Raw genomic sequence first — 55,078 nt, 5'->3', positions numbered from 1 at the left:
TGTAGCTTTAGATTACCAGACGTAGCAGACGACTTCGCCGCCAGCTTTGCCTTGACGAGCTTCCTTGTCGGTCATAACTCCCTTGGACGTGGAGATAATCGCGATGCCGAGACCGCCGAGTACGCGCGGGATTTCGCCCGATTTCGTGTAGACGCGCAGGCCAGGCTTGCTGATGCGCTTGAGGCCCGTGATGACGCGCTCGTTGTTGGAGCCGTATTTCAAGAAAATACGGATCATCCCTTGCTTGCTGTCCTCGATATATTCAGCGTCACGAATGAAGCCCTCACGCTTCAGAATATCAGCGATTTGCTTCTTGATTTTCGAAGCGGGCATTTCAACGGTTTCATGACGGACAAGATTCGCATTGCGGATACGGGTAAGCATATCTGCGATCGGATCAGACATAACCATTCTTGTGTACCTCCTTCCCTAACTAAGACGGATTACCAGCTGGCCTTCTTCACGCCAGGAATCTGGCCTTTGTATGCTAATTCACGGAAACAAATCCGGCAAATTTTAAACTTCTGCAGAACCGAGTGAGGACGTCCGCAGCGCTCGCAGCGCGTGTAGGCACGAACCTTGAACTTCGGCGTGCGTTGTTGCTTTATTTTCATCGAAGTTTTAGCCACTTTGGTATTACACCTCCTGATTGGCGATTACTTCGCGAACGGCATTCCCAGTTGGGTCAGCAGCTCACGGGATTCTTCGTCCGACTTCGCCGTCGTTACGATAACGACGTCCATGCCGCGGACTTTATCGACTTTGTCGTATTCGACCTCCGGGAAGATCAGCTGCTCTTTAAGACCGAGGGTGTAGTTGCCGCGACCGTCGAAAGCCTTGGTCGATACGCCGCGGAAGTCGCGTACGCGCGGAAGCGCGGTGTTGAACAGCTTGTCGAGGAAGTAGTACATGCGGTCGCCGCGCAGCGTTACTTTAACCCCGATCGGCATGTTCTCACGAAGCTTGAAGCCTGCGATCGACTTCTTCGCGCGCGTGATGACCGGCTTTTGACCGGAGATGAGGCGGAGATCTTCGACGGCCGTATCAAGCACTTTGGAGTTGGCGACTGCTTCGCCTACGCCCATGTTGATGACGACTTTCTCGATCTTCGGCACCTGCATTACAGTCGAGTAGTTGAACTTCTGCATCAGAGCAGGAGTCACATCGTTCAGGAAACGCTCTTTCATTCTTGCTGCCATGGTAAAGGGTCCTCCTTTCCGTAAAGAATAATTAGTCGATAACCTCGCCGGAACGCTTCGCAACGCGGACTTTCTTGCCGTTGTCCAGCACTTTGTAGCCGATGCGGGTTACGTTTCCGCTCTTCGGATCCACGTGCATCACGTTGGATACATGGATCGGAGCCTCTTGCTCGATGATGCCGCCCTGAGGGTTCGCTTGGGAAGGACGCGAATGCTTCTTCACCATGTTCACACCTTCGACCAGAACGCGGTTCTCACGAGGGTAAGCTGCGATGACGCGGCCTTTTTTGCCTTTATCTTTGCCCGTGATGACGATAACGGTATCGTCCTTTTTCACGTGCAGCTTGTTGTTGTGGGATTCCAGAACTTTTTTAACCTTTGGCATGTGTTACACCTCCTGCTCCTTGAATCACGCAGCTAGATTAGATAACTTCCGGTGCAAGCGATACGATCTTCATGAAGTCTTTTTCACGAAGTTCGCGCGCAACTGGCCCGAAGATACGGGTACCGCGAGGGGATTTGTCTTCCTTCACGACAACAGCTGCATTCTCGTCGAATGCGATGTAGGAACCGTCCTTGCGGCGAACCGTGCGCTTCGTGCGAACGATAACCGCTTTGACTACATCGCCTTTTTTGACAACGCCACCGGGTGTTGCTTGTTTGACCGAGCAAACGATCAGATCACCGATGTGTCCTACACGACGTCCCGTACCACCCAGTACGCGGATGCACATCAGTTCTTTCGCGCCGGAGTTGTCAGCAACCGCAAGGCGTGTAAAAGGTTGAATCATTGAAATGTCCTCCTTTCAAACTTGATGGTCGAATCGTATTAGAGGATTACGGCTTCTTCTACGACTTGGACCAGTCTCCAACGCTTGTCTTTCGACAGCGGGCGAGTTTCCATGATTTTAACCGTGTCACCGATTTTCGCAGTGTTGTTCTCGTCATGGGCTTTGAATTTCTTCGTGTACTTGATGCGTTTATGGTACAGATCATGTTTTTTGTAGGTTTCTACAGCCACCACGATCGTTTTATCCATTTTGTCGCTGACCACTTTGCCAATCTGAACTTTGCGGTTGTTGCGTTCGCTCATGTTCATCCTCCTTCCTCAGGCTGGGCGTGTATAAGCACGCGGCTGAATTAGCTGCTGATTCCCAGTTCTCTTTGGCGCAGTACCGTTTTGGCACGTGCGATTTCTTTCCGAACGGCGCTGATGCGCGTCGGGTTGTCCAGCTGGCCCGTAGCCAGTTGGAAGCGGAGGTTGAACAGCTCTTCTTTAAAGCCGGCAACCTTTTGGTTGAGCTCATCAGTGGTCAGGTTGCGGAATTCACTAGCTTTCATTTGCTTCACCACCCACTTCTTCGCGTTTCACAAACTTCGTTTTAACCGGGAGCTTGTGGGCCGCAAGGCGCATTGCTTCGCGAGCGATTTCCTCGGATACGCCGGCAAGCTCGAACATCACTTTGCCAGGCTTCACGACGGAAACCCATTTCTCAACGTTACCTTTACCGCTACCCATCCGCACCTCGAGAGGCTTTTGGGTGATCGGCTTGGAAGGGAAGATCTTGATCCAGACCTTACCGCCACGCTTGATGTAACGGGTCATGGCGATACGAGCGGACTCGATCTGACGGTTGGTGACCCAACCCGGTTCGAGCGCTTGCAGGCCGAATTCACCGAAGTGAACTTCCGTGCCGCCTTTAGCGCGACCTTTCATATGTCCGCGTTGTTCTTTGCGGTGTTTGACGCGTTTAGGTACCAACATGATTAGTTGCCTCCTTCCTGGACGGCTGCTTTCTTTTTAGAAGGAAGGATTTCACCGCGGTAGATCCACACTTTTACGCCGATGCGGCCGTAAGTCGTATGGGCTTCAGCCGTGCCGTAGTCGATGTCGGCGCGCAGCGTATGAAGCGGAACGGTGCCTTCGCTGTATCCTTCTTGACGAGCGATCTCTGCGCCGCCGAGACGGCCGCTGACCGAAGTCTTGATTCCTTTTGCGCCAGCGCGCATGGAACGTTGCAGAGCTTGTTTCATGGCGCGGCGGAACGAAGTCCGGCGCTCCAGCTGTTGAGCGATGCTTTCGGCAACGAGCGTTGCGTCCAGATCCGCTTGCTTGATTTCGGAGATGTTGATGTGGACTTTTTTGCCGCCCGTGATGCGAGTCAGTTCGCTGCGGAGGTTCTCCACCTCGGAGCCGCCCTTGCCGATGACCATACCCGGCTTCGCCGTGTAGATCGTGACGTTGACGCGGTTCGCCGCGCGCTCGATCTCGATGCGGGATACAGCAGCGTCTTTAAGTTTTCCTTTAAGGAATTCGCGAACTCGAACATCTTCCATGAGAAGAGTGCCGAAGTCTTTACCCGCGTACCATTTGGATTCCCAATCCCGGATGACTCCGATCCGGAGACCAACCGGATTTACCTTTTGACCCACTCGTTATCCCTCCTTATTTTTCGGATACGACCAGCGTAATGTGGCTGGTGCGCTTGTTGATGCGGCTTGCACGTCCCATAGCGCGCGGCATGAACCGTTTCATCGTCGGACCTTGGTTGACGAATACCTGGGATACGACCAAATTGTTCACGTCCAGCTGGTAGTTGTGCTCCGCGTTGGCGATTGCCGAGTTCAGCAGCTTCTCAACGATCGGGGACGCGGCGCGCGGAGTGTGGCGCAGGATCGCGATCGCTTCGCCGACTTGCTTGCCGCGGATCAGATCAACGACGAGCTGAGCCTTGCGTGGCGCGATGCGGACTTGGTTAGCATGTGCTCTTGCTTCTGCCATGACAGGTACCTCCTCTCAAACAGCTTGATTATGGAAAGGCAGCGGCTTAGCGTCTGCCCGTTTTCTTGTCGTCGTCGTGACCTTTGTAGGTACGAGTCGGTGCGAATTCGCCGAACTTATGTCCGACCATGTCTTCCGTCACATAGACCGGCACGTGCTTGCGGCCGTCGTAAACAGCCAGCGTGTGTCCGATGAATTGCGGGAAGATCGTGGAACGGCGGGACCAAGTTTTGATCACCGTCTTTTTGTTCGCAGCGTTGAGTTCTTCAACCTTTTTCAGCAGGTACCCATCGATGAAAGGACCTTTTTTCAAACTACGACCCATGAAGTGGTTCCTCCCTTCCTCGAGACGTTAGCGTGACGCAGACTTACGTCACGCGCAGTCGCTCAAGCGATTATTATTTCGTGCGGCGACGAATAATATATTGGCTCGATGCTTTCTTCTTCTTCCGCGTTTTGGCGCCGAGGGTCGGTTTGCCCCAAGGAGACATAGGCGATTTGCGTCCGATCGGAGCGCGGCCTTCACCACCACCGTGAGGGTGATCGTTCGGGTTCATGACGACGCCGCGAACTTCAGGACGCTTGCCCAGCCAACGGGAACGGCCGGCTTTACCGATTTTCACGAGCTCGTGATCCTCGTTGCCAACAGATCCGATCGTAGCGCGGCAAGTTTTCAGAATGCGGCGAACCTCGCCGGAAGTCAGACGGATAACCGCGTATGCATCCTCTTTACCGAGGAGCTGAGCTTCCGTACCGGCAGCGCGAACGAGTTGTCCGCCTTTGCCAGGCTTCATTTCGATGTTGTGGATCAGCGTACCGACCGGAATGTTTTCCAGTGGAAGCGCATTGCCCACTTTGATGTCGGCGGATGGACCGGAAACGATCTGGTCGCCGACTTTCAGGCCTTTAGGAGCGATGATGTAGCGCTTCTCGCCATCGACGTAGTGGATCAGCGCGATGTTCGAGGTGCGGTTCGGATCATACTCGATCGTCGCTACGCGTCCTACGATGCCATCCTTGTTGCGCTTGAAGTCGATGATGCGGTACTTGCGCTTATGTCCGCCGCCGTGGTGGCGAACCGTGATTTTGCCCTGGTTGTTGCGGCCGGCTTTTTTGAAAAGCGGCGCCAGGAGCGATTTCTCCGGTACGTTCGTTGTGATCTCTTCAAATGTCGAGACCGACATGCCGCGACGGGCCGGGGAAGTCGGTTTGTACTTCTTGATTGGCACTTTGTTTCCCTCCTTGTCTCGTCAGATTAGACCGACTCGAAGAATTCCAGCTCTTTGCTGTCTTCGCTCAGTTGAACGAAGGCTTTCTTCCACTCGGACGTGTAACCGGAATGACGGCCGTAGCGCTTCGGCTTAGCCGGCACGCGAAGCGTGTTTACGCTGCTGACCTTTACATTGAAGATCTGCTCGACAGCAGATTTGATCTCGGTTTTGTTCGCACGGATGTCGACTTCGAACACATAGCGTTTTGCTCCCATGAGCTCAGTCGTTTGTTCCGTGATCACCGGGCGCTTGATAATATCGCGTGGATCCTTCATTACGCAAGCACCTCCTGTACTTTCTCGACCGCATCCTTGGTGATGATGAGTTGGTCGTGCGACAGCACATCCAGAACATTGATGCCATCAGCTGCGACGAACTTCACTCCAGGAATATTGCGGGCGGACAGAGCCACGTTGTTCTCGAATTCAGCCGTAACGACAAGCGCTTTGCGGCCGACTTTGAGGTTGTTCAGCACGGCTTTGAACTCTTTCGTCTTCGGAGCTTCGAAGCTCAGTTGATCGAGAACGATCAGCTCGCTTGCGATGACTTTGGAAGACAGTGCCGAACGAATCGCCAGACGGCGAACTTTCTTAGGCAGCTTGAAGCTGTAGCTGCGCGGAGTCGGTCCGAAGACAGTGCCGCCGCCAACCCATTGCGGGGAGCGGATCGAGCCCTGACGAGCGCGGCCGGTGCCTTTTTGTTTCCAAGGCTTGCGTCCGCCGCCGCGTACTTCGGAGCGTCCTTTCGTCTTGTGCGTGCCAGCGCGCTCGGCTGCTTGCTGAAGCAGAACGGCGCTATGCAGGACATGCGAGTTAGGCTCGATGCCGAAGACATGCTCGGAAAGCTCGATGTCGCCGACTTGGGAGCCGCTCACGTTGAAGATAGCTACTTTAGGCATAGCTTGTTCCTCCTTTCTTCAGGCGGTGCTTATTTCTTCACCGTTTGTTTGATTTTTACGAAGCTGTTTCTAGGACCCGGAATAGAGCCTTTAACCAGCAGGACATTGCGCTCTGCATCGACGCGTACGACTTCAAGCTTTTGAATCGTAATCGTCTCGTGGCCCATATGGCCTGGCAGGCGTTTGCCTTTTGGAACGCGGTTCGCTTGGATCGAGCCCATCGAACCAGGTCCGCGGTGGTAGCGGGAACCGTGCGCCATTGGGCCGCGGCTTTGTCCCCAGCGCTTGATTACGCCTTGGAATCCTTTGCCCTTGGATACGCCAGTTACGTCAACGAATTCGCCTTCCGTGAATACGTCGGCTTTAATTTCTTGGCCAACTTCATATTCGCCCAGGTTAATGCCGCGAATTTCACGAATGTAGCGCTTAGGAGCCGTGTTGGCTTTTTTCGCATGGCCGATAGCAGGTTTCGTCGCGTTTTTCTCCTTTTTGTCGGAGAAGCCGAGTTGAACCGCCTCGTAGCCGTCGTTCTCTTGGTCTTTCTTCTGCAGGATGACGCATGGACCGGCTTCGATAACCGTGACTGGCACGACGTTACCTTCAGCTGTGAACACTTGCGTCATACCGATCTTTTTGCCTAAGATACCCTTCATGTTGACACCTCTTTTCGTTCTCACTTAGCTTTCGCTTGTGGATAACTTACAGTTTGATTTCGATATCGACACCGGACGGCAGGTCCAGACGCATCAGCGCATCAACCGTTTGCGGAGTCGGGTTCACAATATCGATCAGACGCTTGTGCGTACGCTGCTCGAATTGCTCGCGCGAATCCTTGTACTTGTGTACTGCACGGAGAATGGTGATGATTTGCTTTTCCGTCGGAAGCGGAATCGGTCCAGAAACACCTGCTCCGGAACGTTTTGCGGTTTCCACGATTTTCTCTGCAGACTGGTCAAGAATGCGGTGATCGTATGCTTTCAAGCGAATACGAATCTTTTGCTTTGCCATATAAGTCCCTCCTTCTATCGCCCAATTTAGTATCGGACATACTCCGCGAGAACTCCTCCCACACGCTCCATGGCAAAGGAGCCGGGTGTGTCAGCAACCTCCCGCATCATCGCAACGTCACAGACCAACAGACAATATTTTATCACGTTGGATGGGCGATTGCAACATGGAAATGCCAGCTTGCCGCGCTGCATTGCCTTTCCCATGCCGGAAGCCGTTTTCGCTCCATCCTCGATTCCTTCGATCGGATTGTGTTTCTTCTATAATAATGGAGTGAATCGAATCCAATCGTTCAAACAAAAATCCCCTGCCTGAGAGGCAGGGGATTTTGCAAGCTGCAGCTGACGCTGCAGAAAGCTTATTTTTGGATTGTTGCTACGGCGCCAGCGCCTACCGTACGGCCGCCTTCGCGGATCGAGAAGCGCGTGCCTTCTTCGATTGCGATTGGAGCGATCAGCTCAACCGTAACGGTGATGTTGTCGCCAGGCATAACCATTTCCGTACCTTCCGGCAGGTTGATGATGCCCGTTACGTCCGTCGTGCGGAAGTAGAACTGTGGACGGTAGCCCGTGAAGAAAGGCTTGTGGCGTCCGCCCTCTTCTTTGGTCAGGACGTAGATTTGAGCCGTAAAGTTCGTGTGCGGCTTAACGGAGCCTGGCTTGGCCAGAACTTGTCCGCGCTCGATGTCTTTACGGTCAACGCCGCGAAGCAGGGCGCCGATGTTGTCGCCAGCTTGAGCGGAGTCCATCAGCTTACGGAACATTTCAACGCCCGTAACGACGGATTTGCGGGATTCTTCAGCAAGACCGATGATTTCGACCTCGTCGGAGACTTTGACCGTACCGCGGTCGATACGGCCGGTTGCAACCGTACCGCGGCCCGTGATCGTGAACACGTCCTCGACTGGCATCAGGAAAGGCTTCGCCGTGTCGCGCTCAGGAGTCGGGATGTACGTATCAACTTGCTCGAAGAGCTCGATGATTTTATCAGCCCATGGACCGTCTGGGTTTTGCAGGGCTTCACGAGCAGCGCCGCGGATGATCGGCGTGTCGTCGCCTGGGAACTCGTACTCGTTGAGGAGGTCGCGAACTTCCATCTCAACCAGCTCGAGGAGCTCTTCGTCTTCAACCATGTCGCATTTGTTCAGGAATACGACGATGTAAGGAACGCCGACTTGGCGGGAGAGCAGGATGTGCTCGCGCGTTTGCGGCATAGGGCCGTCAGCTGCGGATACAACCAGGATCGCGCCGTCCATTTGAGCTGCGCCGGTGATCATGTTTTTAACATAGTCGGCGTGGCCTGGGCAGTCAACGTGAGCGTAGTGGCGGTTAGGCGTCTCGTACTCGACGTGTGCCGTCGAGATCGTGATGCCGCGCTCGCGCTCTTCTGGAGCTTTGTCGATTTGGTCGAACGCGATTGCCGCGCCGCCGTATTTTTTGGAAAGAACCGTCGTGATGGCAGCCGTCAGCGTCGTTTTGCCGTGGTCGACGTGACCGATGGTGCCAATGTTAACGTGGGGTTTAGTACGTTCAAATTTAGCCTTTGCCATTGAACTTAATCCTCCTTCAAGGTCAGGAAAGTTTATGTTAGGTGACAGACCGTTCACCGCTCGAGCGGCAGGCACGGCCTGTCACAGCGAACCTATCTTGAGATTACTCCGATTTGCTCTTGGAGACAATCTCTTCCTGGATCGATTTTGGAACTTCTTCGTAGTGCGACAGCTCCATGGAGAACACGCCGCGTCCTTGAGTACCGGAACGCAGAGTCGTGGAGTAACCGAACATCTCGGCAAGAGGCACCTTGGCACGTACGATTTGCGCGCCACCGCGCGAATCCATGCCTTCAATGCGTCCGCGACGGGAGTTCAGCATGCCCATGACGTCGCCCATGTACTCTTCCGGAATCGTGACTTCGACCTTCATGATCGGCTCGAGAATGACAGGCTTACATTTGTCTTTCGCGGCTTTGAGGGCCATGGAGCCTGCGATCTTGAACGCCATCTCCGAGGAGTCGACGTCATGGTACGAACCGTCGAAGATCGTAGCTTTGATGTCGACGAGCGGGAAGCCGGCGAGGACACCGTTTTTCATGGACTCTTCGATACCCGCTTGAGTCGGGCCGATGAATTCGCGAGGAACGACGCCGCCGACGACTTTGTTCTCGAAGACAAAACCGCTGCCTGGCTCGAGCGGCTCGAATTCGATCCATACGTGTCCGAATTGACCGCGGCCGCCGGATTGACGAACGAATTTGCCTTCGACTTTAGCCGCTTGACGGAAGGTCTCACGGTAAGCGACTTGTGGCTTGCCGACATTCGTCTCTACTTTGAATTCACGGAGCATGCGGTCAACGAGGATCTCCAGGTGAAGCTCACCCATGCCCGCGATGATCGTTTGACCCGTTTCTTCGTCCGTATGAGCGCGGAACGTCGGATCCTCTTCCGAGAGCTTCTGCAGAGCGATGCCCATCTTGTCTTGGTCAGCCTTTGTTTTCGGCTCGACCGCGAGCTGGATGACAGGCTCAGGGAAGTTCATGGATTCAAGGATGACCGGATTCTTCTCGTCGCAAAGCGTGTCGCCCGTCGTCGTATCTTTAAGGCCTACGGCTGCGGCGATGTCGCCGGCGTAGACCGAGCTGATCTCCTGACGGCTGTTCGCATGCATTTGAAGAATACGGCCGACCCGCTCGCGCTTGTCCTTCGTGGCGTTGACAACGTAGGAACCGGAGTTCAATACGCCGGAGTAAACGCGGAAGAAGGTCAGTTTTCCGACGAACGGATCCGTCATGATCTTGAATGCGAGAGCCGCGAACGGCGCTTCGTCGGAAGACTCGCGAGTCGTCTCGGTTCCGTCTTCAAGAGTGCCCTTGATCGCTGGAACGTCGATCGGAGCCGGCAGGTAGTCGACTACGGCATCCAGCATCATTTGCACGCCTTTGTTACGGTAAGAGGAGCCAGCGATGACAGGGAAGATCTTCACTTCGACAACGCCCTTGCGGAGCGCTGCTTTAAGTTCTGGAACGGAAATTTCTTCGCCTTCCAGATACTTCATCATGAGTTCTTCGTCCAGCTCGGCCACTCTCTCAACCAATTCCGCACGGAGTACTTCTGCTTGATCGACCAGATCGGCTGGGATCTCGACTTGCTCCGGATCTTTGCCGAGGTCGTCTTTGTATTTGTAGGCGACGCGTTCCACCAGGTCGACCACGCCGACGAAATCGTTCTCGGCGCCGATCGGCAGTTGGATCGCAACAGCATTGGCTTGCAGGCGTTCCCGCATGTCTTTGATGACATTCAGGAAGTCCGCGCCGATGATGTCCATTTTGTTGATGTAAGCAATCCGAGGAACGTTGTAACGGTCAGCCTGACGCCATACGGTTTCGGACTGAGGTTCTACGCCTTCTTTCGCACTGAATACACCAACCGCCCCGTCCAATACGCGCAGGGAACGCTCGACTTCAACCGTGAAGTCAACGTGTCCCGGGGTGTCGATGATATTGATGCGGTTGCCCTTCCACTGAGCAGTCGTCGCGGCAGACGTAATCGTGATGCCGCGCTCTTGTTCCTGCTCCATCCAGTCCATCGTCGCCGCGCCTTCATGCACTTCGCCGATTTTGTGGGTACGGCCTGTGTAGAACAGGATCCGTTCCGTGGTCGTGGTCTTGCCCGCATCGATATGCGCCATGATCCCGATGTTACGCGTATTTGCCAAGGAGAACTCTCTTGCCATTGGAATGTCTCCTTTCAAATTGGTACTGCTTTAGGATTCTACCAGCGGTAGTGAGCGAACGCCTTGTTCGCCTCTGCCATTTTGTGCGTATCTTCGCGCTTCTTAACCGCAGCGCCCGTGTTGTTGGAAGCGTCGAGGATTTCAGCCGCCAGACGCTCTTCCATCGTTCTCTCGCCGCGATTGCGGGAGTAGTTCACGAGCCAGCGGAGACCGAGAGCGGTACGGCGCTCAGGCTTCACTTCGATCGGCACTTGGTAGTTCGAGCCGCCTACGCGGCGAGCTTTAACTTCCAGTACAGGCATGATGTTCTTCAGGGCTGCTTCGAACACTTCCATCGGATCTTTGCCGGAACGTTCTTGAATCAGTTTGAAGGCATCGTACAGCAGTGTTGCAGCAACACCGCGCTTGCCGTCGATCATGATGCGGTTAATGAGACGCGTAACGAGCTTGCTGTTGTAAATCGGATCCGGCAGTACGTCGCGTTTTGTTACAGGACCTTTGCGTGGCATGTAGCAAGTCCCCCTTTCCCTCATACTTATTGGTATAAATGAATCGAATCTTATTTCTTCACTTTCGGACGCTTCGCGCCGTACTTGGAGCGAGCTTGCTTACGGTTGTTCACGCCTGCCGTGTCGAGCGCGCCGCGAACGATGTGATAGCGTACGCCTGGAAGGTCTTTTACACGTCCGCCGCGGATCAGCACGACGCTGTGCTCCTGGAGGTTGTGACCGATACCCGGAATGTAAGCCGTTACCTCTACTTTGTTCGTCAGACGAACACGGGCATACTTACGAAGCGCGGAGTTCGGTTTTTTCGGAGTCATCGTACCTACACGGGTGCAGACACCACGTTTTTGAGGAGCGCTGATTTCCGTAGCCTCACGTTTCAGGGCGTTGAAACCCCGTTGCAGTGCTGGCGATTTGGACTTGACCACTTTAGCTTGACGGCCTTTGCGGACCAGTTGGTTGATAGTTGGCATGTCGGTTGCCACCCCCTTCCCATAATTCATGAAACGCTGAACTGCATTCTGCTCATTATTTAAGCCCACAGGTCCAGGCGGTTCATCTTTGGACAAACAAAAGTTTTTGCCTGCGCAGTCGTCCGAAATCTCGATCTTCCTGCCGGCAAAAACATCGTTCCTACTTTTCATCCAGTACGACTGCGGCCATCGCAGCGCCGACGTCGATCCCGCATTCCTTGCCGAGTTCCGCCATGCTGTCGAACCACCTGACCGGCACGCCGTCCTTCTCGCTCTGCGCGACAATGCCGCGAGTGAGCTTAGGATCCGCATCCCGAGCCACATAAACGCCGATCGCTTGACGCGATTCCAACGTCTTGGTCGTCTGTTTCGTGCCAATCTTGTAAGCCAAAGGATTCACCATCCCTAACCATGTACAAGAGTTCAGTCACAGGCACACTTCGATATACTACCACTAGTCGAATGTCCATGTCAAGAAGACTTGTCCATTCTTTCGCGTCGCATGTCAAGCCTCGCAGCAGCGGCAGCTGACCGCATGGCATGGTCAGCTGCCGCTCTCGAGAAGCTTGCCGCCTCGGGCTTAGGACTCGACCGCGACCGACTCGCCGAGTTCCTCGCCGGTCGTCTCGATTTCGTCCTCCTGGCCGACGAAGCGGATGCTGCGGTAACGGTTCATGCCCGTACCCGCCGGAATCAGCTTGCCGATGATGACGTTCTCCTTGAGTCCAAGCAGCTGGTCGACCTTGCCTTTGATGGCGGCGTCGGTAAGGACGCGGGTCGTCTCCTGGAAGGAAGCTGCGGAGAGGAAGGAGTCCGTCTCCAGGGAGGCTTTGGTGATGCCGAGCAGCACCGGCTTGGCGACCGCCGGCTCGCGGCCGGACAGAAGCACCTCGCGGTTGGCTGCCTCGTATTCATGCACATCGACGAATGCACCCGGCAGCAGCTTCGTGTCGCCCGCATCGACGATGCGGATCTTGCGGAGCATCTGCTTGATCATGACCTCGACGTGCTTGTCGTTGATTTCTACGCCCTGGTTCCGATAGACGCGCTGGACTTCCTGCAGAATGTAATTCTGCACTCCGCGGATGCCTTTGATGCGCAGCATTTCCTTCGGATCGATGGAACCGTCCGTAAGCTCGTCGCCGGCTTCCAGATGCTGGCCCTCGATCACGCGGATCCGCGAGCCGTAGCTGACCGGATACACTTTCGACTCGGCTTCGCCTTGGACTTCGATCTCGCGGCGGTCCTTCGTCTCGCGGATGCTTTTGACGACGCCGTCGAGCTCGCTGATGATGGCCTGGCCTTTCGGGTTGCGCGCCTCGAACAGCTCCTGGATACGCGGCAAACCTTGCGTAATGTCGTCGCCGGCAACGCCGCCGGTATGGAATGTACGCATCGTGAGCTGGGTTCCCGGCTCGCCGATCGATTGCGCCGCGATGATGCCGACGGCTTCGCCGATCTCGACATGCTTGCCGGTCGCCAGGTTGCGGCCGTAGCAGATCTTGCAGACGCCGTGGCGGGCGCGGCAGCTCAGCACGGAGCGGATCTGCAGCTTCTCGATGCCGGCGTTCACGATCGCATCGGCTTTCGTAGCATCGATCAGGTCGTTGCGAGCGACGATGACTTCGCCCGTCTCCGGATGGCGGACGGTCTCGAACGAGTAGCGTCCCTCGATGCGGTCGAACAGGTCCTCGATAACTTCCTTGCCGTCCTGGATCTTGGAGACGGTGATGCCTTTGTCCGAGCCGCAATCGTCCTCGCGGACGATGACGTCCTGCGCGACGTCGACGAGCCGGCGGGTCAGGTAGCCGGAGTCGGCGGTACGAAGCGCCGTATCGGCAAGACCTTTACGCGCGCCGTGCGTCGAGATGTAGTACTCGAGGACGGTCAGGCCTTCGCGGAAGTTGGACTTGATCGGAAGCTCGATGATTCGGCCGGACGGGTTCGCCATCAGGCCGCGCATGCCGCCCAGCTGGGTGATCTGCGACTTGTTGCCCCGTGCCTTGGAATCGACCATGAGCATGATGGAATTGTAGCGGTCCATCGATTTCATGAGGATGTCCGTAATCTGGTCCTTGGTCTTGCTCCAGATCTCGATGACGCGGTCGTAGCGCTCTTCGTTCGTAATCAGGCCGCGGCGGTACTGATTCGTGACGATCTTGACCTTCTCGTCGGATTCCTTGAGAATCTCGACCTTCTCCGGCGGCACGATGACGTCGGAGACGGCGACCGTGATGCCCGCGCGGGTGGAGTAGGTGAAGCCGAGCTCCTTGATCTTGTCGAGGATCATGGACGTGCGCGTCGTATGGTACAGGCGGAAGCACTCGGCGATCAGCAGGCCGAGATATTCCTTGCCGACGGCGCCCATCTGCGGCACGTTGTCGAGGAACGTGTTCAGATCCGCGCCTTTTTCGTAGACGAAGTATTTATCCGGCGTTCCGTCCATCAAGTTGGTCTTGGTCGCCTCGTTGATGTACGGGAACGAGCTCGGGAAGATCTCGTTGAAGATGACCTTGCCAACCGTCGTCGAGATGAGCGAGCGGTTCTGCTCTTCCGTAAAGGCGTCCTTGCGAAGCACCTTCGCCGGAATGAAGATCCGCGCATGCAGCGAGACGATGCCGCGCTGATAGGCGGAGATCGCTTCGTTGACCGTGCCGAACACGGAGCCGGAGCCGAGAGCTTCCTTGTTGTCCATCGTCAGATAGAAGGAGCCCAGGACCATATCCTGCGAAGGCGTGACGACCGGCTTGCCGTCCTTCGGGTTGAGGATGTTGCCGGCAGCCAGCATGAGCAGGCGCGCTTCGGCTTGGGCCTCGGCGGACAGCGGCACGTGGACGGCCATCTGGTCGCCGTCGAAGTCGGCGTTGTAGGCCGTACATACGAGCGGATGCAGCTTGATCGCCTTGCCTTCGACGAGGATCGGCTCGAACGCCTGGATGCCCAGACGGTGAAGCGTAGGAGCGCGGTTCAGCAGGACCGGATGCTCCTTGATGACTTCCTCAAGCACATCCCACACCTCGGCGCTGACGCGCTCGACTTTGCGCTTCGCGCTCTTGATGTTATGCGCGAGACCTTTGTTCACGAGCTCTTTCATGACGAAAGGCTTGAACAGCTCCAGCGCCATCTCCTTCGGAAGGCCGCACTGGTACATCTTCAGGTTCGGGCCGACGACGATAACCGAACGGCCGGAGTAGTCGACGCGCTTGCCGAGCAGGTTTTGCCGGAAGCGGCCTTGCTTGCCCTTCAGCATGTGGCTGAGGGACTTCAGCGGACGGTTGCCCGGTCCGGTGACCGGACGGCCGCGGCGGCCGTTGTCGATGAGGGCATCGACGGCTTCCTGCAGCATCCGCTTCTCGTTCTGTACGATAATGTCCGGCGCGCCAAGGTCGAGCAGGCGCTTCAGACGGTTGTTGCGGTTGATGACCCGGCGATACAGGTCGTTGAGGTCGGAGGTCGCGAAGCGGCCGCCGTCGAGCTGGACCATCGGACGGAGCTCCGGCGGAATGACCGGGAGCACGTCGAGGATCATCCAATCCGGCTTGTTGCCGGAATGGCGGAACGCCTCGATGACCTCAAGACGCTTGATGGCGCGGTTGCGGCGCTGGCCTTGGGCCGTGCGCAGCTCTTCCTTCAGCTGGTCGAGCTCGCGCTCCACGTCGATGTCCTGGAGCAGCTTCTTGACCGCCTCGGCGCCCATGCCGGCATGGAAGCCGTAGCCGTACTTCTCGCGGTAGCTGCGGTATTCCTTTTCGGAGAGCAGCTGCTTCTTCTCCAGCGGCGTCTCGCCCGGATCGGTGACGACGTAGCTGGCGAAGTAGATGATTTCCTCGAGCGAGCGGGGCGACATGTCGAGCGCCAGCCCCATCCGGCTCGGGATGCCTTTGAAGTACCAGATATGGGAGACCGGAGCGGCGAGCTCGATATGGCCCATCCGCTCGCGGCGGACTTTGGCGCGAGTGACTTCTACGCCGCATCGGTCGCAGACGACGCCTTTGTAGCGCACGCGCTTGTACTTGCCGCAATGGCACTCCCAGTCCTTGGTCGGTCCGAAGATCTTCTCGCAGAAGAGACCTTCTTTCTCCGGCTTGAGCGTCCTATAGTTAATGGTCTCGGGCTTCTTGACTTCTCCGCGGGACCAAGAGCGAATCTTTTCCGGCGATGCAAGGCCGATCTTCATGTACTCGAAGTTGTTCACGTCCAACAAGGAGCAACCCTCCTTCATTCAAGTATGGCTCTTATTCCACGCCTGCTTCGGCGCCTTCCAGGTTCAGGTTGAGCTTGTCGCCCGTGCCCTCTTCCTCGTCGTCGATTTCCTTCATCTCGATCTCGTCCTCGTTCTCGTTGAGGATCTTGACGTCCATGCCGAGGGACTGCAGCTCCTTGATGAGGACCTTGAACGACTCCGGAACGCCAGGCTCCGGCACGTTCTCGCCCTTGACGATCGACTCGTAGGTCTTGACGCGGCCGACGACGTCGTCGGACTTGACCGTCAGAATCTCCTGCAGGGTATACGCCGCGCCGTATGCCTCCAGCGCCCATACCTCCATCTCGCCGAAGCGCTGGCCGCCGAACTGGGCCTTGCCGCCGAGCGGCTGCTGCGTAACGAGGGAGTAAGGACCCGTGGAGCGGGCGTGGATCTTGTCGTCGACCATGTGCGCCAGCTTGATCATGTACATGACGCCGACCGTAACTTCGCGCTCGAAGCGCTCGCCGGTCCGCCCGTCGTACAGGACGGTCTTGCCGTTGCGCTGCATGCCGGCTTCTTCCATCGTGTCGAAGACGTCATACTCGCGCGCTCCGTCGAATACCGGCGTAGCCGCGTGGATGCCGAGGCGCTTGCACGCCATGCCGAGGTGGACTTCAAGCACCTGGCCGATATTCATCCGGGAAGGAACGCCCAGCGGGTTGAGAACGACCTCGACCGGCGTGCCGTCCGGCAGGAACGGCATGTCTTCTTCCGGCAGGATGCGGGCGATGACGCCCTTGTTGCCGTGGCGTCCGGCCATTTTGTCGCCTTCGGAAATCTTCCGCTTCTGCGCGATGTAGACGCGCACCAGCTGGTTGACGCCCGGCGGTAGCTCGTCGCCGTTCTCGCGGGTGAACACCTTGACGTCGACGACGATGCCGTCGGTGCCGTGCGGCACGCGCAGGCTCGTGTCGCGGACCTCGCGCGCCTTCTCGCCGAAGATGGCGTGCAGCAGGCGCTCTTCCGCGGTCAGCTCCGTCACGCCTTTAGGCGTTACCTTGCCGACGAGGATGTCTCCGGCGCTGATCTCCGCGCCGACGCGGATGATGCCGCGCTCGTCGAGGTTTTTAAGCGCCTCTTCGCCGACGTTCGGGATGTCGCGGGTGATCTCTTCGGGTCCGAGCTTCGTGTCGCGGGCTTCGGACTCGTATTCCTCAATGTGGATGGACGTGTATACGTCTTCCTTGACCAGCTTCTCGCTGAGCAGGATCGCATCCTCGTAGTTGTAGCCTTCCCAGGTCATGAACGCGACGACGACGTTGCGGCCGAGCGCGAGCTCGCCCTGCTCCGTGGACGGGCCGTCCGCGAGGATGTCGCCTTTTTTGACGATATCGCCTTTGCGGGCGAGCGGACGCTGGTTGATGCAGGTGCCTTGGTTGGAGCGGGTGAACTTGTGCAGCTTGTGCTTGATGAGATCTCCCGTCACCTGCTTGCCGTCGACGTTCTCGACGCGGCGCACCCAGATTTCATTGGCCGAGGCGCGCTCGATGACGCCGTCGTGCTTGGACACGATGCAGACGCCCGAGTCCTTGGCCGACTTGTGCTCCATGCCGGTGCCGACGAGCGGCGCCTTCGGAATGAGGAGCGGCACCGCTTGCCGCTGCATGTTGGAGCCCATGAGCGCGCGGTTGGAGTCATCGTTCTCGAGGAACGGAATGAGCGCCGTCGCGACCGAAACGACCTGCTTCGGCGAGACGTCCATGTAGTCGACGCGCTCGGTCGGCATCGTCAGGATGTTGTCGGCCTGCTTGTTGTAGCGGACGATGACCTGATCGTCGATGAACCGGCTGTCTTCTCCGAGCAGCGCGTTCGCCTGGGCGATGACGTAGTTGTCCTCTTCATCTGCCGTCAGATAGGCGATCTGCTCGGTGACGACGCCCGTTTTCGGATCGACCCAGCGGTACGGAGCCTCGATGAAGCCGTACTCGTTGATGCGGGCGAAGCTGGACAAGGAGTTGATCAGACCGATGTTCGGTCCCTCCGGCGTCTCGATCGGGCACATCCGGCCATAGTGGGAATGGTGGACGTCGCGGACTTCCATGCCGGCGCGCTCGCGTGTCAGACCGCCCGGTCCGAGAGCGGACAGACGGCGCTTATGCGTCAGCTCGGCCAGCGGGTTCGTCTGGTCCATGAACTGCGACAGCTGCGAGGAGCCGAAGAACTCCTTGATCGACGCGATGACCGGACGAATATTGATGAGCGCCTGCGGCGTGATGGCGTTGGCGTCCTGGATCGACATGCGCTCGCGCACGACGCGCTCCATGCGGGAGAGGCCGATGCGGAACTGGTTCTGCAGCAGCTCGCCTACGGAACGGAGGCGGCGGTTGCCGAGATGGTCGATGTCGTCCGTGCTGCCTACGCCGTGCAGCAGGTTGATGAAATAGTTGATCGACGAAATGATGTCCGCCGGCGTGATGTGCTTGACGGATTTGTCGATGACGTCGTTGGAGATGACTTTGATGATTTTGCCATCTTCGTTCGGCGCGAATACGCTGATCGTCTGGAGTGGGATACTATTCGCATCCATGACGCCGCCCGCGACCTGGTGCACCTTGCTGCTGAGCTTGTTCTCCAGATGTGGGAGCAGCTCGTCGAGCAGGCGGCGGTCGATCATCTGGCCGGCTTCGGCCAGAATCTCGCCAGTCGAGGTGTCCACAAGCGTTTCCGCCAGGCGCTGATTGAAGAGGCGGTTCTTGATATGAAGCTTTTTATTGATCTTGTACCGGCCGACGTTGGCCAGATCATAGCGTTTCGGGTCGAAGAAGCGCGCGACGAGCAAGCTCTTGGCGTTGTCCAGCGTCGGCGGCTCGCCCGGACGAAGGCGCTCGTAGATCTCGATCAGAGCTTTCTCCGTCGAGTCCGTGTTGTCCTTGTCCAGCGTATTCTTGATGTACTCGTCCTGTCCGAGCAAGTCCAGAATCTCGGCATCGGTGCCGAAGCCGAGGGCGCGAAGAAGCACCGTTACCGGAATTTTCCGGGTACGGTCGATGCGCACATAGATGATGTCCTTGGCGTCGGTCTCGAGCTCCAGCCAGGCGCCCCGGTTCGGAATGACGGTAGCCGTGTAGGTGCGCTTGCCGTTCTTGTCGACCTTCGTGCTGAAGTAGACGCTGGGTGAGCGTACCAATTGGCTGACGATGACGCGCTCCGCACCATTGATGATGAAGGTGCCCGTCTCGGTCATCAGCGGAAAATCGCCCATGAACACTTCCTGTTCCTTGACCTCGCCTGTTTCCTTGTTAAGGAGCCTTACCTTAACGCGCAGCGGCGCGGCATACGTAACGTCGCGTTCTTTCGACTCATCGACCGAATACTTCGGCTCTCCGAGACTGTAATCGATGAATTCCAACGAAAGATTTCCCGTGAAGTCCTGGATCGGCGAAATGTCCTGGAAGAGCTCCAGCAGATCGCTGTCCAAAAACTTCTCGTAAGACTTTTGTTGGATTTCAATCAAGTTCGGAACCTCGAGCACTTCGTGAATCCGGTTATAGCTCCTACGCGTGCGTCGACCATACTGAACAAGTTGTCCTGCCAACTTAACCTCACCCCTCATGTCTGCTTCTCAGCTTGATAAGCGCACTCATGACTAGACCGCACAGCCCGTTCACCATCGACTTCCTGCTTGAAATCAAGGATCGGCGTGGTAAATAAAGAAAAGCCCTTATCGAATAGGGTTCGAAAAAAGAGCATGCTTCCGGCCTGGAACCTCGGCCTCTCCACGGATGAGCCACCGCAGGAGAGACGGTCTCCTATCATGTAATTTTGCCCAAAATCTAAACATTATACGTCAAAAACCAGATTTGTATGCGCGCGGCATCAAATAAAAAATTCTTGACATTTTAGCGGACTAAAGAGATTCCGCCTATTTTAATGCTGACATTTTATAATATTAACACAACCGTTTGGGCGAGTCAAGAAAAATGAGAATAGGGTCTCTTTTCAAGTCACGCGCTTTCTGCTTGCGCCTGTCAGCCCTTGATCGCCTTGAAAATGCGGAAGCCTTTGTCCTTGCCGATCTCGACGACTTTGCCGAAAAGCTGCTGCAGCTTGGCTTCCGCCGACGGGGCTCCCTGTTTTTTCTGAATGACGACCCACATGCTTCCGCCGGGCTTCAGCAGCTCCGCCCCTTCTTCGAAAATACGGTGCACGACCGCCTTGCCCGCGCGAATCGGCGGGTTCGTCAAGATGACATCGAACTTTTCCAAGCCGGCTGCCGCTTCGTATAAATCGCTTTGCCGGATGTCGACGTTCGCAATTTCATTGCTGCGTGCATTTTCCCGCGCCAGCTCGACCGCCCGCTCGTTGATGTCGAGCAGCACCGCTTGTCCCTTCGGCGCGAGCCGGGCGGCAGTCAGTCCAATCGGCCCATAGCCGCAGCCGACGTCCAGCACCCGGTCCGCTTCTCCGATCTGCATCTGTTCGATGAGAAAGCGGCTCCCGTAATCGATGCCCCCTTTGGAAAACACGCCGTTGTCCGTCCAGAACCGGAACGAAAAGCCGCGCAGCGTCGTCTGATGCTGCTGCCGATTTTCCTTGGCATCGGGCGTTTTGGAATAGTAGTGCTCCGCCATGCCGGATGGCTCCCTTCGCGTTAATTAGAAAGAGAACCCCTTGGAGCCGAAAGGTTCCAAGGGGTTCCGTGCTGCGCGGGGGCAGCTATTACTTCACTTCTACCGCAGCGCCAGCTTCTTCAAGCTTCGCTTTAACGGCTTCAGCGTCTTCTTTGGATACTTTTTCTTTGATTGCTTTTGGAGCGTTGTCAACAACTTCTTTCGCTTCTTTCAGGCCCAGGCCCGTCAGTTCGCGAACGACTTTGATGACGTTGATTTTGGAAGCGCCTGCGCTCGTCAGGATAACGTCGAATTCGGATTGCTCGGCAACTTCTGCAGCGCCGCCGCCAGCAGCTACAACCGTAGGTGCAGCAGCCGTTACGCCGAATTCTTCTTCGATTGCTTTAACGAGATCGTTCAGTTCCAGAACGTTCATGCCTTTGATGGCTTCAAGAATTTGCTCTTTGCTCATGGGTGAACCTCCATTGGGGTTTTATTTTTTTTGGGTCTATCCGATTCCGGCTAAGCCGGCTTGCATTTGCGTTCGCTTACGCTTCCGCCTCTTGCTTTTCTGCGACTGCTTTGACCGCGAGGGCAAAGTTGCGCATAGGAGCTTGGAGGACGCTGAGGAGCATGGACAGGAGACCGTCGCGGGACGGAAGCTCAGCCAGCGCCTTGATTTGGTCCGCGCCTACGACTTGGCCTTCGAGCACGCCGCCTTTCAGTTTCAGGGCGTCGTTCTTTTTGGCGAAGTCGTTGAGGATCTTGGCCGGAGCGACAACGTCGTCGCCGCCGAAGGCGATTGCCGTCGGGCCCGTCAGAACTTCGTTCAGCGCGGCCATTTCAGCCGATTCCGTCGCACGGCGGACGAGGGAGTTTTTGAGAACCTGGAACTCGATGCCCGCTTCGCGAAGCTGCTTGCGCAGTTCCGTTACTTGAGCCACGTTCAGTCCGCGGTAGTCAGCCACAACCGTCGTCGTGCTAGCTTTCAGCTTGGAGGAGATCTCTTCCACCTGCTGCTGCTTGGACTCGATTACTTTTGCATTTGCCATTTTGGTGTACACCTCCCGTAGTAATATCTCGTGCATCCTTCGATCGGTCGACCTTCATCATGCCGGGCATGAATAAAGGCCTCCGCCAAGACAGCGAAGGCCATGATGGTCCGTTTCCGAGAAACGTTTATCATAACACCTCGGTAGGAGATTAAGCCCGGAGGGCGCCTACTGTCTTAGGCATGCGTGTTCTGAAGTTGGAATCGCAGCTCTTAGCGGAAGTTAGACACGTTGACGCGAGCGCCAGGTCCCATCGTCGAAGATACCGCGATGTTTTTCAGGTAAACCCCTTTGGCCGAAGCCGGCTTCGCACGGTTCAGCGCGTCAAGCAGCGCTTTGAGGTTCTCGTTCAGCTTTTCCGCATCGAACGATACCTTGCCGATTGGAGCATGGATTTGACCTGCACGGTCAAGGCGGTATTCGATCTTACCGGCTTTGATCTCCTGAACAGCCTTCGTCACGTCGAACGTTACCGTACCGGCTTTCGGGTTAGGCATGAGGCCCTTGCCGCCGAGGATCCGTCCGAGCTTGCCGACTTCGGCCATCATGTCAGGCGTAGCCACGCAGACATCGAATTCGAACCAGCCTTGCTGGATTTTGTTGATCATGTCCGCATCGCCGACATAGTCAGCGCCTGCAGCTTCGGCTTCCTTCGCTTTGTCGCCTTTGGCGAATACGAGGACGCGCTTCGTTTTGCCGGTACCGTGCGGGAGTACGACGACACCGCGTACGGCCTGGTCTTGTTTCCGCGGGTCTACGCCCAGGCGGACTGCCACTTCGACGGACTCGTCGAATTTGGCGGTTGCAGCTTTTTTCACGAGCTCGATCGCTTCGGCCGGCTCGTAAGTCGCTTCGCTGTCGATCAGCTTGGCGGCTTCCAGGTACTTCTTGCCATGCTTGGCCATGTTGAACTTCCTCCTTGTGTGGTAAGTAGCGGAACGCGCTGCTAGCAGGCGCTCCTCCCACAGCGAAACCGATCGTTCCGCTCAGGGCGGCGATCCGAGATCGCCGGACGCGATTAGTCGACGATCGTGACGCCCATGCTGCGGGCGGTGCCTTCGACCATGCGCATTGCAGCTTCTACGGATGCAGCGTTGAGATCCTGCATTTTTTGTTCCGCGATCTCGCGAACCTTGGAACGGTTGACCGTAGCGACCTTCTTCTTGTTCGGCTCGCCGGAGCCCTTCTCGATGCCTGCTGCTACGCGGAGCAGTACGGCAGCTGGAGGAGTCTTCGTCTCGAACGTGAAGGAACGGTCTTCGAATACGGTGATGACGACCGGAATGATCAGGCCGGCTTGATCCGCCGTACGCGCGTTGAATTCCTTACAGAACGCCATGATGTTGACGCCTGCTTGACCGAGTGCAGGACCGATTGGCGGAGCCGGGTTGGCTTTGCCTGCCGGAACTTGCAGCTTGACCAGCTTGATGACCTTTTTTGCCATGAGTTACACCTCCTGCGATCCAACTATAACGCTGCGCGATCGCTCGCGCCCCGACCTCCAGAGAACCCCTGGAAAGCCGGAAACAACCGGTTCATTATACCTTCTCGACCTGCGTGTAGTCAAGTTCAACCGGGGTTTCCCGTCCGAACATGTTCACATGCACCTTGAGCTTGTTTTTGTCGAGCTGAATCTCTTCGATGACTCCGACAAAATTGGCGAACGGACCTACGGTCACGCGCACGGTTTCCTTGAGCTCGAACTCCATCTTCGGCTTCGGTTCCGACATCCCCATATGGTTGAGGATCGCGTCTACTTCCTCAGGAAGCAGCGCCGTCGGCTTGGAGCCGGATCCGGTCGAGCCTACGAATCCCGTTACGCCGGGCGTATTGCGGACGACATACCACGAATCGTCGGTCTGGATCATCTCTACCAGGACGTAGCCCGGGTAGACTTTGCGCATGACGGTCTTCTTCTTGCCGTCCTTGTTCACGATCTCTTCTTCCATCGGAACAAGCACGCGGAAGATCTTGTCCTCCATGCCCATGGATTCGACGCGGCGCTCGAGGTTGGCCTTCACCTTGTTCTCATAGCCCGAGTAAGTATGAACCACATACCATCGTTTTTCCATTCCAATCCACCTTTGGACCCTTCTTAAACGATCAGTTCAACCAATGACGAGATCCCGATGTCAAGAAGCCAAAAGTAAATCGTCACAAACACGATCGTCACGAGCACGACGAGCGTATAGCTTGTCAACTCTTTACGGTTTGGCCAGCGTACTTTCTTAAGCTCAGCCCAGCTGTCTGCGAAGAAACCGAATGTTGACCCGAAGTTCTGCTTGATCCTTGCAAGAAAAGCCATCTGGTCCCACCTCCATGACTATCTTGTCTCGCGGTGAGGAGTGTGTTCATTGCAGAACTTGCAGAACTTCCTCATCTCCATACGGTCGGGGTGATTACGCTTGTTCTTGGTGTTGGTGTAATTCCGCTGCTTGCAGCTCGTGCAAGCCAGGGTAATGATAACCCGCATTAAAGTCACCTCCCGATCGCATAAATGAATGCCGCACAACGTGCGAACGGACTCAAAGAGGCCTCAGGCCTGATCCGAGTCACTCTAAGTACCTTATCATACGGGATTCTTGCATGTCAACGCAATTCCTAGGGGCCGGCAGCGCCGGGAAGCCGCGCCGCGCGCGCGAAGTCGCCTCTCGCCCGCGCTCGCTCCGGGACCGGAAAATGAAAGCATCGGGTCTTCCGAATCCGCCCGCAGCTGTTCCTCGCCGTACCAGTATCGACAGTCTCATAGAATTCTATAACAAAAAAAGACCCCGCAGGGTCGTGCCGGCTCGAGGGCCGGCGGTTCAGATGCTGACGTCGCGCAGCTCCAAGTACTTCTCCAGCTTGCGCTTCACCCGTTGAAGGGCGTTGTCGATGGACTTGACGTGACGGTCCAGATCGACGGCGATCTCCTGGTACGAGCGTCCGTCGAGATACAGCATGAGCACCTTGCGCTCGAGATCGCTGAGAATCTCGGACATCTTGTCCTCCAGCCCGACGAACTCCTCCTGATTGATGAGGAGCTCCTCCGGATCGCTGACCCGCGTGCCGCAGATGACGTCCAGCAGCGTACGGTCGGAATCCTCGTCGTAGATGGGCTTGTCCAGAGAAACATAGGAGTTGAGCGGGATATGCTTCTGGCGGGTCGCGGTCTTGATGGCCGTAATGATCTGCCGGGTGATGCACAGCTCGGCGAACGCCTTGAAGGAAGCGAGCTTGTCCCCGCGGAAGTCGCGGATCGACTTGTAGAGTCCGATCATGCCCTCCTGCACGATATCCTCCCGGTCGGCGCCGATGAGGAAGTACGAGCGGGCTTTGGCCCGGACAAAGTTCCGGTACTTGTTGATCAGGTATTCCAGCGCTTCGCTGTCGCCTATGCGCACCGCCTCGACGACGTCCTCATCCGTTCGGCAGTCATAATCATGCGTACTCCATTCTCTGAGGTCGATGCTCACAAACAATCCCTCCGGCCTGCAAAGCGTGCACAGCTAGTCTATTGGTAGCATTTGATGGCGGTCATATTTCCCAAAAAAGAATAAGCCAAGTATACAAGACGTCTCTTGACATCGTCAACGCAAACGAGCGTTCTATAATGGATAAAAGTGGTTGGAATCGGGCTCGAATGGATTGAAACCGCTATCTCCGCGGCAATTTTATTTACATGTTTTTAACGCAATGACGATTGTCACTCTCCGCGCCTCATCCGTTCGAGCTTCATCCGGGCGTCCAGGCTGAGGTTTCCGTCGATCGTATTGCGGCTTTTGGGCGTATCGTCCTTCAGCGAGCGGGCGATCTGCCGCCGGTTCTGGTCGAGCTCCAGCTGCAGCTCCCGCGCGGACAGCCGGAGAGCGCCCTTGCCGAAGGCGACATGCTGCTCGACGGAGTCCGACGTCGCGACGTAGATGCTCCGGCTGCGCTTGCGCAGCTCTCCGGACAAGCGCTCGATGCATTCGTCGGCCGTCTCCTTTTCCTTGGTGAAAACGACCGTGATCTTATGCTGCTTGTAGGCGGAACGGCTGCCCGCCACCTGATGGGCGTCGAACACGACATAAACTTCCATGCCGGTGAAGCCCTGGTAATCGGCGAGCAGATGGAGCAGCCGCTCCCTCGCTTCCTCGAGGTTCGCTTCCTTGAGGCGCTCCAGCTCCGGCCAGGCGCCGATGATGTTGTAGCCGTCCACCAGCAGGACGTCCGGCTGCCGTGCCACGGCGGACTAGACGCTCCCGCGCTGCCGCACGACCTCGTACATCAGCACGCCGGCGGCGACGGAGGCGTTGAGGGAATTGAGCTGGCCGAGCATCGGCAGCTTCACGAGGAAGTCGCATTTCTCCCGGATGAGGCGTCCCATGCCCTTCGCCTCGTTGCCGATGACGAGCGCGAGCGGCAGGTTGAAGTCGGTCCGGTACACGTCCTGGCTCGCGCTGACGTCCGCGCCCGCGATCCAGATGCCCTCCTCCTTGAGCGTCTCGATCGTCTGCGCCAGGTTGGTCACGCGCGCCACCGGCACATGCTCGGCCGCTCCGGCCGAGGTCTTCCACACGGTCGCGGTCAGGCCGGCGGAGCGGCGCTTCGGAATGATGACGCCGTGCACGCCCGTGCATTCGGCCGTACGGAGGATCGAGCCCAGGTTGTGAGGGTCCTCGATCTCGTCGAGGATGAGCAGCAGCGGCGGCCGGCCGCTCCCCTTGGCCCGCGAGAGCAGCTCGTCCACCTCCGCGTAGCGGTACGCCGCCGCCTGGGCGACGACGCCCTGATGCGCGACGCCGAGGCCAAGCTGGTCGAGCCGGCGCTTGTCGACGAACTGCACGACGATGCCGGCGTTTTTCGCTTCGGCGAGAATCGGACCGACCGACGGCTTCTGCACCGTATCGGCGATCCAGATCTTGTTGAGCTCGCGCCCGGAGCGGAGCGCCTCGAGCACAGGGTGCTTGCCGGCGATCCAGTCCTGCGCCGGCTCGGTTTCTTGATTCGGTTTGTCAGTGCTCATTCATGTTCTCCTTTTGGCGGTCCGCCTCGAGCGCTGCGAACACGGCCGCCATCAATTCCCGGAGCCTCTCGGTCCGGCCTTGATAGTATAGATAGCCGACCAGCCCTTCGAGGGCGGTGGCCAGGCGATAGTCGTGAGGATCGGCGTTGCGCGGAGGCTGGCCGGACTTGGCGTTGCGCGCGCGGCGCACGATGTCCTGCTCCTCCTCGTCGAGCATCGGCGCCCACAGCTCGAGCCAGCGGCGCTGCGCCTTGGCCGAGACGATTCCGGTCGCGGCGCGATGAAGCTGCTGCGGCTTGAGCCGGTCTCCGGCGACGAGATGCTGGCGGACGAGCAGCTCGAACACCGCATCGCCGGCATAGGCGAGCACGACGGGGTTCAGCAGCTCGGGCCGCTTGGAAGGCGCCTCATAAGGCAGCGGCTGGAACGTCTGCTCACCGAGCGGAGCGGCGCCGGCCGCCTTCGGATCGATGCCGCCGCTCATTTGCGCCGCCATCGGATGCCCTGCGGCGTATCCTCCAGCAGGATGCCCTGCTCCGCCAGCAGATCGCGGATCTCGTCCGCGCGCTTCCAGTTCTTGTCCGCGCGCGCCTGCGTACGCTCGGCGATGAGCGCGTCGACCTCGGCGTCCAGCAGTCCCGCCGCCTCGTCCGCCCGCGGCAGCAGGCCGAGCACGCCGTCCATGACGTCCATCAGGCCGAGCAGCGCGCGCAGCGCCGGGGCCGGGGCGACCGGCAGCTTGAGCAGCGCATTCGCCTCGGCGACGAGCTCGAACCAGACCGTGATCGCGTCCGGCGTGTTGAAGTCGTCGTCCAGCTTGGCGGCGAAGCGGTCGCGCAGTCCCCGCAGCCGGCCGTCGAGCGGCTCGTCTCCCGTCTGCGGCTCATAGCGCAGCGCGCCGACCGGCGCGTCCAGCCGCGCATGCCAGCCTGCTGCGCCGGAGCCGTCCGGATCGACGGCGCCGAGCCGATGCTCCAGGTTGACGCGGCAGTTGGCGATGCGCTCCACGCTGCCGAGCGCCTGCTCCACCGTGTCGTCGCTGAAGTTGAGCGGCGCGCGGTAATGGCCCGACAGCATGAAGTAGCGGATCGCCTCCGGCTTGATGCGCTTCAGCAGCTCATTCACGGTGATGCCGTTGCCGAGCGACTTCGACATTTTCTGATTGTCGATGTTGATGAATCCGTTGTGCATCCAATAATGCGACAGCGGCTTTCCCGTCAGCGACTCCGACTGCGCGCACTCGCATTCGTGATGCGGGAACTGCAGGTCATGGCCGCCGCCGTGGATGTCCAGCGTATCGCCCAGGTATTCGCGGGCCATCGCCGAGCACTCGATATGCCAGCCCGGCCGTCCCGCTCCCCAAGGGCTTTCCCAGCTGATCTCGCCGGGCTTGGCGCCTTTCCAGAGCACGAAGTCCTGCGGGTCCTCCTTGCGCTCGTCGATGCCGATGCGGATGCCGAGCTGCAGCTCCTCGAGGTTTTGATGGGACAGCTGGCCGTATGCGGCGAACGACTTGGTGCGGAAATACACGTCGCCGCCGCTCGGGTATGCCGCGCCCTTGTCGACCAGCTCGCCGATGAAGGCGACGATCTGCGGAATATGCTCCATGACGCGCGGATTGCGCGTCGCCCGGCGCACGCCCAGCCGCTCCGTGTCCTCGTAGAACGCCTCGATGAAGCGCTCGGCCACCTCCGGCACCGTCGTGCCGAGCTGCTCCGCCTTGCGGATCAGCTTGTCGTCGACATCGGTGAAGTTGACGAGGTAGTCGACCTCATAGCCGACCGCCTCCAGGTAGCGGCGAACGACGTCGAAAAAAATCGCCGGACGCGCGTTGCCGATATGGATATAGTCGTATACGGTCGGGCCGCACACGTACATCTTTACTTTACCCGGCTGCTGGGAGATGAACTCTTCCTGCCTCCGGCTCATCGTATTGTAGATCTGCAGACTCATCGCTGCTGCTCCCCTCCGCCTACCGGCAGCCTGACCTGCCGCTCATGATGCTCCCGGACGTCCCGCTCCGCCGCGCTCTCGCGCAGCTCGCTCACTTGCGTCCTCAGGAGATTGATCTCGTTCTGCATGCTTCGGAACATCTCGATGACCGGATCGGGCAGCTTCGCATGGTCCAGTCGATCCCCGACCTTGAGGCCGTTGCGCTTGACGATGCGCCCGGGGTTGCCGACGACGGTGCTGTTGTCCGGCACCTCTCTCAGCACGACCGAGTTGGACCCGATGTTGCAGTTGTCGCCGACCCGGAACGAGCCGAGCACCTTCGCGCCGGAGCCGATGACGACGTTGCTGCCGATCGTCGGATGGCGCTTGCCCTTCTCCTTGCCCGTGCCCCCGAGCGTGACCCCCTGGTAAATGACGACATCGTCGCCGATTTCGCAGGTTTCCCCGATGACCACGCCCATGCCGTGGTCGATGAACAGCCGGTCGCCGACGCGGGCGCCGGGATGGATCTCGATGCCGGTCATGAACCGGCTCACCTGCGAGACGATGCGCGCCAGCGTGAACAGCCGGCGCTTGAACAGCGCGTGCGCGATCCGATGCGCCCAGATCGCGTGCAGGCCCGAGTACGTGAAGACGACCTCGAAAATGCTGCGCGCGGCGGGATCGTTGTCGAATACGGCCCGAATATCGGATTTGATGTGGCGAATCATGTCTCTACCCCCCCATTCAGCCTTGACGACAGGACGTGCGTCAGGATGAAAAAAAGCCTCTGCAGCCCAAGGGCTGCAGAGGCGTCGATGGCGCGGTTCCACTCTGCGGTTCAGAACCGTCCGCGGCGCGGACAATCCTGACTCTCGGGCCTGTAACGAAGGCCGGACGTTGCCGCCTACCCCCGGCTCGCCTGTGTCGGCCGCGTGGCGGACCGCAGGGAGCGGGCTCGGAGCAAGGCTCGCAGGTGCAGCGGATTCGCCGCCGGGATGGACCTCTCGCAGCCGCCGCTGCACTCGGCGGCGCCGCGAAAACGGGCGGGCCGGCTGCATGGCGGAGGTCCTCTCTGCAATCCCGGGCATGGCGATCCGATCCTGTTCAAAGCCGGTCGGTATCGGTGCTTGAATTACCTTTAGTATACTCCATAAGCGGCAAAGCGCAAGGTGCCCGCTCCGGGCTCAGCCCTGCAGGCGCGCGCGCAGGCGGCTTTCCACTTTGCCGCGTCCGAGCAGCACGATCGTGCGGTTCAGGTCCGGACCGTGCGTCTGGCCGGTGACGGCGGCGCGGATCGGCATGAACAGCGCCTTGCCCTTGCAGCCGGTCTCCTTCTGCACGGACTTGATGAGCGCTTTGACGCCCTCCTCGCTCCAAGCCTCCGGCTCGATCGTCTGGATGCCCGCAAGGAACGCCGACAGCACCTGCGGCACCGTCTCCTCCGCCAGCACCTCGCGCGCCTCCGCCTCGTCCTCGTACGATTCGAGGAAGAACAGCTCGGTCAGCGGCACGATCTCCGCGCCCCAGCGCAGCTTCTCGCGGTACAGGGCGATCAGGTCGGCCGCCCACTCGCGCTCGCGCGCGTCCGGCTCGGCGCTGACGCGGCCCGCCTGCTGCAGATGCGGCAGGCACAGGTCGACGAGACGCGGCAGCTCGAGCTGCTTGATGTATTCGCCGTTCATCCAGGCGAGCTTGTTCGTGTCGAATACCGCCGGGCTCTTGCTCAGCCGGTCGGCGTCGAACGCCTCGACGAGCTGCTCGCGCGTAAACAGCTCCTGCTCGCCCTCCGGCGACCAGCCGAGCAGCGCGATGAAGTTGAACAGCGTCTCCGGCAAGTAGCCGAGCTGCTCGTACTGCTCGATGAACTGGATGATCGACTCGTCGCGCTTGCTCAGCTTCTTGCGCTGCTCGTTGACGATCAGCGTCATGTGCGCGAACAGCGGCGGCTCCCAGCCGAGCGCCTCGTAGATCATGAGCTGGCGCGGCGTGTTGGAGATATGGTCCTCGCCCCGCAGCACATGCGAGATCTTCATCCGATGGTCGTCGACCGCCACCGCGAAGTTGTACGTCGGAATGCCGTCCTTCTTGACGATGACGAAGTCGCCCGTCTCGCTCGTGTCGATGCGGATCAGGCCTTTTACCATATCGTTCCACTCGTAGGTCCGGTTCTCCGGCACGCGGAAGCGGATGCTCGCCACGCGGCCTTCCGCCTCGAAGGCGGCCTGCTGCTCCGGCGTCAGGTCGCGGTGGCGGCCCGAGTAGCGCGGCGTCTCGCCGCGCGCGGCCTGCTCCTCGCGCTCCTGCTCGAGCTCCTGCTCGGTGCAGTAGCAGCGGTACGCCAGGCCGCGGTCCAGCAGGTCCTGCCAGTATTCGCGGTAGATGTCGAGCCGCTCCGTCTGCCGATACGGGCCATAGCCGCCGCCGACATCGACGCTCTCATCCCAGGTAATGCCGAGCCAGGCCATGAACTTGAGCTGGCTCTCCTCGCCGCCGGCCACGTTGCGCTTGACGTCCGTATCCTCGATGCGCACGATGAACTTGCCGCCGTGGCGGCGGGCGTACAGGTAGTTGAACAGCGCGGTGCGCGCGTTGCCGATATGCAGATGTCCCGTCGGCGACGGCGCGTAGCGGACGCGGACTTCGTTTTGTGCCATGTCGGTTTCCCCTTTTCGTTCAGCCTCTTAAAATAAGTGCCATCATAGCACACCCTGCACGAGGCAGACAACCGCCTGCGCGGCGATGCCCTCGCCGCGTCCGGGGAAGCCGAGCTTCTCGGTCGTCGTCGCCTTGACGTTGACTTGATCCGGCTGCGCCTCGAGCGCGCGCGCGATGATCTCGACCATCGCCGGAATATGCGGCGCCATCTTGGGCGCCTGGGCGATGATCGTGCAGTCGAGGTTGCCGAGGCGCCAGCCCCGCTCCTTGATCAGCCCCCACACCTGCTCCAGCAGCTTCAGGCTGTCCGCGTCCTTGAACGCGGGGTCCGTGTCGGGAAAATGCTTGCCGATGTCGCCGAGCGCAAGCGCGCCGAGCAGCGCGTCCGCCACCGTATGCAGCAGCACGTCCGCGTCGGAGTGGCCGAGCAGCCCCTTTTCGAACGGAATCGTCACGCCTCCGATGATGCACGGACGTCCCTCCACCAGCTGATGCACGTCAAAGCCTTGTCCGATCCGAATCATGATTCCGTTCCCCTCTCCCGCCGCGCCAGCAGGAACTCCGCGTACGGGAGATCCTCCGGCGTCGTGATCTTGATGTTCGTATATTCGCCCTCGACGACCGACACCGGATCGCCGAGCCGCTCTACCGCCATCGCGTCGTCCGTGCCGAGAAAGCCGCTCGCAAGCGCCTGCTCATGGGCTTCCAGCAGCCGGACACGGCGAAAAGCCTGCGGCGTCTGGATCGCCCACAAGCTGCTTCGGTCCGGCGTGGCGACGATGACTCCGTGCTCGTCCGCCTGCTTGATCGTGTCCTTGACCGGCACGGCCAGCACGGCCGCTCCCGTCTGCTCGGCCCGTCGCAGGCAGGCCCGCACGGCGGCAGCGGTGACGAGCGGCCGCACCCCGTCGTGGACGAGCGCCCACTCCGTCCCGAGACCGCGCAGTCCGAGCCGCACGCTGTGCTGCCGCTCGCTGCCGCCCTCCAGCACCGCCGCCACCTTGGACAAGCGATAGGAGCGGCACCAGTCGCGGCACCGCTCCACATCCGAAGCTCCGGTCACGAGCACGATCTCGGCGACCTCGTCCATCCCCTGCAGCAGCTCCAGCGAATGGATCAGCAGCGGCTTGCCGCCGAGCTCGAGAAACTGCTTGCTCTCGGCCGTGCCCATCCGCGTGCCGCGGCCGGCGGCGACGACGACCGCCCCCCAGCGCGGCTCCGAAGCGTCCGGCGCTCCAGCCGCAGCCTCGCCGGCGGCCGCCCCGCTCTGCGGACGAAGCCTCGAAGCCCGCTTCGCCGGCTCCTTGCCGTCCTTCATGTTTGCTCACATCCCGCTGTAACGTTCATTTCCTTATCATACCTCGTTACAGCGCTTTTTCCAACAGCTTGGGCTTGGCGAAGATCATCCTTCCCGCCGACGTCTGCAGCACGCTCGTCACGAGCACCTCCATCGTCATGCCGATGTAGTCGCGTCCGCCCTCGACGACGATCATCGTGCCGTCGTCGAGATAGGCGACGCCTTGTCCATGCTCCTTGCCGTCCTTGATGATCTGCACGACGATCTCCTCGCCCGGCAGCACGACCGGCTTGACGGCGTTGGCGAGATCGTTGATGTTCAGCACCGACACGCCCTGCAGCTCGCACACCTTGTTGAGGTTGAAGTCGTTGGTCAGCACCTTGCCGCGCAGCAGCTTCGCCAGCTTCACGAGCTTGCTGTCCACCTCGCTCACATCCTCGAAGTCGCCCTCGTAGATGAGCACCTTGACGTCGAGCTCCTTCTGGATCTTGTTCAGGATGTCGAGGCCGCGGCGTCCGCGGTTGCGCTTGAGCAGATCCGACGAGTCGGCGATATGCTGCAGCTCCTCCAGGACGAACTCCGGGATGACGAGCGTGCCCTCGATGAAGCCGGTCTTGCAGATGTCCGCGATCCGGCCGTCGATGATGACGCTCGTGTCCATGATCTTATGCTCTTCGAAGTTGACCGGCTCGACCTTCTCCGGCTCCGGCGCCGCCTTCGGCTGCAGCAGCGCCGTCAGTCCGGCGGTCAGCTCCTCCTTCTTGCGAAGGCCGACCGTCAACCCGACATAGCCGAGGCCGAGCGTCAGCAGCGCGGGCGCGATCATCGCCGCCGACTCCGGCAGGCGCGAGACCGACGGGTAGAGCAGCGCCGACAGCACGAGGCCGCAGGTCAGTCCGGCCGCGCCGGCGAGCAGGTCGGCCGCAGGCAGCTCGGCGGCTCGCCGCGCGCCTTCCCCGAGCAGCCGCTGCGCCTGCCCGGCGAGCGCGGTCGCGAGCAGCAGGCCGCAGAACGCGCCGACCCCGAGTCCCAGATAATAGCCCATGGAGCCGTAGCTCCCGGCCAAGGCGCTGTAGCCCATGCCAGCCGGGAGGCTGCCACCGGCGCCGATGCCCGCCTGGGAGCCCAGCATGCCGCCAAATACAAGTCCGAGTAATTGCAGAATACGTTTTACCATAGCTTAGTCGCCACCTCCATTAGCCAGTATGTTCCAATCCGGCGAAGGCTAAACCGCCCGAGCGGCACGGCGCGCGGCCGCATGGAAAGGAAGGGCGGCAGCCGCTGCCTGACGTCATGAAGGATTTCTCATAATGGGCAAATGCTTTTTGTTTTCGGAAGGAGGCGCTGTATAATGGGGATAGCCTTTACTTCAAACGAAACCTTCGCGAAAGAGGTGGGTACGATGAGCGCACCAACGCTTCACGATTTTCAGGAGCAGGTATCGGAACTGATATTGCGCCACCGCAGCGTGCTGGACGTGCTGTCCAAGTTCGGCCAGACTGGAGCGGCGGTGAACCGCGCCGTGGCCAAGGCCGTCACGGAATGCGGCTGCATCGAGATCCAGGCGTCCAGGCAGCATTATTCCGAGGAGCCGGAGCTGGAGACGGCCAAGCGGCTGCTCGAGTCCCACATGGACGGCGCCGTATGCGAGAACTGCCGAGACGTGCTCAAGGCGGAGCTTGGACGCAACCTGTTCTACATGTCCGCCCTCTGCAACCTGCTGGACATCGACCTGGACGAGGTCGTCAAGGCCGAATCCGACAAGTGCTCTACGCTCGGCGTCTTCAATCTCACCTAGATCCGCTTGAAAAGCAAAAAATCCAGGCCGTCCGCTTGCAGCGGATGCCTGGATTTTTTTCGTTCGAGGATCTTGCGATCCTAGACGCTGCGCCTCTTGCGGCGACGCTCCTCGAGGTCCTCGTCGCCCTGCGCGCGGCGGCGGCGGCGAAGACGTCCTTGGACATTAACGTTTTTTTTTAGGCCGTAGAGCGCGTACAGGAGCAGCGGCACGAAGATGATCTTGCTCAGCTGGTCCGGGAACGCGATGCCCAGCACGACGGCGATGCCGACGACGACCGGGATGCTCCAGATCGCGCTCTTGGGCAGGCCGATCTTCTTGAAGTTCGGGTACTTGACCGTGCTGACCATGAGCAGCGCCAGGCCGAGCGTGCTCGCCATGAGCACCCATGGCTGGATGTCGTTGTGGAACAGCGCCAGCGTCGCCAGGATTCCGCCCGCGGCCGGAATCGGCAAGCCGATGAAATAGCCCGGCGCGACGTTGCTGACGACGTTGAAGCGGGCCAGCCGGAGCGCGCCGCAGATCGGGAAGATCGCGGTGACGATCCACGAGGCCGCGTCGGAGTTCAGCTCCTGGAAGGCGACGACGTACATGATGAAGGCCGGCGCGACGCCGAAGGAGATGACGTCCGACAAGGAATCGAGCTCCTTGCCGAACTCGCTCGTCACGCCCAGCGCGCGGGCGACGCGTCCGTCCACGCCGTCGAGCAGCATGGCGATGATGACCATCATCGCCGCCATCTCCGGTTTATCATTGAACACGAGAATGATCGACACAATCCCGAGGAACAGGTTTCCTATCGTAAAAAGGCTCGGCAACGACTTTGCGAACACTTGCTTCCACCTCATCTCTACTATGCCCGGCGAAGCTTGAAGTCAGGCATGGAAATTTTTCCACGTTCATCCATTCAGGCCGCATGGCATTCCCCCATTCTAGGGGAATCAGATTTGCCTGTCAATGAACATTTGATCCTGGATGCGGCGCAGCCCTTCCTTGATCGCGCGGGCGCGCACCTCGCCGATGCCGTCCACCTCGTCGAGCTCGGCGATCGTCGCCATGACGATGTTCGGCAGGTTGCCGAAGCGCTCGATCAGGTTGTTCATGATGACCAGAGGCAGCCTCGGGATGCGGTACATCTGGCGATAGCCGCGCGGCTGCACTGCCTCGTCGGCGATCGCGGCTCCTTGCGGATAGCCGAGCAGCCGGATCACATGCGGGGCGTCCATCAGCTCGTCGTTGCTCAGCTTCTTGAGCCCCGCGCGCACCTCGCGCAGCCGCTCGTCGCTGTTGTCGCGCGCGTAGTCCTTCAGCAGGAACCAGGCGTCCTCCTCGACGCCGCCGATCAGCTCCTCCATCTGCATGCTGATGAGGCGGCCTTCCGTGCCGAGCTCGTTGACGTAGCGCTTGATCTCCATCTTGATGCGCAGCACCATCTCGACGCGATGGATGACATGCGCGACCTCCTGCAGCGTCACGAGCTCCTCGAACTCCAGCGCCGACAGGTTCGTGAACGACTGCTTGAGCACCGCCTTGTACTTCTCGAGCGTCTGGATCGCCTGGTTGGCCTTCGTCAGGATGACGCCCATGTCCTTGAGCGAATAGCGCAGGCTGCCCATGTACAGCGTGATGATGTTTCGCCGCTGCGAGATCGAGACGACAAGCCGTCCGGTCTGCTTGGCGACCCGCTCCGCGGTGCGGTGGCGGATGCCCGTCTCGATCGACGGAATCGACGAGTCGGGGATGAGCTGGGTATTGGCATAAAGGATGCGTTTCAGGTCCTCGCTGAGGATGATCGCGCCGTCCATCTTGGCGAGCTCGTAGAGATAGTTCGGCGAGAACTCGCAGTTGATCGAAAAGCCCCCGTCGACGACCTCCATCACCTCCGGGCTGTAGCCGACGACGAGCAGCGCGCCGGTCTTGGCCCGCAGCACGTTGTCGAGTCCGTCGCGGAACGCCGTTCCGGGCGCGACCAGCTGCAGCAGCTGGTTTGTGATTTCGTTCTCTTTGGTTTCCTTCATCGGTATGGTAGTCCCCCTATTCAAGCGCCGCGCGGAGCGCTTCCGCAACCGTATTGACGCCTACGATCTTGATATCGTCAGGCGGCTTCCAGCCCTTGAGGCTCTTTTCCGGCAGGATCACCCGCTTGAAGCCGAGCTTCTGCGCTTCCTTGACCCGCTGCTCCGCCCGCGACACGGCGCGCACCTCGCCGGTCAGGCCGACCTCGCCGAAAATGACGTCGTCCGGCTTCGTCGGCGCGTCCTTGAAGCTGGAGGCGATGGCGACCGCCGCCGCCAGGTCTACGGCCGGCTCGTCGAGCCGCACCCCGCCGGCGGCGTTGAGATAGGCGTCCTGCGTCTGCAGGAACAGGCCCATCCGCTTCTCCAGCACGGCGATGATGAGCGCCATCCGGTGATGGTCGAAGCCGGCGGACATCCGCCGCGGCGACGGAAAATGCGTCGGCGCGACGAGCGCCTGCAGCTCCACGAGCACCGGACGCGTCCCCTCCATGCTGGCGACGACGGTCGAGCCGGAGACGCCGAGCGGGCGCTCCGACAGGAACAGCTCGGACGGATTGGCGACCTCGCGCAGGCCGTCCTCGCCCATTTCGAAGATGCCGATCTCGTTGGTCGAGCCGAAGCGGTTTTTGACCGCCCGCAGCAGCCGGTAGGAATGATGCCGCTCTCCCTCGAAATAAAGGACGCAGTCCACCATATGCTCCAGCAGGCGCGGACCGGCGATGGCGCCTTCCTTGGTCACATGGCCGACCAGCACCGTCGCGATGCCGCCGATCTTGGACGAGCGCATGAAATGCGCCGTGCATTCGCGCACCTGGGCGACGCTGCCCGGAGCCGAAGGCACGCTCGGATCGTAGACGGTCTGGATGGAGTCGATGACGAGGAAATCCGGTCCAACCGACTCGATCGCCTCGTTAATATGCTCCATATTGGTCTCGCACAGTACATACAGCGACTCGGCGAGCGCGCCGAGCCGGTCGGCGCGCAGCTTGGTCTGGCGGATCGACTCCTCGCCCGAGATGTACAGCACCTTGAGTCCGGCCGCGGCCAAGGCATGGGATGCCTGCAGCAGCAGCGTCGACTTGCCGATGCCGGGATCGCCTCCGACGAGGATGAGCGAGCCCGGCACGACGCCGCCGCCGAGCACGCGGTTCAGCTCGCCGATGGTGCTCTCGATGCGGGGCTCCTGACCCGTATTGATATCTATGATGGAACGCGGCTTTTCTTTCGTCCCGCGGGACATCGGGGCGGACAAGCCGACCCCGGCCGTCTTGACAACCGTTTCCTTTTCCTCTACCATCGTGTTCCATTCGCCGCAGCCAGGGCACTTGCCCAGCCACTTGGGCGATTCCGTGCCGCACGACGTGCAGGCGAACTTGATTTTTACCTTGGCCACATCAGGCTCCTTGAACGTATGACGTATCCTTCAAAGTTTACCATTTCAAGCCCCTTCCATAAAGGCGAACGGGCAAAAAAGCTGATCGAGCCGCGGAAAAGGCGGCCGATCGAAAGGAAGTCGAACGCCTATGAACGAGCAGACGGTGCTGATCATCGACGACGAAGCCGAGATCATCAAGCTCATCAGCCTCTATCTCCAATCGGAAAAGGTGCGCCTGCGGACCGCCTCAAGCGGGGAGGAGGCGCTGGCGATCATCGAGCGCGAGCCGGTCGATCTCGTCGTGCTCGACATCATGATGCCCGGCGCGAGCGGCATCGAGATCTGCCTCGCGATCCGCGAGCGCCGCCAGATGCCGATCATCTTCCTGTCGGCCAAAAGCGAGGAGATCGACAAGATCCACGGCCTGAGCGTCGGCGCCGACGACTATGTGACCAAGCCGTTCAGCCCGCTCGAGCTCGTCGCGCGCATCAAGAGCCAGCTGCGGCGCTATGCCGCGCTCCGTCCGGCGGAGACCGGCGCCGCGGCGCAGCCGTCTACGGTGCTCCGCCATGACGGCATCGCGCTCGACACGATGACGCGCGAGGTGACCGTCGAGGACGAGGAGATCCGCCTCACTCCGCGCGAGTTCGGCATCCTGGAGCTGCTGCTGCGACACCCCGGCCGCGTCTACAGCATGGAGCAGTTGTACGAGCTCGTCTGGCAGGAGCCGTTCTACGAGTCGGCCAACACCGTCATGGTGCATATCCGCAAGCTGCGCGAGAAGATCGAGGCGGACCCGAGGCAGCCGCGCTACATCAAGACCGTCTGGGGCGTCGGCTACAAGCTGGAGAAGCTCGGCCGATGATGACCCGCATGCTGCAGACGTTCCTGTGGAAGCTGCTGCTGCGCTTCGCGCTCAGCCTGGCGGCGATGGCCGCGCTCGTCTGGCTCGGCTATTTCCTCTCGGGGCTGCTGCTGCGCTACAATCCGAGCCGCTCCTTTCCCATTACCCGCCTGCTCGTCGCCGCCATCAACGGCATCGGATCCTTGCCGATCATGCTCGCCGCCGGAACGGCGCTGTTCCTCGGCCTGTTCTTCTGGATGTCGCGCCGCTTCCTGCAGCGGTTCGACGCCATCACGGACGGGCTGCAGCAGATCGCCGGCGGCGACCTGGCGCATCGCATCGAGGACGACAGCGCCGACGAGCTCGGGGCCGTCTCCCGCAGCGTCAACGAGATGGCTCGCCGGCTCGCCATCGCCCAGCAGGAGGAGCGGTCGGCCGCGCAGGCCAAGAACGACCTCATCACCGGCGTCTCGCACGACCTGCGCACGCCGCTCACGTCGATTCTCGGCTTTCTCGAATATATCCAGAAAGACCGCTACCGCGACGAGCTGGAGCTGCGCCAGTACGTCGACATCGCCTACGACAAGGCGCTCGTGCTGCGCAAGCTCATCGACGACCTGTTCGAGTACACGCGCGTCGCGGGCGGGTCGATGCCGCTGCAGGCGGAGCCGGTCGACTTGAATCCGTTCCTGCGCCAGCTCGCCGACGAGTACGAGCCGCTGCTGGAGGAAGCCGGCATGGCCTGCCGGGTCCATCCGTCCGGACAGCCGCTGCTCGTCCAGGCCGATCCGGAGCTGCTGCTGCGCGTATTCGAAAATCTGCTGACCAACGCCATCCGCTACGGAGCCTCCGGCGGCGCAGTCGATATTTATGTACGTCCGGCAGCCGGATCGGCTTCGCCGGATGAAGAAGAAGCTGACGCAGCGGCGGACCAGGCGGCGATGCCGAACGAAACCGCAGCGCCGATGGCCGAGGTCGTCTTCCGCAATTACGGAGAGCCGATCCCGCCGAGCCATCTGCCGCGGCTGTTCGACCGCTTCTATCGCGTCGACGCCTCCCGCTCGCGGCAGACCGGGGGCAGCGGCCTCGGCCTCGCCATCGTCAAAAGCATCGTCGACCTGCACGGCGGCGTCATCGAGGCCGCCAGCTCGAAGCGCCGGACCGAATTCATCGTGCGCCTGCCGCTTTAAGAATTTCCTAAGAACTTCAAAAGCCTCCCGTTAAGAAGCGCCGATTAGACTGGATCTATCGACGCTTCTTGACGGGAGGTTTTCTGCATGCAAGCTTTTCTGCTCTTCTCCGCCATCCTGCTCGGGATCGGCGCGGCGCTGCAGCTGCGCAGCCGGCGCCGTCCGCTCGCGGCCGGCCTGCTCTGGGCCGCCGTCGCCGCCGCGCAGCTGCTCGGAGCCCTTTCTCCGCTATGGCTGCCGGGCTGAGGCGCCCTCATCGGCCCTTTGGCGTCCGGCTCGACCAGCGCCAGCCAGCGCCCGACGCCGGCCGGTGCAAGGTCGACGCTGGCCGACGCTGGCCGGGCTGCGGGCTGGACTGCGGGCTGCGGGCTGGACCAGCAGCAGCGCACGCCAAAAGGCCGGCTGGAGAGCTCCCCCTTCAGGGGCCCTCCAGCCGGCCGCAAGCCAGCTCGGCTCAGCCGGCGCTCGCGCTGCTGCCGGCCGGCTTGGCGGCGAAGCTGTTGTCCGGACGCCGCAGGCCGAGGCGGTCGCGCAGCGTCTCGCCTTCGTATTCCGTCCGGAACAGGCCGCGCCGCTGCAGCTCCGGCACGACGAGGTCGACGAAGTCCTCCAGCCCGCCCGGCAGGTAAGGAGGCATGATGTTGAAGCCGTCCGCCGCCTCGTTCTCGAACCATTCCTGCAGCTGGTCGGCGATCTGCGCCGGCGTGCCGAGAATCTCGCGATGGCCGCGCGCCCCGGCGATGCGCTGGTACAGCTGGCGGATCGTCAGCCCGTCGCGGTCGGCGATATCCTTGAGCAGCAGGAAGCGGCTCTTGCCGCCGTTCACCTGCTCCAGCTGCGGCAGCTCCGGCAGCGGCCCGTCGACCGGATACGGGCTCAGGTCGAAGCTGATCAGCCCCGACAGCAGCGCGACGCCGGCCTCGACTGGAATCAGCTCCTCGAACCGGGCCTTTTTCTCGCGCGCCTCCTCCTCCGTACGTCCGATGATCGGAAAGACGCCCGGCATGATCTTCAAATCCGCCGGCTGCCGGCCGTAGCGGGCGAGCCGGCCCTTCACGTCGCGGTAAAACGCCTGCGCCTCCTCCAGCGTCTGCCAAGCGGTGAAGATGACCTCCGCCGTGCGGGCGGCCAGCTCCTTGCCCGGCTCCGAGGCGCCGGCCTGGATGACGACCGGATGGCCCTGCGGCGGACGGGCGACGTTGAGCGGTCCCTGCACCTGGAACCACTTGCCCTGATGGTCGGTCCGGTGGATTTTCGAGCGGTCGGCGAAGCGCGCTCCTTCCTTGTCCGCCAGCAGCGCGCCGTCCTCCCAGCCGTCCCACAGCCGGCGCACGACGTCGACGAACTCCTCGGCCCGCTCGTAGCGCAGCTCATGCAGCAGATGCTTGTCGCGGCTGAAGTTGCGCGCCTCGTCCTCGGTATTGCTCGTCACCACGTTCCAGGCGGCCCGCCCGCGGCTGATGTAGTCGAGCGAGGCGAACTTGCGCGCGACGTGAAAGGGCTCGTTGTACGTCGTCGACACGGTGCCGGCCAGCCCGATCCGCTCCGTGTCCGCGGCCAGCGCCGACAGCAGCGTCAGCGGCTCCAGCCGCACCTGCACCGCCTGCTCCAGCGCCTGCGGGAAGCGCTCGTGGACGGCATAGCCGTCGGCCAGGAACACCATGTCGAACTTGCCGCGCTCCGCCGTCTTCGCCGCCTGCCGGTAGAAGCCGTAGTCCAGCACGCCCTCGGCGTTGCTGTGCTCGTATCTCCACGAAGCGACATGATGACCCGGAATCATCAGGAATGCGCCGAGGCGCAGCTTTTCTTTTCTTGCCATATCTATCGTTCCTCCTCGTTCAATGGCTTGCATGACGACGCGCCGGCCGTCCATCCCGTCCGCTTATTCAGCGCTCGGCATTCGCCTTCCAGCCGGAGAAGCGGCGCTCCAGCAGCACGAGCCCATGGTTGATGAGCAGCCCGAGCGCGGAAATGGTCAGGATGCCGGCGTACATCTCCGGAATCTGAAAGTTGTACTGCGTATAGTTGATCAGGTAGCCGAGCCCGGCCTTGGCCCCGACCATCTCGGCGGCGATCAGCACGAGAATCGACGAGGCGCCCGCCAGCCGGATGCCTGTGAACACCGACGGCAGCGATGCCGGCAGGATGACCTTCCAGAACAGCTGGAACGGCGGCAGCCCGAGCGAGCGCGCCGACTTGACGAGCAGCGGATCGACGCCGCGCACGCCGCTCACCGTATTGAGCAGGATCGGCCAGGTGCAGGCGAACAGCACGATCGAGATCTTCGACGTTTCTCCGATGCCAAGGATCAGGATGAATACAGGCAGCAGCGCCAGCGCCGCCGTATTGCGGAACAGCTCCAGCACCGGCCCGAGCAGCAGCGCCGCCGTCCGCGAGTAGCCGATCGCCAGCCCGAGCGGGATCGCGATCGCGACCGCCAGCAGCAGCCCGCTGACCGACCGGACGATGCTCGCCTGGAAGTTTTCCAGCAGCGAGCCGGAGACGGCCAGCTCTCCCCACGCCCTCAGCACCTCCGACAGCGGAGGCAGGAACGTCGCATCCACCAGACCGAGGCGGGGAGCCGTCTCCCAGACGAGCGCTAGCGCGGCGATCGCCGCCGAGCCCCGCAGCGCCTTTGCCGCCGCCTTACCGATCGTCCATGCGGCCGATCGCCGCGCCGCCGCAGGCCGGGACGCTCCGACCGCAGCCGCGGCCTTTTCGGCCGTCGCCGCTGCTCTGCTCCCGCCCGTCCGGCTCGCCTCCAGCCTCTCGGCCGCAGGCCGATCCGCCGCAGCGGCGCGTCCGGCCCCGGTCGTCTCCCGGCCCGCAGCCGCAGCGCCTTCCGGCGCCGTTCCGGCCCGGGACGGGATGCTTCTTGCCGCCGCTTTGTTCACGCTCATTGCCATCGCTCCCTTCGCTTGTCGGCGCGTCCGCAGCGGTCCGCGCCCTTATCCGATCCTCCGTCAGCCGGTCCGCCCGAAAATCCGCTCTGGGCAAGCCTCCGGCACTCGGCCGCCGGAGGCTACCTGGCGGCGCGCTCCTCCGTCGGCGCGCCGTCCTGCGACTGCGAGAGCCGCACCTCCTCGCGCAGCTCGCTCCAGATCTCGTGCCGCAGCTCGCCGAACGCCGCCGCGGAGCGCGTATCCTCCTCCTCGGAGCGCCGCCCGAGCGGGATGTCGACGATCCGCTTGATGCGCCCCGGCCGCGCCGTCATGACGGCGACCCGCTGGCCGAGATAGACCGCCTCGTCGATCCCGTGGGTGATGAACAGGATCGTCTTGCCCGTCTGCTCCCAGATGCGGAGCAGCTCCGCCTGCAGGCTCTCGCGCGTCTGCGCGTCGAGCGCCGCGAACGGCTCATCCATGAGCAGCACCTCCGGATCGAAGGCAAGGCTGCGCGCGATCGCCACCCGCTGCTTCATGCCGCCGGACAGCTCATGCGGATAGCGTCCCTCGAAGCCGCTCAAGCCGACGAGGGCCAAATAGTGACGGGCCCGCTCGCGCCGCTCCCTGGCTCCGATTCCTTTCGCCTCCAGGCCGAACTCGATGTTCGCCTGCGCGGTCCGCCACGGAAACAGCGCATATTGCTGGAAGACGATGCCGCGGTCCATGCCCGGTCCCGTCACCGGCCGCCCGTCGAGCAGGATCTGCCCCGAGGTCGGGCGGGACAGGCCGGCGAGCAGGTCGAGCAGCGTCGACTTGCCGCATCCGCTCGGCCCGACGACCGCCATGAACTCGCCCGGCCGCACGTCCAGATCGAGCCCGTCGACGGCCGTGAACTCCTTGACCTCCTTGCCTTCGCGCACGAGAAACTTTTTCGTCACGTCCTGAAACCGGATCTTGGCCGCTTCCCGGACCGGTTCCGATGTCGGGGACGCTCCGTCCGCTCCCCGGCTCTCCGCTTCCCGGTCCAGTCCCGGTGTCGCCGCCGCCCCTCTCGCTCCCGCTTCCGACGCTTCGCCCTGCCCTTCCGTCTGCCCTTCCGCCTGCCGAGCCTCCCGCTTGCCGTCTTCCCGCCGTTCGCTCATCCGCATCCCTCTCCTTTTTCGGCTTGGGCCGTTTTACTTGCCGGTGTCCTTCTCGTCTTCCTCCGCGTAGGGATTGAACTCGTTCGTGTACAGGTCCTCGAGCTTCACGCCGGCCGCCTTCTTGTCGCCGCTCGCCTCCAGCCATTTGCGCCAGATCTCGAACTCCTCCGGACGGATCGTGCCGCCCTTGCCGGCGACGCTCGTCGATTTCCAGAACTTCAGGTTGTCTCCGCTCTCCTCCCGGCCGCGCTTCGCCACGATGTCCTGAGCGCGCTGGATGACCGTCTCCCTCGGCTGCGTGCGCGCCCATTCGATCGCCTTGGACGTGCCTTCGACGAATTTGCGCACCGTGTTCGGATTGTCCGCGATGAATTTTTTCGTAAAAACGATCGTGCCTGCGCTCTGCGCCCCGAACAGCTCGAAATCGCTGAACAGCTTGCGCACTCCGCCCCGCTCCAGCGCATGGTCGCGCAGGATGCCGCCAAGCACGGCGACATCGATCTGCCCCGCGCGCAGCGACTGCTCTGTATTGACCGGCGGCAGCGCGACGAGCGTCACCTGCTTGATCTCGTCGTCGCTGAGCCCTCCGCGCTTCAGGTACTCCTTGAGCACGAATTCGGCATGGGCGCCGAGCGTATTCATGCCGACCTTCTTGCCGATCAAATCGCGGGCGCTGCGGATCGGGCTGTCCTCCAGCACGAAATACCCGTTGTATGTCAATTCGTCCATGCCGTAGTAGCTGATGACCGAGCGGATCGGCGCGCCCGCCGAGATCAGCTTGATGATCGCGCCGTTGAACGCTCCGCCGAAGTCGGACTGGCCCGTCGCCGCCGTCTGGATGTCCTGCGGGCCGCTCGTCGTATTGCCGATCCACTTGAGCTTGACCGGGGCCAGATAGCCGAGATCCTCGGCCAGCTCCGGAAACGTCACCGATCCGACCGAGCCCTGGTACCTCAGCTCCAGCGTCTCCGGCTCTCCGTCCTTGCCGGCGGCGACAGCCTTCTTCTCCTCGTTGCCGCCGCATCCGGTCAGCAGCACCGCGGCCGACAGCACCGTGGCAAGCGCGGCAGCCGTGCGGCTCCTCCTGCGGTTCCTCTTTTCAACAGCCGCTCCCTGAACCGCCGCGTTCCATTGCATTTGCTTCTGCTCCATCCCCAAGCTCCTCTCTCCCGCAAGACCGGCCGGAAAACGGCAAAAGCCTCCGCGGGCGCGGCCGCATCCATGCAGCCGTACTCGGGAGGCCTCCTCAGCATAGGGTCGGCTCCGCTTCCGATAAGCAAAAAAGACGCATAGCGGCAGGCTTCTCGCGCTGCAGGCTTGCGTCTCCGGTTGCTCCGGTCGATTGTTTATAATTCCTATATAATTACTATGAAAAGAATCATAGCACCGCTTTTCCGTTTCGTCAATACGAATATTTCGCTCAGCGTTGGGCCATGCTGATAGCAAATGGCCGCCCGACCGTGCCCGCACGGCAGCGGCAACAGGAGGAATGCGCTCATGTCCGATCTGCTCCAGCTCGCCCTTATCGCTCTGACGCTTCTTTTTATCGGCCTGGTGCTTCATTGCATTCGCAAAGGTGTCCTGCGCGACCGCTACGCCCTGCTTTGGCTCAGCATCAGCGGAGGCTTCCTCGGCATGCTGGCGCTGCCGTTCCTCGTCTAGCGGACCGCCGATCCCCTCTGCCCTAGGATCGCCAAAAAGGCCGCTCTCATTCCTCAGAAGGAAATGAGCGCGGCCTTTTCGTCTTGACCTTGTCCGGCGCAAGCCCGGCGTCTTCGGCTTCTTCCTCTCCTTACCCGCATTGGCGGCCAAGCCAAAAGCCCCCGGCCCGAAAAGGGCCGGGGCTTCCGCAAAACCAGATCCTTCCGCCCGAAGCGCCGATCGGCGATCCGGGCGCCAGGCTCCGCCAACCTTCGCCGCCGCTTATTTCGCGGCCGGCTCTTCCTCCGGCAGCTTGTGCTCCGGATGAGGCTTGACGGTCAGTCCGCCGTCTTCCTCGTCGATGAAGAGCATGTAGCCTTTTTTGATCGTGCCCATGAGCAGCTCCTCGGACAGGCGGTCCTCGATGTGCTTCTGGATCGCGCGGCGCAGCGGACGAGCGCCATATGCCGGGTCGAAGCCTTCCTTGGCGAGGAACTCCTTCGCCTTGTCGGTCAGCTCGAAGTCCACCTCCTGCTCGCGCAGCCGCTTGCGCAGCTCGTCGGACATGAGCGTCACGATCTGGGCGATATGCTCCTGTCCCAGCGAGTGGAACACGATCGTCTCGTCGATCCGGTTCAGGAACTCCGGACGGAAGCTTTTTTTCAGCTCGCCCATCACTTTGTCCTTCATCTGGTTGAACTCGCGGCCCGCGTCATGGCTTGCCGTGAAGCCGAGCGTCGAGTTGCGCTTGATCTGATCGGCGCCGACGTTGGACGTCATGATGATGAGCGTGTTGCGGAAGTCGACGACGCGGCCTTTGGAGTCGGTCAGACGCCCATCCTCGAGCACCTGCAGCAGGATGTTGAACACTTCCGGATGCGCCTTCTCGATCTCATCGAGCAGGACGACGGAGTACGGCTTGCGGCGCACCTTCTCGGTCAGCTGGCCGCCTTCTTCATAGCCGACGTATCCCGGAGGCGCTCCGACCAGACGCGACGTCGAATGCTTCTCCATGTACTCCGACATGTCGATGCGGATGACCGCGTTCTCGTCGCCGAACATCGCCTCGGCCAGCGCGCGGGCGAGCTCCGTCTTGCCGACGCCCGTCGGGCCGAGGAAGATGAAGCTGCCCATCGGGCGCTTCGGATCCTTGAGTCCGGCGCGCGAGCGGCGCACGGCGCGGGAGACGGCCTTGACCGCATCGGATTGCCCGATGACGCGGTCGTGCAGGATCTCCTCCATTTTGAGCAGGCGCTGCGTCTCCTCCTCCGCCAGCTTGACGACGGGGATGCCGGTCCAGCCTGCGACGACCTGAGCGATGTCGTCCGGCGTTACTTCGGAATCGGTGCGCCCCTGCTTTTCCTTCCAGCTGTTTTTCGTCGTATCGAGCTCCTCGCGGATCTTCTGCTCGGTATCGCGAAGCGCGGCCGCTTTTTCGAACTCCTGGCTCTGCACGGCGGCGTCCTTCTCCTTGCGCACTTCGTCCAGCCGGCCTTCGAGCTGCTTGAGATCCGGCGGAATCGTGTACGTATGGAGCCTTACCTTGGAGCTCGCCTCGTCGATCAGGTCGATCGCCTTGTCCGGCAGGAAGCGGTCCGTGATGTAGCGGTCCGACAGCTTGACGGCCGCCTCGATCGCCTCGTCGGTAATTTTCACGCGATGATGCGCCTCGTAGCGGTCGCGCAGGCCATGCAGGATCTGGATCGCCTCGTCCGGCGTCGGCTGGTCGACCGTGATCGGCTGGAAGCGGCGCTCGAGCGCGGCGTCCTTCTCGATGTACTTGCGGTATTCGTCCAGCGTCGTGGCGCCGATGCACTGCAGCTCGCCGCGCGCCAGCGCCGGCTTGAGGATGTTGGAGGCGTCGATCGCGCCCTCCGCTCCGCCTGCGCCGATCAGCGTGTGCAGCTCGTCGATGAACAGCACGATGTTGCCGGCCTGGCGGATCTCATCCATGATTTTCTTCAACCGGTCCTCGAACTCGCCGCGGTACTTCGTGCCCGCTACGACCGAGCCCATATCGAGCGTCATGACGCGCTTGTCGCGCAGCGTTTCGGGAATCTCGTTGGCGACGATCTTCTGGGCGAGGCCCTCGGCGATCGCCGTCTTGCCGACGCCGGGCTCGCCGATCAGCACGGGATTGTTCTTCGTGCGGCGGCTGAGCACCTGGATGACGCGCTCGATCTCCTTGCTGCGGCCGATGACCGGATCGAGGTTGTTCTCGCGGGCGGATGCCGTCAGGTCGCGCGCCAGGCCGTCCAGCGTCGGCGTGCTCACGTTCGCCGGAGCGCCGTGGTTGCTGGAGACGGCCTCGCTGCTGCCGAGCAGCTGCAGCACCTGCTGGCGCGCCTTGTTGAGGCTGATGCCGAGGTTGTTCAGCACGCGGGCGGCGACGCCCTCGCCCTCGCGGATCAAGCCGAGCAGGATATGCTCCGTGCCGACGTACGTATGGCCGAGCTTGCGGGCTTCGTCCATCGACAGCTCGATGACCTTTTTGGCGCGCGGCGTATAAGCGATGTTGCTCGGCTGCTCCTGGCCGCGTCCGATGAGCGACTCCACCTCGTCCTGGATCTTCTCGAGACCAAGGCCGAGCGCGATCAGCGCCTTGGCGGCGATGCCCTCGCCCTCGCGGATCAGGCCGAGCAGGATGTGCTCCGTGCCGATATTGTTATGTCCAAGCCGCACCGCCTCTTCCTGGGCCAGTGCCAGCACCTTCTGCGCGCGTTCCGTGAATCGTCCAAACATCATTCGTAAGCACCTCCGTCTTGGGATCGGGATGCCAGCTGCCCGCGGATAAGCTCCGCGCGCCGCATGTCCCGCTGCTCCGTATTCATTTTCTCCTCGAATGCCTGCTGCAGGAAGCCCGGCTGCGTCATGACCATCAACTCATTCATAACCTGCGGGGATACGTGGCCAATCAGTCCCAGGTCGATGCCGAGCCGCACGTCGGACAGCCGCTGCGCGGACTCCTTGGAATCCATGATCGCGGCATGCGACAGGATGCCGTAGGAGCGCTTCACGCGGTCCTCCAGGCGGAGCCTGGATTCCTGCAGCAGCCGCTGCCTCGCCGCCTTTTCATGCTCGATGATCTGACGCACGACGCCGTGCAGGTTGTCGATGATCTCGTCCTCGGACTGGCCGAGCGTGATCTGATTCGAGATCTGGAACAAGTTGCCCAGCGCCTCGCTGCCTTCGCCGTACAGCCCCCTTACCGCCAAGCCGACCTGCGTGATCGCCGACAGAATGCGGTTGATCTGCTGGGTCATGACGAGCGCCGGCAGATGCATCATGACCGACGCCCGGATGCCCGTGCCGACGTTCGTCGGACAACTCGTCAAGAAGCCGCGCTTCTCGTCGAAAGCATATTCCGTTGCCTCTTCATAGATGTCGTCGATCCGGCTGGCAAGCCGCCACGCCTCCTGCACCTGGAAGCCCGGATATAGACATTGAATGCGAAGATGGTCTTCTTCGTTAATCATGATGCTGATCGCCTCGTTGTCGCTGACGACGACGGCTCCCGCTCTCGACTCGCCGGCGAGCGCCGGGCTGATCAGATGCTTCTCCACCAGCACGCGGCGCTCCAGCTCGCTCAGCTCGGCCAGATCGACCGTCTCGAACGTGCCGACGGCATCGAGCTTTCCTTCCTTGGCGACGGCGATCAGCTTGTTCTTGACCTCCGCCGCATGCTGGCCCGTAGCCAGGATCGGGAATGGAAAGCCCTTCAGGTTGCGAGCCACCCGCACCCTGCTGCTGAAAACGATATCGGAGTCCGGGCCTTCGCCCTTCATCCATTCACTCAGCGCGTTTTGCGCAAAGCGGCCTGCTGCCACATCCCATCCTCCTCTCGACTTCGCGGATTCGAGATCGAATCCGCCTCTGCTCCATGCGCTCAGCCGGGCTCGGCGCTCTGCAGCTGCTTCTCCAGCAGTCGAATCTCGTCCCGGAGCTTGGCCGCCGTCTCGAATTCTTCATTCTGGATCGAGCTCTGCATCTCCTGCCGCAGCCGGTCGATTTCGCGCCGGGTCTTGATCCGTCCGCCCGAGCGCTGCGGAATCTTGCCCACATGCGCCGTGCTGCCGTGCACCCGCTTGAACAGCGGATCGAGCCGATCTCCGAAATGATTGTAGCACGAGCTGCAGCCGAAGCGTCCGAGCTTCTTGAACTGCGGATAGGTCAAGCCGCACTCCTCGCAGCGGGGCGGCGGAGCGGGAGTCTGCCCCTGCAGGCTGCCTTTGCCGGCGGGATCGAAGTCCATCAGCCCCGACAGCAGGCTATGGATCGAAAAGCCGTTCGGCGATCCGGGCAGCCCTTCTCCCCGCTCGCGGGCGCAGGATTCGCAAATATGGAACTCGTTCTTGTCGCCGTTGATGATTTTCGTAAAATGAAGCGTAGCCGGCCTTTTGCCGCATTCCTGACAAAGCATGCCGTCATCCCCTCCTTGCGCTCCCTATTCCTTACCCAAAAGCGAGATCAGCATCGCCTTCAGCAGCCGGGCCCGCAGCTCGTCGCGCTGCGGCAGCTTGACGGCGATCGTCTCTCTGCAGACGGCCGCCCGCAGCAGATTGCCCTCGCGCCTCGAGATGATCGTCGCTTCCTCCAGCTGGTAGATCAGGCCGTCTGCCGCGTTTTGGTCGACCTGCGAGCCGATCGTATGATGGATATGGCCATGAATCGCCTTCATCGCCGGCAGCTCGATGCGCTGGATGCGGATATAGCCTCCGCCTCCTCGCTTGCTCTCGACGAGATAGCCCTTTTCGAGCGTGAAGCGCGTGCTGATGACGTAATTGATCTGGGACGGCACGCAGGAAAACCGGTCCGCAAGCTCGTTGCGCTGGATCTCGACCGCGCCGTCGGGACTTTCCTGCAGCAGCAGCTTCAAGTGCTGCTCCAGGGCATCGGAAATATTTCGCATATCACCAACCTCCCTATGCTGGCACCTGTACGATGAAAAATGGCGGTAAGCCAAAAAGCCAATGCCCGAATTGCATCCCTGTAGCATTCCCCTGAAAGCGTGACGAAACATCCGCTGGTACGAGAAAGCTCCGCTGGCTCGCCGGAAGCTGATCCGGAAAGGCGGGGCGCCGCAACTGACTTTGACTTTCTTTGACTTATGACTTAATTATACGCTTTTTTCCTGAAACGTCAAGCGCTCCAGGCAAGGAAGCCTTACTGCGGAAAACCGGCTTGTCCCATGCCTTTTACCAGCTTGGGACAAGTCGTTCCTCTTTATACCTAGAAAAAGTCCATCAAATTCGGCATGCGCGGCTCCATGCGCTCGGCCAAAGCCTTCAGCTCCGCCGCCGGCCCCGTCAGGCCGCCCGCCGCCAAGAGCTCCCGCGGCCCGGCGTAGCCGGTGAACAGCGCCGTCCAGCTGCCGATGCCGCCGCTCAGCGCGGCTGCCGCAGCGCTCTCGGCAAATGGCGCCCCGTTGTCCGCCGACTGTCCGGAGAGCTTGCGCAGCGAGCCTTTTCCCCGCTCGTCGACCGCCAGCTCCCAGCTGCCGTCGTTCCATGGCGCATGCTCATCCTCCACGATCATCGTCCACGATCTTGCCGGTCCCGGCAGGAACGGATACGCTTCGATGAACGCCTCCGCATCGACGATCCGCGCCATGAAGTAGGGTTGCACGGCTTGCTCGATGCGCGGATCCGGCAGCAGGAACGGCAGCGGGTCTCCTTTGTAGCTTTCGAACTGGACTTGGTCGATCATCGAGTCATGCTGGCCGAAAAAAGTCCAAAGCCCTTCTCTCGCTTCCTCGCTCAAGTAGACAAGCTCATGTACGGTCAGCTTGCGCTCCTTGACCTGGTACAGCGCATAGCCTTCGGCCGCCCCGCCTTCGGAGCGGTAAATCGCCGCATGTCCCGACTTGCGCCGCAGCACCGAGTCGTCCCACCAGTCGGACTCCCGGGAGAGCGCGATCTGAAAGCCGGAGGCATACTCCTCGTAAAGCTCCTGCAAAGACTGCCGGATGTCCGGCTGAGCCGGATCGACCCGCTCGATAAAGCCCGGCGTGAGCTTGCGCGGAGGCAGCTTGTCCCTCGGGATCGTGAACCGGATCCGATCGGCGCACAGCTCCCAGCCGAAGCGCCGATAGAACCCGATGCTGAACGGAGCGAGCATGGACAGCGTCTGCCCCCGCTCCTTCATCTCTTCCAGCGAACGGCGCAGCAGCTGCGCGATATGGCCCTTCCGGCGCTCCTCCGGCCAGCTCGCGACGGCCGCCACTCCGCCCATGGCGAACTTGCGTCCCTGCACGTATGCCGTCAAGGGCAGGACAAGCACTTGCGAGCGGATCCGCCCTTCCTCGACCGCTACCCACAGCTGCTCAGGCTTTCTTGTCCGATGCGCCCGCTCCAGCTCCTCCGGCGACATGACGTATTGAAAGGCGTACTGGCTCAGCTTCAGATGCTCGTCCATTTCGTCCGGACGCAGCTTGCGAATTTCCATGCTCGCTCCTCCTTTTTTGGTCCATGTTCTTCCTTACGACGAGCCTCATCTGAATATGGCTCTTGCGTTTCGCTGCCTATATGTGTCCGGTCACGCCGGACACGGCATGTCGCCCGTTCCTTCGACTCGGAGCCCGCCGCGCAGCCCGCATCTGTTAATTGGACTCCGAAGCCTCGCAGCCGGCCTCCCGGAACAGCCGATCGAGCAGCGACAGCGCCTGCTCCAGCTTTTCCGGCGGCACGTCCTCGTATCGGTCTCCGATCGACAGCTCGCTCGCGCAAGAAGAGGCCGTTTTTTCTTTGACATATCCGACCAGAGCTACGCCCGTCTCCCGAGCGGCCTGCTCGAACAGAACGGCAGCCTGCTGCGCCGGCAGCTCCGCATGGAGATGGAACATGTTCGACACCGGCGTCTCCGGCACGGTGCGGAGTCCCGCCACGCCGTTCAGGCGGCGGGCCAGATCCTTGGCGCCCTCATAATACCGGCTCATTCTCGGCCGACGAAGATCCAGATAGTGGTCGGAGCTGACGATATACGGATAGAGACTGATCAGATCGCCGCCATGCCGGCGCTTCCACACCTTGGCCTCGGCCGCGAGCTCCGCATCGCCGGCCAGTACCGCGCCCGCGATGCCTCCGAGACCTTTGTAAAAAGAGACGTACACGCTGTCGAACAAGCGGCAGATGTCCGCCTCCGAGCGTCCGTAATACGGAACGATCTCAAACAGGCGCGCCCCGTCCAGATGAAGCGGAATGCCGTTTTTCCGGCACCAGGCCGAAATCGCCTCCAGCTCCTCATATGGAGGCAGCTGCCCGCCGATTTCCCGCTGCGGCAGCTCAAGCAGCAGACAGCCGACGTTCCCCATCTCCTGCACGTCCTGCAGCGTAATGAGCCGGTCCGCATCGCCCAACAGCACCGGCTCGATGCCATGCAGCTCATGCAATCCTTTTTCCTCATGAATCTCCAGATGGCATAGCGGATGGTAAGCCGCCTTGCGAATGCCTTTGCGATCGCACCAGATCCGCAGCGCGATCTGCTGCGCCATCGTACCGCTTGGGAAAAAGACCGCCGCTTCCTTGCCCAGCAGCTTCGCCAGCTTCGTTTGGAAAGCTTCGATCACCTCTCCTTTCCCGTACATGTCGCTTGCCTGGTCGACGTCCATCTCGTCGAAAGCCTGCGTCAGCATCCGCATCGAGCGCTTGCTGCTGCCGGTGACGACATGCGCGGCCTGAGCGAAGCTCTCTGCAAGCCCGTTCGTTGTTCCCATGCTGACTCTCCTTTCAAATTGAAACCCTTGATGCAGGTATACCAGAATCAGACGGCAAGAAGCAAGTATAGCGGTTACATTTCGACCCAATGCAAAAAGCCGCCGCATCCGAAGATGCGGCGGCTCGTGGTTGCAAATGCTTGGCGACGTCCTACTCTCCCAGGACCCTGCGGTCCAAGTACCATCGGCGCTGGAAGGCTTAACGGTCGTGTTCGGGATGGGTACGCGTGGTTCCCTTCCGCCATCGCCACCAAACGTCCTGCTTGCTCAAGGCGTAGGCTTGCGCCCTGAAAACTGGATCGAACGAAATGCCGTGCTGACCGGCTGTTCTTGCTAAGTAGGATAAGCCCTCGACCGATTAGTACTCGTCAGCTGCACACGTTGCCGCGCTTCCACCTCGAGCCTATCGACCTGGTCGTCTTCCAGGGGTCTTACATACTGGGAAATCTCATCTTGAGGGGGGCTTCGCGCTTAGATGCTTTCAGCGCTTATCCCGTCCGTACGTAGCTACCCAGCGGTGCTCCTGGCGGAACAACTGGTACACCAGCGGTACGTCCATCCCGGTCCTCTCGTACTAAGGACAGCTCCTCTCAAATTTCCTACGCCCACGACAGATAGGGACCGAACTGTCTCACGACGTTCTGAACCCAGCTCGCGTACCGCTTTAATGGGCGAACAGCCCAACCCTTGGGACCTACTTCAGCCCCAGGATGCGATGAGCCGACATCGAGGTGCCAAACCTCCCCGTCGATGTGGACTCTTGGGGGAGATAAGCCTGTTATCCCCAGGGTAGCTTTTATCCGTTGAGCGATGGCCCTTCCATTCGGTACCACCGGATCACTAAGCCCGACTTTCGTCCCTGCTCGACTTGTTGGTCTCGCAGTCAAGCTCCCTTATGCCTTTGCACGCTTCGAATGATTTCCAACCATTCTGAGGGAACCTTTGGGCGCCTCCGTTACATTTTAGGAGGCGACCGCCCCAGTCAAACTGCCCGCCTGACACGGTCCCTTCACCGGCTTCACGGTGACAGGTTAGAACTCCGATACGATCAGGGTGGTATCCCAACGGCGCCTCCTCCGAAGCTGGCGCTCCGGCTTCCTAGGCTCCCACCTATCCTGTACAGATCGTACCAAAGTCCAATATCAAGCTGCAGTAAAGCTCCATGGGGTCTTTCCGTCTTGTCGCGGGTAACCTGCATCTTCACAGGTAGTAAAATTTCACCGGATCTCTCGTTGAGACAGCGCCCAAGTCGTTACGCCATTCGTGCGGGTCAGAATTTACCTGACAAGGAATTTCGCTACCTTAGGACCGTTATAGTTACGGCCGCCGTTTACTGGGGCTTCGGTTCACAGCTTCGGGTTGCCCCTAACCGCTCCCCCTTAACCTTCCAGCACCGGGCAGGCGTCAGCCCGTATACTTCGCCTTACGGCTTCGCACAGACCTGTGTTTTTGCTAAACAGTCGCTTGGGCCTTTTCACTGCGGCCCCCCTCGGGCTATTCACCCTACCGAGGCACCCCTTCTCCCGAAGTTACGGGGTCATGTTGCCGAGTTCCTTAACGAGAGTTACTCCGCGCGCCTTAGCATGCTCTGCTCGCCTACCTGTGTCGGTTTGCGGTACGGGCACCTTCGCCTGGCTAGAAGCTTTTCTTGGCAGCTGGAGATCATGACCTTCGGTACTATAATTTTCCCTCCCCATCACAGCCCAGCCTTACGGTTTGCGGATTTGCCAACAAACCAGCCTCACTGCTTGGACGGACACATCCATCGGTCCGCGTCACTACCCTTCTGCGTCACTCCATCGCTCATAACGGCTTACGGTGGTACAGGAATATCAACCTGTTGTCCTTCGACTACGCCTTTCGGCCTCGCCTTAGGTCCCGACTTAC

At 60.7% G+C, this 55,078-nt stretch carries 59 protein-coding genes, 2 rRNA genes and 1 other annotated feature (1 of these 62 running past the window's edge); of the genes, 5 read left to right on the top strand and 56 right to left on the bottom strand.

Annotated elements, in window-relative coordinates; translation table 11 throughout:
* Positions 1-12 precede the first annotated feature (12 nt).
* The 41 genes from rpsH to GE073_RS02935 all read right to left on the bottom strand — a co-directional run bounded on the left by rpsH (position 13) and on the right by GE073_RS02935 (position 33,764).
* Entirely contained in the window at positions 13-411 is a 399-nt protein-coding gene (gene rpsH / locus GE073_RS03135; RefSeq protein WP_028598209.1) for a 30S ribosomal protein S8, read from the bottom strand.
* Between the two features lie 32 nt (positions 412-443).
* Positions 444-629 (bottom strand): type Z 30S ribosomal protein S14, encoded by a 186-nt coding sequence (locus tag GE073_RS03130; protein WP_084136923.1) that lies wholly within the window; start codon positions 627-629, stop codon positions 444-446.
* Between the two features lie 27 nt (positions 630-656).
* Positions 657-1,199 (bottom strand): 50S ribosomal protein L5, encoded by a 543-nt coding sequence (gene rplE, locus GE073_RS03125; RefSeq protein ID WP_028598208.1) that lies wholly within the window; start codon positions 1,197-1,199, stop codon positions 657-659.
* 31 nt (positions 1,200-1,230) lie between these two features.
* Positions 1,231-1,584 carry a 50S ribosomal protein L24 gene (gene rplX, locus GE073_RS03120; protein WP_084136920.1) on the bottom strand — a complete coding sequence of 118 codons (354 nt, stop codon included), beginning with the start codon at positions 1,582-1,584 and terminating at the stop codon, positions 1,231-1,233.
* Between the two features lie 37 nt (positions 1,585-1,621).
* Positions 1,622-1,990 carry a 50S ribosomal protein L14 gene (rplN, locus tag GE073_RS03115; RefSeq protein WP_028598206.1) on the bottom strand — a complete coding sequence of 123 codons (369 nt, stop codon included), beginning with the start codon at positions 1,988-1,990 and terminating at the stop codon, positions 1,622-1,624.
* A 38-nt stretch (positions 1,991-2,028) separates the two neighbouring features.
* Positions 2,029-2,292, bottom strand: coding sequence for a 30S ribosomal protein S17 (gene rpsQ / locus GE073_RS03110; RefSeq protein WP_028598205.1), 264 nt, complete (start codon positions 2,290-2,292; stop codon positions 2,029-2,031).
* Between the two features lie 47 nt (positions 2,293-2,339).
* Positions 2,340-2,540, bottom strand: coding sequence for a 50S ribosomal protein L29 (gene rpmC / locus GE073_RS03105; protein ID WP_028598204.1), 201 nt, complete (start codon positions 2,538-2,540; stop codon positions 2,340-2,342).
* Entirely contained in the window at positions 2,530-2,964 is a 435-nt protein-coding gene (gene rplP / locus GE073_RS03100) for a 50S ribosomal protein L16 (RefSeq protein ID WP_028598203.1), read from the bottom strand. The genes rpmC and rplP overlap by 11 nt, the downstream gene beginning before the upstream one ends.
* Before the next feature lie 2 nt (positions 2,965-2,966).
* On the bottom strand, positions 2,967-3,632 hold the full coding sequence (rpsC, locus tag GE073_RS03095; RefSeq protein WP_028598202.1) for a 30S ribosomal protein S3: 666 nt from the start codon (positions 3,630-3,632) through the stop codon (positions 2,967-2,969).
* 13 nt (positions 3,633-3,645) lie between these two features.
* A complete protein-coding gene (gene rplV, locus GE073_RS03090; RefSeq protein ID WP_028598201.1) occupies positions 3,646-3,981 on the bottom strand; it encodes a 50S ribosomal protein L22 in 336 nt (111 codons plus the stop codon).
* A 46-nt stretch (positions 3,982-4,027) separates the two neighbouring features.
* Positions 4,028-4,306 carry a 30S ribosomal protein S19 gene (gene rpsS, locus GE073_RS03085; RefSeq protein WP_021878327.1) on the bottom strand — a complete coding sequence of 93 codons (279 nt, stop codon included), beginning with the start codon at positions 4,304-4,306 and terminating at the stop codon, positions 4,028-4,030.
* Between the two features lie 73 nt (positions 4,307-4,379).
* Complete coding sequence (gene rplB / locus GE073_RS03080; protein ID WP_028598200.1) at positions 4,380-5,210, bottom strand: 50S ribosomal protein L2; 831 nt, start codon at positions 5,208-5,210, stop codon at positions 4,380-4,382.
* 26 nt (positions 5,211-5,236) lie between these two features.
* Complete coding sequence (gene rplW, locus GE073_RS03075) at positions 5,237-5,527, bottom strand: 50S ribosomal protein L23 (protein ID WP_028598199.1); 291 nt, start codon at positions 5,525-5,527, stop codon at positions 5,237-5,239.
* On the bottom strand, positions 5,527-6,150 hold the full coding sequence (rplD, locus tag GE073_RS03070) for a 50S ribosomal protein L4 (protein ID WP_028598198.1): 624 nt from the start codon (positions 6,148-6,150) through the stop codon (positions 5,527-5,529). The genes rplW and rplD overlap by 1 nt, the downstream gene beginning before the upstream one ends.
* Positions 6,151-6,179: 29 nt before the next feature.
* Entirely contained in the window at positions 6,180-6,803 is a 624-nt protein-coding gene (gene rplC, locus GE073_RS03065) for a 50S ribosomal protein L3 (RefSeq protein WP_028598197.1), read from the bottom strand.
* A gap of 46 nt (positions 6,804-6,849) precedes the next feature.
* Entirely contained in the window at positions 6,850-7,158 is a 309-nt protein-coding gene (gene rpsJ, locus GE073_RS03060; protein ID WP_017692074.1) for a 30S ribosomal protein S10, read from the bottom strand.
* A 358-nt stretch (positions 7,159-7,516) separates the two neighbouring features.
* On the bottom strand, positions 7,517-8,707 hold the full coding sequence (tuf, locus tag GE073_RS03055; RefSeq protein WP_028598196.1) for an elongation factor Tu: 1,191 nt from the start codon (positions 8,705-8,707) through the stop codon (positions 7,517-7,519).
* Between the two features lie 103 nt (positions 8,708-8,810).
* On the bottom strand, positions 8,811-10,886 hold the full coding sequence (fusA, locus tag GE073_RS03050; protein WP_153782748.1) for an elongation factor G: 2,076 nt from the start codon (positions 10,884-10,886) through the stop codon (positions 8,811-8,813).
* Between the two features lie 38 nt (positions 10,887-10,924).
* Complete coding sequence (gene rpsG, locus GE073_RS03045; RefSeq protein WP_028598194.1) at positions 10,925-11,395, bottom strand: 30S ribosomal protein S7; 471 nt, start codon at positions 11,393-11,395, stop codon at positions 10,925-10,927.
* A 50-nt stretch (positions 11,396-11,445) separates the two neighbouring features.
* On the bottom strand, positions 11,446-11,865 hold the full coding sequence (rpsL, locus tag GE073_RS03040; protein ID WP_028598193.1) for a 30S ribosomal protein S12: 420 nt from the start codon (positions 11,863-11,865) through the stop codon (positions 11,446-11,448).
* 160 nt (positions 11,866-12,025) lie between these two features.
* Positions 12,026-12,265 carry a ribosomal L7Ae/L30e/S12e/Gadd45 family protein gene (locus GE073_RS03035; RefSeq protein ID WP_373864116.1) on the bottom strand — a complete coding sequence of 80 codons (240 nt, stop codon included), beginning with the start codon at positions 12,263-12,265 and terminating at the stop codon, positions 12,026-12,028.
* A gap of 180 nt (positions 12,266-12,445) precedes the next feature.
* A complete protein-coding gene (gene rpoC / locus GE073_RS03030) occupies positions 12,446-16,069 on the bottom strand; it encodes a DNA-directed RNA polymerase subunit beta' (RefSeq protein WP_153782747.1) in 3,624 nt (1,207 codons plus the stop codon).
* 31 nt (positions 16,070-16,100) lie between these two features.
* Entirely contained in the window at positions 16,101-19,646 is a 3,546-nt protein-coding gene (gene rpoB, locus GE073_RS03025; protein ID WP_028598190.1) for a DNA-directed RNA polymerase subunit beta, read from the bottom strand.
* 433 nt (positions 19,647-20,079) lie between these two features.
* Positions 20,080-20,682 (bottom strand): class I SAM-dependent methyltransferase, encoded by a 603-nt coding sequence (locus tag GE073_RS03020; protein WP_028598189.1) that lies wholly within the window; start codon positions 20,680-20,682, stop codon positions 20,080-20,082.
* Positions 20,683-20,770: 88 nt separating this feature from the next.
* A complete protein-coding gene (gene rplL, locus GE073_RS03015; protein WP_028598188.1) occupies positions 20,771-21,133 on the bottom strand; it encodes a 50S ribosomal protein L7/L12 in 363 nt (120 codons plus the stop codon).
* A gap of 76 nt (positions 21,134-21,209) precedes the next feature.
* Entirely contained in the window at positions 21,210-21,713 is a 504-nt protein-coding gene (rplJ, locus tag GE073_RS03010) for a 50S ribosomal protein L10 (protein WP_028598187.1), read from the bottom strand.
* Positions 21,714-21,775: 62 nt separating this feature from the next.
* Positions 21,776-21,912: a sequence feature (ribosomal protein L10 leader region), on the bottom strand.
* A gap of 13 nt (positions 21,913-21,925) precedes the next feature.
* Positions 21,926-22,618 carry a 50S ribosomal protein L1 gene (gene rplA, locus GE073_RS03005; RefSeq protein WP_153782746.1) on the bottom strand — a complete coding sequence of 231 codons (693 nt, stop codon included), beginning with the start codon at positions 22,616-22,618 and terminating at the stop codon, positions 21,926-21,928.
* Positions 22,619-22,731: 113 nt separating this feature from the next.
* On the bottom strand, positions 22,732-23,157 hold the full coding sequence (rplK, locus tag GE073_RS03000; RefSeq protein WP_021878535.1) for a 50S ribosomal protein L11: 426 nt from the start codon (positions 23,155-23,157) through the stop codon (positions 22,732-22,734).
* A gap of 94 nt (positions 23,158-23,251) precedes the next feature.
* Positions 23,252-23,785 (bottom strand): transcription termination/antitermination protein NusG, encoded by a 534-nt coding sequence (gene nusG, locus GE073_RS02995; RefSeq protein WP_028598185.1) that lies wholly within the window; start codon positions 23,783-23,785, stop codon positions 23,252-23,254.
* Between the two features lie 23 nt (positions 23,786-23,808).
* Complete coding sequence (gene secE, locus GE073_RS02990) at positions 23,809-24,018, bottom strand: preprotein translocase subunit SecE (protein WP_028598184.1); 210 nt, start codon at positions 24,016-24,018, stop codon at positions 23,809-23,811.
* Between the two features lie 18 nt (positions 24,019-24,036).
* Positions 24,037-24,186, bottom strand: a complete 150-nt coding sequence (gene rpmG / locus GE073_RS02985; protein ID WP_084136916.1) for a 50S ribosomal protein L33 — start codon at positions 24,184-24,186, stop codon at positions 24,037-24,039.
* Between the two features lie 331 nt (positions 24,187-24,517).
* Positions 24,518-25,168 carry an RNA polymerase sporulation sigma factor SigH gene (gene sigH, locus GE073_RS02980; RefSeq protein ID WP_028598183.1) on the bottom strand — a complete coding sequence of 217 codons (651 nt, stop codon included), beginning with the start codon at positions 25,166-25,168 and terminating at the stop codon, positions 24,518-24,520.
* Between the two features lie 230 nt (positions 25,169-25,398).
* Complete coding sequence (locus GE073_RS02975; protein ID WP_028598182.1) at positions 25,399-25,920, bottom strand: NYN domain-containing protein; 522 nt, start codon at positions 25,918-25,920, stop codon at positions 25,399-25,401.
* 6 nt (positions 25,921-25,926) lie between these two features.
* On the bottom strand, positions 25,927-26,700 hold the full coding sequence (rlmB, locus tag GE073_RS02970; protein WP_052333083.1) for a 23S rRNA (guanosine(2251)-2'-O)-methyltransferase RlmB: 774 nt from the start codon (positions 26,698-26,700) through the stop codon (positions 25,927-25,929).
* Positions 26,690-27,196 (bottom strand): Mini-ribonuclease 3, encoded by a 507-nt coding sequence (locus GE073_RS02965; RefSeq protein WP_228551246.1) that lies wholly within the window; start codon positions 27,194-27,196, stop codon positions 26,690-26,692. The genes rlmB and GE073_RS02965 overlap by 11 nt, the downstream gene beginning before the upstream one ends.
* The gene (gene cysS / locus GE073_RS02960; protein ID WP_153782745.1) at positions 27,181-28,653 is read right to left on the bottom strand and encodes a cysteine--tRNA ligase; all 1,473 of its coding nucleotides are present in this window, start codon (positions 28,651-28,653) and stop codon (positions 27,181-27,183) included. Before cysS ends, GE073_RS02965 begins: the two co-directional genes overlap by 16 nt.
* Entirely contained in the window at positions 28,650-29,363 is a 714-nt protein-coding gene (cysE, locus tag GE073_RS02955) for a serine O-acetyltransferase (protein WP_052333082.1), read from the bottom strand. The genes cysS and cysE overlap by 4 nt, the downstream gene beginning before the upstream one ends.
* 456 nt (positions 29,364-29,819) lie before the next feature.
* Positions 29,820-31,289, bottom strand: a complete 1,470-nt coding sequence (gltX, locus tag GE073_RS02950; RefSeq protein WP_153782744.1) for a glutamate--tRNA ligase — start codon at positions 31,287-31,289, stop codon at positions 29,820-29,822.
* Positions 31,290-31,331: 42 nt separating this feature from the next.
* The gene (gene ispF, locus GE073_RS02945; protein WP_028598178.1) at positions 31,332-31,814 is read right to left on the bottom strand and encodes a 2-C-methyl-D-erythritol 2,4-cyclodiphosphate synthase; all 483 of its coding nucleotides are present in this window, start codon (positions 31,812-31,814) and stop codon (positions 31,332-31,334) included.
* Entirely contained in the window at positions 31,811-32,461 is a 651-nt protein-coding gene (gene ispD, locus GE073_RS02940) for a 2-C-methyl-D-erythritol 4-phosphate cytidylyltransferase (protein ID WP_267238422.1), read from the bottom strand. Before ispD ends, ispF begins: the two co-directional genes overlap by 4 nt.
* A gap of 193 nt (positions 32,462-32,654) precedes the next feature.
* The gene (locus tag GE073_RS02935; RefSeq protein ID WP_028598177.1) at positions 32,655-33,764 is read right to left on the bottom strand and encodes a PIN/TRAM domain-containing protein; all 1,110 of its coding nucleotides are present in this window, start codon (positions 33,762-33,764) and stop codon (positions 32,655-32,657) included.
* 225 nt (positions 33,765-33,989) lie between these two features.
* On the opposite strand from GE073_RS02935, the gene GE073_RS02930 reads away from it, so the two are divergent.
* Positions 33,990-34,385 (top strand): nucleoside triphosphate pyrophosphohydrolase family protein, encoded by a 396-nt coding sequence (locus tag GE073_RS02930; protein ID WP_028598176.1) that lies wholly within the window; start codon positions 33,990-33,992, stop codon positions 34,383-34,385.
* An 80-nt stretch (positions 34,386-34,465) separates the two neighbouring features.
* Here GE073_RS02930 and pssA read toward each other — a convergent pair whose 3' ends face one another.
* The 3 genes from pssA to radA all read right to left on the bottom strand — a co-directional run bounded on the left by pssA (position 34,466) and on the right by radA (position 37,796).
* On the bottom strand, positions 34,466-35,218 hold the full coding sequence (gene pssA, locus GE073_RS02925) for a CDP-diacylglycerol--serine O-phosphatidyltransferase (RefSeq protein WP_028598175.1): 753 nt from the start codon (positions 35,216-35,218) through the stop codon (positions 34,466-34,468).
* Between the two features lie 108 nt (positions 35,219-35,326).
* Positions 35,327-36,403, bottom strand: coding sequence for a DNA integrity scanning diadenylate cyclase DisA (disA, locus tag GE073_RS02920; protein ID WP_028598174.1), 1,077 nt, complete (start codon positions 36,401-36,403; stop codon positions 35,327-35,329).
* 16 nt (positions 36,404-36,419) lie between these two features.
* Positions 36,420-37,796, bottom strand: coding sequence for a DNA repair protein RadA (radA, locus tag GE073_RS02915; RefSeq protein WP_028598173.1), 1,377 nt, complete (start codon positions 37,794-37,796; stop codon positions 36,420-36,422).
* A 130-nt stretch (positions 37,797-37,926) separates the two neighbouring features.
* On the opposite strand from radA, the gene GE073_RS02910 reads away from it, so the two are divergent.
* The 3 genes from GE073_RS02910 (at position 37,927) to GE073_RS02900 (ending at position 40,058) form a co-directional block, all read left to right on the top strand.
* Positions 37,927-38,643 (top strand): response regulator transcription factor, encoded by a 717-nt coding sequence (locus GE073_RS02910; RefSeq protein WP_028598172.1) that lies wholly within the window; start codon positions 37,927-37,929, stop codon positions 38,641-38,643.
* Positions 38,640-39,812 (top strand): sensor histidine kinase, encoded by a 1,173-nt coding sequence (locus tag GE073_RS02905; protein WP_153782742.1) that lies wholly within the window; start codon positions 38,640-38,642, stop codon positions 39,810-39,812. The genes GE073_RS02910 and GE073_RS02905 overlap by 4 nt, the downstream gene beginning before the upstream one ends.
* An 87-nt stretch (positions 39,813-39,899) precedes the next feature.
* Complete coding sequence (locus tag GE073_RS02900) at positions 39,900-40,058, top strand: hypothetical protein (protein ID WP_153782741.1); 159 nt, start codon at positions 39,900-39,902, stop codon at positions 40,056-40,058.
* A gap of 208 nt (positions 40,059-40,266) precedes the next feature.
* Here GE073_RS02900 and GE073_RS02895 read toward each other — a convergent pair whose 3' ends face one another.
* The 4 genes from GE073_RS02895 to GE073_RS02880 form a co-directional block, all read right to left on the bottom strand.
* Positions 40,267-41,631 carry an LLM class flavin-dependent oxidoreductase gene (locus tag GE073_RS02895; protein ID WP_153782740.1) on the bottom strand — a complete coding sequence of 455 codons (1,365 nt, stop codon included), beginning with the start codon at positions 41,629-41,631 and terminating at the stop codon, positions 40,267-40,269.
* A 67-nt stretch (positions 41,632-41,698) separates the two neighbouring features.
* Positions 41,699-42,712, bottom strand: coding sequence for an ABC transporter permease (locus GE073_RS02890; RefSeq protein ID WP_153782739.1), 1,014 nt, complete (start codon positions 42,710-42,712; stop codon positions 41,699-41,701).
* A 122-nt stretch (positions 42,713-42,834) separates the two neighbouring features.
* Positions 42,835-43,839: an ABC transporter ATP-binding protein gene (locus GE073_RS02885; RefSeq protein WP_153782738.1), complete on the bottom strand. Its 1,005-nt coding sequence runs from the start codon at positions 43,837-43,839 to the stop codon at positions 42,835-42,837.
* Between the two features lie 33 nt (positions 43,840-43,872).
* On the bottom strand, positions 43,873-44,991 hold the full coding sequence (locus GE073_RS02880) for an ABC transporter substrate-binding protein (RefSeq protein WP_228551245.1): 1,119 nt from the start codon (positions 44,989-44,991) through the stop codon (positions 43,873-43,875).
* 345 nt (positions 44,992-45,336) lie between these two features.
* Between GE073_RS02880 and GE073_RS02875 the strand changes: the two genes are divergently transcribed.
* Positions 45,337-45,501 (top strand): hypothetical protein, encoded by a 165-nt coding sequence (locus GE073_RS02875; protein WP_153782737.1) that lies wholly within the window; start codon positions 45,337-45,339, stop codon positions 45,499-45,501.
* Positions 45,502-45,762: 261 nt separating this feature from the next.
* Here the strand turns inward: GE073_RS02875 and clpC are convergent, their stop codons facing one another.
* From clpC to GE073_RS02835, 8 genes are all read right to left on the bottom strand, one after another.
* On the bottom strand, positions 45,763-48,225 hold the full coding sequence (gene clpC, locus GE073_RS02870; RefSeq protein WP_153782736.1) for an ATP-dependent protease ATP-binding subunit ClpC: 2,463 nt from the start codon (positions 48,223-48,225) through the stop codon (positions 45,763-45,765).
* Positions 48,222-49,307, bottom strand: a complete 1,086-nt coding sequence (locus GE073_RS02865; RefSeq protein ID WP_028598166.1) for a protein-arginine kinase McsB — start codon at positions 49,305-49,307, stop codon at positions 48,222-48,224. Before GE073_RS02865 ends, clpC begins: the two co-directional genes overlap by 4 nt.
* A 59-nt stretch (positions 49,308-49,366) precedes the next feature.
* Positions 49,367-49,900, bottom strand: a complete 534-nt coding sequence (locus GE073_RS02860; RefSeq protein WP_153782735.1) for a protein-arginine kinase activator protein McsA — start codon at positions 49,898-49,900, stop codon at positions 49,367-49,369.
* A gap of 24 nt (positions 49,901-49,924) precedes the next feature.
* Entirely contained in the window at positions 49,925-50,389 is a 465-nt protein-coding gene (locus GE073_RS02855) for a CtsR family transcriptional regulator (protein WP_028598164.1), read from the bottom strand.
* A 320-nt stretch (positions 50,390-50,709) separates the two neighbouring features.
* The gene (gene eis, locus GE073_RS02850; protein WP_153782734.1) at positions 50,710-51,924 is read right to left on the bottom strand and encodes a GNAT family N-acetyltransferase; all 1,215 of its coding nucleotides are present in this window, start codon (positions 51,922-51,924) and stop codon (positions 50,710-50,712) included.
* Positions 51,925-52,078: 154 nt separating this feature from the next.
* On the bottom strand, positions 52,079-53,191 hold the full coding sequence (locus GE073_RS02845; RefSeq protein WP_153782733.1) for a threonine aldolase family protein: 1,113 nt from the start codon (positions 53,189-53,191) through the stop codon (positions 52,079-52,081).
* Positions 53,192-53,329: 138 nt separating this feature from the next.
* Positions 53,330-53,446: ribosomal RNA gene (gene rrf, locus GE073_RS02840) — 5S ribosomal RNA — on the bottom strand.
* Positions 53,447-53,529: 83 nt separating this feature from the next.
* Positions 53,530-55,078, bottom strand: a 23S ribosomal RNA gene (locus tag GE073_RS02835); it runs 1,393 nt beyond the window's last position.

Origin of the sequence: Paenibacillus sp. B01 (assembly GCF_009649995.1) — a bacterium.
GTDB classification, from domain to species: Bacteria; Bacillota; Bacilli; order Paenibacillales; family Paenibacillaceae; genus Paenibacillus_O; species Paenibacillus_O pasadenensis.
Note: the sequence above shows the minus strand (reverse complement) of the source record. Positions and strands in the feature narration are given on the sequence as shown.

Bases quoted from the DNA above. Each gene is read 5' to 3' on its own strand.
- eis (WP_153782734.1), bottom strand. From the start codon at position 51,924: ATGGAAATTCGCAAGCTGCGTCCGGACGAAATGGACGAGCATCTGAAG.
- clpC (WP_153782736.1), bottom strand. From the start codon at position 48,225: ATGATGTTTGGACGATTCACGGAACGCGCGCAGAAGGTGCTGGCACTG.
- rpsG (WP_028598194.1), bottom strand. From the start codon at position 11,395: ATGCCACGCAAAGGTCCTGTAACAAAACGCGACGTACTGCCGGATCCG.
- GE073_RS02880 (WP_228551245.1), bottom strand. From the start codon at position 44,991: ATGGAGCAGAAGCAAATGCAATGGAACGCGGCGGTTCAGGGAGCGGCT.
- GE073_RS02875 (WP_153782737.1), top strand. From the start codon at position 45,337: ATGTCCGATCTGCTCCAGCTCGCCCTTATCGCTCTGACGCTTCTTTTT.
- rpsH (WP_028598209.1), bottom strand. From the start codon at position 411: ATGGTTATGTCTGATCCGATCGCAGATATGCTTACCCGTATCCGCAAT.
- tuf (WP_028598196.1), bottom strand. From the start codon at position 8,707: ATGGCAAAGGCTAAATTTGAACGTACTAAACCCCACGTTAACATTGGC.
- secE (WP_028598184.1), bottom strand. From the start codon at position 24,018: ATGGCTTTTCTTGCAAGGATCAAGCAGAACTTCGGGTCAACATTCGGT.
- GE073_RS02855 (WP_028598164.1), bottom strand. From the start codon at position 50,389: ATGCGAAATATTTCCGATGCCCTGGAGCAGCACTTGAAGCTGCTGCTG.
- rpsJ (WP_017692074.1), bottom strand. From the start codon at position 7,158: ATGGCAAAGCAAAAGATTCGTATTCGCTTGAAAGCATACGATCACCGC.
- cysE (WP_052333082.1), bottom strand. From the start codon at position 29,363: ATGATTCGCCACATCAAATCCGATATTCGGGCCGTATTCGACAACGAT.
- disA (WP_028598174.1), bottom strand. From the start codon at position 36,403: ATGAAGGAAACCAAAGAGAACGAAATCACAAACCAGCTGCTGCAGCTG.
- rplX (WP_084136920.1), bottom strand. From the start codon at position 1,584: ATGCCAAAGGTTAAAAAAGTTCTGGAATCCCACAACAACAAGCTGCAC.
- rpmC (WP_028598204.1), bottom strand. From the start codon at position 2,540: ATGAAAGCTAGTGAATTCCGCAACCTGACCACTGATGAGCTCAACCAA.
- rplE (WP_028598208.1), bottom strand. From the start codon at position 1,199: ATGGCAGCAAGAATGAAAGAGCGTTTCCTGAACGATGTGACTCCTGCT.
- GE073_RS03020 (WP_028598189.1), bottom strand. From the start codon at position 20,682: ATGGCGGAGCACTACTATTCCAAAACGCCCGATGCCAAGGAAAATCGG.
- GE073_RS02935 (WP_028598177.1), bottom strand. From the start codon at position 33,764: ATGGTAAAACGTATTCTGCAATTACTCGGACTTGTATTTGGCGGCATG.
- rplW (WP_028598199.1), bottom strand. From the start codon at position 5,527: ATGAAGGATCCACGCGATATTATCAAGCGCCCGGTGATCACGGAACAA.
- rplC (WP_028598197.1), bottom strand. From the start codon at position 6,803: ATGAAGGGTATCTTAGGCAAAAAGATCGGTATGACGCAAGTGTTCACA.
- GE073_RS02885 (WP_153782738.1), bottom strand. From the start codon at position 43,839: ATGAGCGAACGGCGGGAAGACGGCAAGCGGGAGGCTCGGCAGGCGGAA.
- cysS (WP_153782745.1), bottom strand. From the start codon at position 28,653: ATGAGTCTGCAGATCTACAATACGATGAGCCGGAGGCAGGAAGAGTTC.
- rplJ (WP_028598187.1), bottom strand. From the start codon at position 21,713: ATGGCAAATGCAAAAGTAATCGAGTCCAAGCAGCAGCAGGTGGAAGAG.
- rpsS (WP_021878327.1), bottom strand. From the start codon at position 4,306: ATGGGTCGTAGTTTGAAAAAAGGTCCTTTCATCGATGGGTACCTGCTG.
- GE073_RS02860 (WP_153782735.1), bottom strand. From the start codon at position 49,900: ATGCTTTGTCAGGAATGCGGCAAAAGGCCGGCTACGCTTCATTTTACG.
- GE073_RS02930 (WP_028598176.1), top strand. From the start codon at position 33,990: ATGAGCGCACCAACGCTTCACGATTTTCAGGAGCAGGTATCGGAACTG.
- rpsL (WP_028598193.1), bottom strand. From the start codon at position 11,865: ATGCCAACTATCAACCAACTGGTCCGCAAAGGCCGTCAAGCTAAAGTG.
- rplN (WP_028598206.1), bottom strand. From the start codon at position 1,990: ATGATTCAACCTTTTACACGCCTTGCGGTTGCTGACAACTCCGGCGCG.
- GE073_RS02900 (WP_153782741.1), top strand. From the start codon at position 39,900: ATGCAAGCTTTTCTGCTCTTCTCCGCCATCCTGCTCGGGATCGGCGCG.
- GE073_RS02965 (WP_228551246.1), bottom strand. From the start codon at position 27,196: ATGGCGGCGCAAATGAGCGGCGGCATCGATCCGAAGGCGGCCGGCGCC.
- rpsQ (WP_028598205.1), bottom strand. From the start codon at position 2,292: ATGAGCGAACGCAACAACCGCAAAGTTCAGATTGGCAAAGTGGTCAGC.
- gltX (WP_153782744.1), bottom strand. From the start codon at position 31,289: ATGGCACAAAACGAAGTCCGCGTCCGCTACGCGCCGTCGCCGACGGGA.
- GE073_RS02905 (WP_153782742.1), top strand. From the start codon at position 38,640: ATGATGACCCGCATGCTGCAGACGTTCCTGTGGAAGCTGCTGCTGCGC.
- rplP (WP_028598203.1), bottom strand. From the start codon at position 2,964: ATGTTGGTACCTAAACGCGTCAAACACCGCAAAGAACAACGCGGACAT.
- GE073_RS02890 (WP_153782739.1), bottom strand. From the start codon at position 42,712: ATGAGCGTGAACAAAGCGGCGGCAAGAAGCATCCCGTCCCGGGCCGGA.
- rplA (WP_153782746.1), bottom strand. From the start codon at position 22,618: ATGGCCAAGCATGGCAAGAAGTACCTGGAAGCCGCCAAGCTGATCGAC.
- GE073_RS02895 (WP_153782740.1), bottom strand. From the start codon at position 41,631: ATGGCAAGAAAAGAAAAGCTGCGCCTCGGCGCATTCCTGATGATTCCG.
- GE073_RS02845 (WP_153782733.1), bottom strand. From the start codon at position 53,191: ATGGGAACAACGAACGGGCTTGCAGAGAGCTTCGCTCAGGCCGCGCAT.
- ispF (WP_028598178.1), bottom strand. From the start codon at position 31,814: ATGATTCGGATCGGACAAGGCTTTGACGTGCATCAGCTGGTGGAGGGA.
- ispD (WP_267238422.1), bottom strand. From the start codon at position 32,461: ATGGGCACGGCCGAGAGCAAGCAGTTTCTCGAGCTCGGCGGCAAGCCG.
- rpmG (WP_084136916.1), bottom strand. From the start codon at position 24,186: ATGCGGGTTATCATTACCCTGGCTTGCACGAGCTGCAAGCAGCGGAAT.
- rlmB (WP_052333083.1), bottom strand. From the start codon at position 26,700: ATGAGCACTGACAAACCGAATCAAGAAACCGAGCCGGCGCAGGACTGG.
- nusG (WP_028598185.1), bottom strand. From the start codon at position 23,785: ATGGAAAAACGATGGTATGTGGTTCATACTTACTCGGGCTATGAGAAC.
- GE073_RS02910 (WP_028598172.1), top strand. From the start codon at position 37,927: ATGAACGAGCAGACGGTGCTGATCATCGACGACGAAGCCGAGATCATC.
- rplL (WP_028598188.1), bottom strand. From the start codon at position 21,133: ATGAGCAAAGAGCAAATTCTTGAAGCCATCAAAGGCATGAACGTTCTG.
- rplV (WP_028598201.1), bottom strand. From the start codon at position 3,981: ATGGCAGAAGCAAGAGCACATGCTAACCAAGTCCGCATCGCGCCACGC.
- rplK (WP_021878535.1), bottom strand. From the start codon at position 23,157: ATGGCAAAAAAGGTCATCAAGCTGGTCAAGCTGCAAGTTCCGGCAGGC.
- fusA (WP_153782748.1), bottom strand. From the start codon at position 10,886: ATGGCAAGAGAGTTCTCCTTGGCAAATACGCGTAACATCGGGATCATG.
- rplD (WP_028598198.1), bottom strand. From the start codon at position 6,150: ATGCCTAAAGTAGCTATCTTCAACGTGAGCGGCTCCCAAGTCGGCGAC.